Origin of the sequence: Streptomyces sp. NPDC059679, from assembly GCF_042734105.1 — a bacterium.
In the GTDB taxonomy this organism is placed as follows: Bacteria; Actinomycetota; Actinomycetes; order Streptomycetales; family Streptomycetaceae; genus Streptomyces.
The window spans coordinates 1-40,601 of sequence record NZ_JBHWES010000091.1 but is presented as its reverse complement, the minus strand read 5'-3'; the positions used below and the strand labels follow the sequence as shown (position 1 = coordinate 40,601).

Sequence of the window (40,601 nt, the reverse complement as noted above, 5' to 3'; positions counted from 1 at the left end):
CCGAGGAGACGGCGCGGGCCAAGGCCGAGGAGGCACGCCGGGTCGGCGGGGAGGTCGAGCGGCTGCAGTCCATCCTCGGGCAGGCCCGGCGGGCTGCAGAGGAGCAGAAGGATGCGGCCGATCGGGCTGCTGACCTGCGGCGCAAGGCCGAGCACGAGCAGCGCCTGGCGGTCGAGGCGGTCGAGCGCACGCGGGCCGAGGCGGCCGAGGCGCAGGCCCTGCTCGACTCCCTGCGGCCCCAGCTGGCCGACCGGCTCGGCGGTCCGGCCGAGGTGGCCGCCATCGCCGAGGCGCCGGCCTTCCGGAGTCCGGAGAAGCAGGCCGGATGGGAGGAGTACCTGGCGGCCTCGGTCGAGGGCCGGGAGCTCCCTACCGCCAAGGAGCTGTCTGTGGCGTACGGGGTCGCTGAGGGCAACGCCCGCAACTGGCTGGCCGATTTCAAGGAGCGGCGGGCCGCGATGATCGCCAACGGCGGCGCGCGGCAGCCGGAGGGCGAAACCGAGCGCTCGGATGCCTCCCGAGCGGTGCCGAGCGGCGCGCGGCAGGAACCGAGCGGCTACCGCGCGGACGGCCACCAGCGGGCCGACGATGCCGCGCGCATCCGTCCGATCAACGGCCAGCGCCAGCCGGTCTGACCCTCCGCCAGGGCGCCAGAGGTAACAGTCCCGAGCGCCTGCCGCGCGCCGCGCGGTTCCGCGCGGCGGGAACCGCGCGTAGTGATCGGCGCGCGGTTTCCCGCCACGCGACCCAACAGCAAAAACGCGCGGGCCTGTTGTCCGTCCCGCGCCGTACGGTGACTGATCTGGTCACCGGTTCCGAGGACAACAACGCCCCCGGGGGCGATTGCAGCGCGATCCCGGGGGCTACGGAGACACGAGAAAAGAAGGTCCTATGTCCCGCATCGCACAGACTACGGACACCGCGGGGGACGCCGTGTCCAGAGGGTTGGAAGTCCTGGCCACCTCGCCTGTCCCGGGAGGCGGCACCGACGACCCGCCGATCATCGAGTACCTGAACAACATCAACGACTTCATGACCGGGGCGGGCGGCGTCGCCCTGGGAGCCGCGGCCGTGGCGGCCGCCGGCGGCGCGGCCTGGCTGTGGGGCATGTACGCGCCCCGCCCCGGGTTCGCCTCCAAGACCGAGATCCGCCAGGAGATGAGCGCACGACACGCGCGCAAGATGGTCGAGCAGACGCGCCCGTCCCTGGCGGGCCGGGCCAAGCGGGCGCCGACCACCGACTACGCCGTGCCACTGGGGCGTCTGCGCTCGGGCGGCGGGCCCGGCAGTATCTGGGGCACTCCGGAGCAGAACTTCCTGCTCCTGGCCCCCTCGCGACAGGGCAAGTCGATCATTCTCAACTCGATGATCTACCGGTGGGCGGGGGCCGTCGTGCACACCTCGTCGAAGGTCGTCGACCACCTGGCGACCAAGGCCCTGCGCGAACTGCTCGGGCCGGTGTGGGTCTGGGACCCGCTGGGCCTGTCCGACCTGCAGGCGCTGAACACCTTCCGCTGGGACCCGATCCGCGGCTGCGAGCAGCGCGAGATCGCCATCCAGCGCGCCGCGTACCTGCTGTACGGTTCGCGGGCCAACCCGGGGGCGGGCGTCGAGGAGTTCTTCAAGTCCACGGCCTGTGAGGTGCTCTCGCGCTTCCTGCACGCGGCGGCCCTCGGCCACAAGACGATGATGGACGTCTACGGCTGGTCGCAGAACCGAGCGGACGGCACGGCGGCGAACATCCTCAAGATGGCCGGCGCCGGGGACTGGGCCGACCTCCTGGTCCAGCGGCAGACGGTCGTCCAGGGCACCGGAGACGGCATCTTCACCACGCTGTCCAACGCTCTGGCCTGGATGGCGAACCCCAAAGTCGCGGCTAGCGTGCTGCCCGGACCTGGCGAGCATTTCGACGCTGAGGCGTTCCTGCTGAACCGGGGCACCCTCTACATGATCGGGTCCGACAAGCCGGGCAGCGCCGTGGCGCCCCTGTTCGTGATGTTCGCCGACTACCTGCGGTCGGTCTCCATCCGCCTGGGCAACCAGAACGGGTCCGGGCGGATGGATCCGCCGGTCCTGTGGGCCCTGGACGAGATCGCCAACATCATCCCGCTGCCCGTGGACAAGTGGATGCCCGACTCCGGCGGCCGCGGTATCACCCTCGTCATCGTCATCCAGTCCCGTGCCCAGCTGTTCGACGTGTGGGGCCAGCAGCGCGGCCGCGTGATCTGGGACGACGCCAACGTGCGCGTCTTCCTGCGCGGCATCGGCGACAAGGCGGTCCGCGACGACATCAGCGCCATGTGCGGCACCTACGAGCACAAGCGCAAGACCACCACCATGCGCAACGGTGAGGCATCGGTCAGCGAGACCACCGAGCAACGGCCGGTCATGCCTCAGGACAAGATCTTCAAACTGGGGCGGCGGGAGAGCCTGGTCATCTTCGCCGGATGCTCGCCGGTCATCACCCACATCAAACCGTTGTGGAAGAGGCGGGACGTGAAGAAGATGACCCGGCGGCCGAAGCTGCCCAGCCAGCGCACCGGTTCGTCGTCCGGGCCCTCCGTCCAGTTCGTCAAGGGCGGTCGCTGATGGCGGCGGACAGCAGCCTGGCGACTCAGGTTTTCGCCCTGGCGAAGGACTTGGCCCGGGTCGAGCAGGACGTCGAGCAGCTGGGCGAGCGCGGCAGCAAGGTGCAAGAAGCGCTCGCCGCGCTCGACCTGGGCCCGGTGCAGGACGCGATCGACCACCTGGAGGAGCGGACCGCCGGCCTGCAGGAGGAAGTCGATGGCCTGGCCCCGCTCCGTGATGGGCTCACCGCCCTGACCGGCGCGGTCGCCAAGCTCCGCCAGGACCTGGACGCCTTCGCCGCAAAGCCGGAGGAGGAAAAGCTCGCGCTGTGGGACTGGACGGCGATGAACCAGGAGCAGGCCAATGAAGCCTGGTTCATCCTGATCGACTGGGTGCGGGACGTGCTGGCGGGCGAATACGGGTGGGTCGGCCCGCCGGCGGACGTCTTCGCTGCAGGCGGCCATGCCCTCCCGGGCTCTGGCCCGCAGACGCCCCCGCGCATCCCGCCCTGCTGGTACCGGCACCGTGAGGCTGTGTGGGAGCTGTCCTGGCTGTGTCAGGAGTGGATCAAGCTGTACAAGACCTCGTACGGCACTCCCTCCAAGGCGGGCGACTGGTACGACCGGTACGCGCGCGGCGTCAAGCAGCGTCTGGTCACTGCGCTGGCCAAGTGCCGCAACGGCCACGTGGATGACCCCTGGGCCTGGACGACGGACCCGAACCACATCTCGGCGCCAAGGGGCATTGACGACGACGAAGCCCTCTCGCAGTGGCTGAGCCGGGACCTGACACAGCGGCAGCCTGCACCCGCCCCAGGGCCCGTAGAAGCCACATCCTGACCCCAGACGACCGAGGCCCCCAGCGCGGCGCGCTGGGGGCCTCCTGCTGCCTTCTGGCTACGTCTCCCACGGTGCCCAGAGGGCGTCCCCACCGATGGCCCACGCGAGGGTGTTCTCCACCCCGGTCACGTAGCGGCCGCCCTTCTCCTGGACGACTTCGCGCAATTCGGGCTCCGCGATACCGCCTTTCATCGCCTCGTACGCCCGGTACTGCTCGCGCTTAGCGTCGGTGCCATTCACGGGCCGGCCGAGCTGCGTCTTGCTGACCGGCGGCTGCTCGGTGCGGCCGACTGCCCAGTGCAGCGCGGCGAGCAGGCCCTTGTCGTAGCCGTCGTGCTTGTTGCTGCTGTAGCCGTTCGCGGTGACGTGCTCGATCATCGCGGTGAGTTCGTGCTCCGGCCTCAGCTGCGGCGGCGTCCACTCCTGTGCGGTGCTCACCTGGGCTCACCTCCTGGTCGTTGAGGTTATGGGGCAGGCTGGCACGGGGCCAGCACACCCTTACTCCGGCCCGTTGCCGTAGCTGATGATCGGGCCTTGCTCCTGCTCGATCTGCGGCATCATCTCGGCCTCGGCCTCGACCTCGCGGCCGCGGGCGACCTCGGCCTGCTCGGCCCGCAGTGCCTCGTCGGCCTGTGCGGCCTGTTCGCGTTCTGCCTGGCGAGCAGCGATTTCCGCGAGCGCGCTGTTCGCCTTGTCCAGGTCCTCCTGCAGATCCACCAGCTGGGCCGGAAGCTGCTGGGTGGGCTGATGCTCCGGGGCCTCCTGCTGGGCCTCCTGCGTGCGCTGAGCCTCCAGCTCCAGCAGCTGCTCGACGTACTGCCGCTCGTAGAACTCGCGGTTCTGGTCCTCCTCGGCGGTGGGCGCCGACATCTCCGGTGCGGTCTCCTGCTCCGGCTCCATCTTTGGCTCGGCGTTGACCTCGGCGGTCTCCTCCGGCCGTTCCGCGTACGTCTCGCCCTCGATCTCCCAGTCGACCTCCGGCAGCTGCTCGGCGTCGTACTCGACCTGGCCCTCGGCCTCGCGGGCGGCCGCAGCCTGGGCCCGCAGATGCTCCTCGAACTCGGCAACGGCGCGGTCCATCTCCGCGGCGCGGTCGTACGCGCCCGTCGTGGCACGGTCGGCGTCGGCCTCGGCAGCCTCCTCCGGCTGCGGCGCGTCGAGGGTCTCGCCCTCGACGTCCCAGTCGATCGCCGGGGCCTGGTCGACGTCGTACTCGGGCTCGGGGCCAGCCAGTTCGGCCTCCGCCTTGCGGGCCTCGTGGTACGCGGCCGCCTCGGCGTCTAGCTCGGCCTCGGCCTGGCGCTGCGCGTCGTACTCGGCCAGGCCCTGCTCGACCGCGTCCCGGTCGTACGCGGCCGCCTCCTCGGGCTGCGGCGTCTCCAGTTCGACGGACGGCTCGGCGGTCTCCTGGGCGGCGCGGTACTGCTGCTCGTACGCGGCGAGCGCCTGGTCCAGTTCCTCCTGCTCCTGGTACGTCAGCGGCTCCAGCTCGGCCTCGGCCCGCACCTCGGGCGCCTGGTCGAGCGTCTCGCCCTCGACTTCCCAGTCGACGTCCGGCAGCTGCCCGGCGTCGTACTCCAGCTCGGCCTCGGCGTCGAGCTGCTGCTCGGCCCCGGGCTCGGTGGTCTCCTCGACGGTCTCCTCGACGGCCTGGTCGTCGAGCCCGCGGCGGTGCAGCTCGTCGCGGGCGGCCTCGGCGGCCTCGCGGGCCGGGGCGGTCTCCTCGTACCAAGCGTCGCGGGCCGCGTCGATCTGCTCCAGCACCTCAACGCGTTCGGAGAGGTTGGCCACCAGGTCCTCGTAGCCGCGGGCCTGGGTCTCCAGTTCCTCCCGCTGCTCGGCGTCCTCGGCCTGGTCGGCGTCGGCCTGGGTCAGGATCGCCTTCTCCCCGTAGCGCAGGACGGTCTGGCGGGCCTCGGACAGCTCCTCGCCGACGTGGGCCGGGGCCCACGACGTCTCGCGCTCGTAGCGGCCCACCAGCTCGCGCAGGGCCGCGTCGCTGGTCGTGGCAAGCGTGCGGTCCTCCTCGGTCCGGCCGAGGGCGACGTGCGCGGCCTCCCACGCCGCGCGCTGCTCGACCGCACCCTTCGCCGGCACGCGGCCGATCGCGGTGTTCGGCGCCTCGACGTTGTACAGCTCGCGGTATCCCTCGACAGTACCGGCGCGGCGGGCCCAGTCAGCACGTTCGAGGACGTCCTCGGGAACGGGGCCGAGGTGACGCAGGGCCCACTCGGGCGGCTCCTCGGCCAGGCGCTCGCCGAGGACATCGCGCCGCTGGTCCATGGCCCCGGCCAGCTCGCGGGCGACCTGGCCCTCGATGCCGGGCATGTCGGGGGTGCGGTCCGTCCAGCTGTGTCCGGCGGGGTCGTTCTCCGGCTGGCGGCCCTTCAGCTCCTGCTCGATGCGCCAGTTGATCAGCGCGGTCACGTTGTCGGGCGCCGGGCTGGTCATCGACGCGCACGTGATCGCCCGGTCCAACAGGCGCTGCCCGTCGTGTCCGGCCAGCTCGGCCTCGCGCAGGGCCCGGTAAATGGTGCTCGGGTCCTGCTGCCGCAGCTGGGCGTACTGCTCCTCGGACAGCAACTGCCGCAGCTGCGGCTCGTACTGGTCGCGGACGTGCTGGGTGACGTAGTCGCGCCAGCGCGGCTCCAAAGCGGGGATCGACTCGGCCCAGTCCTGGGACTCGCGCAGCTCCTGCAGCGCGGACAACTCGCCCCCGTCGCGCTCGACGGCAGCCTGGAGCATGGACAGGGCGTCCTGGTCGAGCGCCTGCAGCCGGTGCTCGTCGGCCGGGACCTCGCACGCGGCAAAGGCGCGGTTGTAGCGCTGGGCGCGGGAGAGGCCCGGGTAGACCTGCGCACGGGTCATCCCTTCCTCGACCAGCAGGTATCCGCCGTAGCCGACGGTGCGGCCCTGCACGGCGTGGACCGTGCCGGCATACGCGAGCGCGACGTTCTCCTGGACGTAGGAAGCGGGCAGCGTGAGAGTCCCTGCGAGCCGCTCAGTACCGTCCTGGTCCCGGCCGGCGACCCGGCGGGCAGTCAGCTGCCCGTCGTCACCGATGCCGGTCACGCGGTAGACCCGGCGGTTGAGCACGATACGGCCCTCGGAGTCACGCAGCTTGGCGTCGTTCTCCCGGGTCTGGATGAGGTCGCCGACACCAGCGCGGTTGTCGTCGACCAGCGGCGTGCCGTCCTCCTGGACCAACCCGTACTGCACGAGCTCCGAGCGGATTTCCCTGCTCAGCTCGGTTGCGCGGGCGTTGGTGGCGGTGATGACCACGGACTCGCGCTCGGCGATGGTGTCCGCCACGTACGCCTGGATCGTGGCGGCCTTCATCTCCTCCAGCGTGCCGCCCATGATCAGGCCGTGCCGGTCGTACTCCTCCAGCGCGCGGACGTCGCCACGGCGCAGGGCCAGGCTGGCCTCGGCCTCCCAGTCGCGGACCGTGCCGTCCGCCTCGCGGAAGCGGCGCACGTTCGACAGGGAGTAGTGCGGGCCGTCCTCGACCATCGTGCGGAACAGACCGCCGGCCTCGACGGACTGGAGCTGCTCCTGGTCGCCGATGAGAACCAGCTTGCCCCCTGCGTCCTCGACGAGCTGGGCGACGCGGGCAATGTGGTCGGTCGACGTCATGCCGGCCTCGTCGAGGACGACCAGGTCACCCGCGCGCAGACGGAAGTTCTCGACGTCCGCGGCGCTGCCGAGACCCCTGGCGTAGTAGTCGACGAACCGCGTGGTGTTGGTCCGCAGTTCGATGCCTTCCTCGCCGAGGACTTCGGCGGCAACGGCGCTGGGACCGAGGCCGATGACGCGGCCGCCGGTGTGGGCCTGCCACGCGTCGGCGATGACGCCGGTCGCGTACGACTTACCGGCGCCTGCGGGGCCCTCGACCACGCTGACCTTCCGGCTGTCGCCGAGGACGCCGCGGACCACGTCGGCCTGGTCGGCGGAGACGCCGGACTCCTTGACCACCTGGTCGAGGCTGGGCGGGGACAGGCAAGGGGCGCCGGTCTGGTGGGCCCGGGAGGCGACCCGGTCCTCGGTGCTGAGGTGTTCCTCCAAAGAGAATTTCTCGGCGGCCAGGGCGCTGGGGGAGAACACAGAGCGGCCGTCGCTCTGCCGGATGCGGGACGGCGCGTCCTCGATGATGCTCAGGCCGGCGGTCTGCACGACGCCGTACCGGCCGGACTTCAGAGCCTCGTCGGCCAACTCGTTGGCGAGCGGCGCGAGCGGCATGTCGCGGGGGAGATCGTCACCGAGCGTGGTGTTCAGCTGCTGGATCAGCTCGCTGCGGTCCCACGTCGACCGCTTGGTCTGCAGGGCCTCCAGCGCCTCCGTGATGACCTGCCCGCGGTCGAACTCGGGCACCCCGGCCTCGGCCAGCCGGGTCTCGACACCGACCGCCTCGACCCGCTCCAGCGCGCCGAGCAGGCCCCCCTCGACCTTCTCCTCGGCGATCCGGGTAGCGCGCTCGATGCGGGCCTCGGCCGACTGGTGCTCATTCCGCTTCGGGTCACGGGTGTCGAGTGTGGCCATCTCCTTGAGCCGCGTTTTGACCAGCGCGGACGGCTCGCGGCCGTGGTCCTGCTGGTACTGCTCCAGCAGCTCCTCGTACCGCTGGTCGACCTGGAACGAGCGGGTCGACAGAGCGTCGAGCAGCTCCGGCTCGAACCCCTTGATCTCGCGGGCCAGGCCGTCCGGGCGCTGTTCGAACACAACCGGCAGATCCCGCTCGATGGTCTGCTCCAGCGTCCGCTCGTAGACGGCGGCCGCGGCCTCCCTCGCCTTGTGCATCGCGCGGGAATCGAGCGTCACGAAACGCTCGTTGCCGTCCGCGTCGTACACCTTGATCTTGTTGAGAACTGCCACATGGGCGTGGAGTTGGGGGTCGCCCTCGCGTGAGACTTCGTGGGTGAAGATCGCGGCGGTGAAGCCTTGCGAGTCGACGTACCGGCCGGTCGACGGGCGGTCGTTCTTGGCGTTGCCGTGGTAGCCGATCCGGCCGAACCCGGCTTCCTTCTCGAAGACCTTCATGGCGGCCGCGATGGCCTCGTTGTTGGCGGCCCGCACCTTCGCCGCGTCCTCGTGGCGGCCGGCGGCCTCCAGCGCGGTGAGATAGGTGGAGACCGACTTCTGCGCGCTGTACGTGTGGTCGAAGTACATGGCAGGGGAGCGCTGGCCCTTGTCGCGCTCCTCCCTCCGGATCTCCGCGACGCGCTCCGGAGCAGCGTCCGGTTCCTTCGCCAGGCGGTCGTCGACCCGCTGCTCGATCGTGCGGAACTCGTAGGGCTTGCGGCCTCGTCGGGCACTCGCTTCGGCGTCCGCCATGAGCTTCTCGGCGGCTGTGCCGGTGACGCCGTTCTCGTCGATGTACGCCTTCGCGGCGGACACTGCGGCGCGGTACTCCTCGGGGTGCGCGTGCTTCCCGAAGATCGCCCGGATGTCACGCTCGGTAGCGTTGGCTCCTTCGATCACGCCCCACTCGGCGAGACCCTCGCCGATCCACACGGCAAGCGGAGTGCCGTGTTCCGTGCCCTTGGCGTAGTAACCCTCCGGGCCGGTCAGCCCGGCCTCAGGCTCGGCCTGGTGCCCGCCGGCACAACCCGATCCGGAGAGCAGGTAGTTGAGCCCTGCCTCTCCGCCTGAGATCGCCGTGATGCGTAGCACGATCACAGAGGATACGCGATCACGAGCGGCAGCGACACCGACAAATTAAGAATGCCTAGGTGTGTTTATGTAGTGAGGGTTGTAGCAGGGAGATGAGTGGCGGTAGGAGAGGGGTTAGTAGTGAGCTGAGCTGGATGGATGCGGATGGTTGGAGATGGTGGTCAGTGGGGTGGTTCTGGCATGCGGGAGGAGAGTGCTGAGAGGGTGTCTGGAGGCTTGTACCGGGGGAGTAGTGAGGTTGAGTGGCACGGAGCTGTACGGGGCCTGTACGCTCGCGCACAGACAAGCGGAGCCCCCGACCATGAGCATCAGGTCGGGGGCTCGACTGTTACCACGAGTGATTTTCGGCGGCGGCCGATTCCGCCGCGCGCTTCGCGCGCCGGCGCCGTGCTGTGCCCCATGCACATGGGGCACAGCACGTGCCCACACGCGGCCGGGGCCGCGGCACGCGGCGGGCCCGGCCGGGCGGGTCAACGCCCCATGTGCATGGGGGAATCTTCGGGCTCGTCGGCCTCGGCCGGGCGGGGTTCGGGGAGAATAGCGGCGGGCTCGACGGCGGGGGAGTCGGGTTCCGGTTCGGCGTCCGGCCCGGTGTCGGCGTCGTGGTCCTGGTCCTCCTCGCCGGGGAGGGTGAACGGCTCGCCGCACAGTCCGCAGATGATCGGACCCTCCGCCAGGACCTTCGGGGTCAACGGGAACGCCCGGGGTTTGGGGAGGCATCCGCACGTCACCTTGACTCGCTTGCCGTTCGTCGAGCCGGGGGTCTCAGGAGCGGTCGGGTCCTCCTCCTCGGTGCCCTCCTGGTCGGCTCCGCCGAGGCCGGGGAGGGCGGCCCCGTCGATCTGCCGGATGACGGCGGCGTACTTCTTGCGGGTCGCGTCGGTGAGGGTGCAATTGGAGAAACCCAACGGCTTTTCCGACTTCTTCGGCGGCTCCAGTCCGGTCTCGCGGGCCAGCTGCGCGAACTCCTTGCGGTGCCACCTGGGGTCACCCTTGGAGGTGTCCTGGATCTTTCGAACAAACCCGAGGGCGTGGGCGGCCTCGTGCAGCAGGGTCTTGAGGACCTCCTCGCCTCCGTCGCGGATGGTCTCGCCCGCGACGAACAGCTCCGCCAGGCGCTGCTCCTGCTCGGCCACGGCCCACCGGTCGGCCCAGTGGTGCCCGCGGGTGACGAGCTGCCGGCGGCGGGGTGCGCCGGTCGACGTGCTCGGCTTCTCGACCTGGCGGCGCGGGATTCCGGTTCCGGTGATGAACAGGACCGGCGGGAGGTCGGGGTGGTGCTTCTGGATCTGCGTCCAGCACTTCTCCAGCGCGGCGATCAGGCGGGTGCCCTCGCGGCCGGGGTCGGTCTTCAGGTCGGCCATACGGGTCTCCTTTCCCCATGTGCATGGGGTTTGATCGTCGGCGTGCGGTGCCAACTGTTACCGGGGTGGGGTCAGAAGAGAGCGTCCTGGACGGCGCCCGAGGGGTTACCCGCTGCAATCGCGGCGGCGATGGCGGCCTCGATGTCGGCGCCGGTTGCCTGGGCGGTGAGGATCGCGTCGCGGATGGCGGCGGCCCGTCCGTCCGGGCCGCGTACGTCGCTGAGCGCGTGCCCGGCCCGGTGGCTGCGGGCGTAGTAGTCGCGGATGTTGTCGAGCCGTTCGCCGGCGACCCAATGGGCGGCCAGCTGACAGCTCGACTCGTCGCAGGTGTGGCGGACGACGTGGCCCTCGGGGAGGGCGGCGGCGCCGTTGGCGATGACGTAGCCGAGGACGTGGGCGGTGACCACGCGGGAGGTGCTGGCCTTCCTCGACCCGGCCCGCAGCTTGCCGTGCCCGGAGCTGCTGATCGCGCCGAGGAAGTAGGCGCACCGGTCCGGGCCGCGGTCGTAGACCTTGGCCCGGTAGCGCTCGACGGTCGCCGGGTCGGCTGCCAGGGCGGCCCACGGCACGGGCGCCTGCTCCGTCGTCATCTCCGGCTCCTCCTGGTCCTGGTGCTCGTCGTCCGCTACCGGCCGTAGGTCCGGCCGGTGCCGGCGCAGTGCCCGCACTGGCTGTTCCCGTCCGCGTGCCCGTTGCGGCAGGTGGCCATCTCGGCCATGACCGTGCTGGTCAGCCAACCGAGGTGGCCGGGCTGCACGAGCACCTGGTGCTGCTTACCGGTCGCCGGGTCGGTGACCGTGACGGCCACGGTATCGGTGCCCTCCGGGTCGGTGGGGTAGGTCTCGGCCAGCTCCTGCAGCGCGGCCGCGAACAGGACGGCGGGCTGCTCCACGGTCGGGTCGACGGTCGTCATGAGCGGGTCCCTTCTTCGTTGTATGCGTCGGTGGTTGGGTCAGGCATCGGTGGTCGCTTCCTCGGCGGCGCTCTCGTCGAGCTGCTCGCGGAGCTTGCCCACGGCCTGGCGGCTGACCTTGGCCAGTTTGCCGAGGTCGGTGTCGCTGACGGCCGGGCGGCCGTCGCTCCGTTCCTCCCACGCGAACGCCCGGTACAGGCGGGCGTAGACCGCCGCGCGGCTGGACTTCACGGCGGCCTCGGCGGTCGCGCGGGCCTCGCCGTACGTCGCCAGTTCGTCGAGGACCTCCTGGCGGCGCTTCTCGCGGTGGGTGCGCGCCACGTACGTGGTGTTGCTGAGCAGCACGATGCCCTCGGCGGCGGCCGCCGCGGCGGCTTTCTCCGGGACGGTCTCCAGCTCGGCGTTGGTGGTGTCGGCGGTGACGAGCGCCGGGTGGGCGGTGAGGTAGGCGGCGGCGCTCTGCAGGGGGCGGCCGGCGGCGGCCTGGCGGCGGTGCTCGTGGAGCCAGGCCCGGGTGCCGACGAGCGAGGCATGGCGCGCTTTGGGGTCGATGCCGAGGCCCTCGGCGATGGCCGGGTTGTGGCTCAGTCCGCACCGGTTGAGGTGCTCGGCCTCCTCGTCGAGCTGCTCGTCGTCGAGGGTGGCCCATCGGTCTTGGACGAGCTCGGGGTGCACCGAGACGGCCTCGGCCATGTTCACCAGCTCGGGGCGGCGGCCCTGGGGCGGGTGTTGGTGGCGGTCGCACGCGGCCTTGATGTCCATGCCCGCGCTGGCGGCCTCCGCGCTCCAGTCGTAGGTGTTGGTGCCTGGTACGGGTAGCAGGTTCAGCAGCAGGGCCTCGGCGAGTGGGGCGACCTTGCGGGCGAACGCGTTGCCCTCCTCCAGCGTCAGGTACGGGCGCTCGGCGACCGGGATGCCGCTGTCGATGGTCCACCAGATGACGTCCGGGACCCTCAACCAGTGGAACGGTGCCCAGATGCCCTCGACCGGCGGGAAGCGGTCCTCGCGGCGGTCGGGGTCCTCGGGAATCCGCCAGTCGTCGCAGAAGAAGTAGAACTCCCCGTTCCTGACGTCCAGTACGAGCTTCTGGTAGTGGCCGGCCTGGACGTCCTGCGGGGCGGGGAGGCGGCCCTCGGCGTCGAAATACGCCTTGTACTTCACCGGATCGGGCAGGGGCGGGACCTGGTCGGCGGTGAGCTCGCGGACGGTGAGCTGGGGCAGCGGCACGGGGGTGATCTCCTGAGTGTTCGTCATGCAACCAGGTTGCGGCCGATTGGTGATCGACCGCAACCAGGTTGCGGAGAGTTGGCCGGAACTCGCGTGGTGGCCGGACCGTAGCGCTGCGCGGTGACACGGGGTCAGTGCGCCCGGTCCCGGGCCGCTCCGCCTACGCGGGCGGCTGGTCGTGGTCGTCGGTGACGAGCGTGGTGTGCAGGTGGCCGCGGCGCTCCAGCCGCTGCCGGAGTACGGCGCGCGCCTCCTCGTGGCTGACGTGCAGGTTGAAGTCGGCCTCGGCACGGCGGACCACGTCGTCCACGCTGATGAGCATGATCCGGGGGGCACGCCAGTCGTCGACCTGACGGCTCCAGCACTCCCGTACCGCTGTGGAGATGGCCCAGTCGACCGCGTGGAGCAGCTGGCGGCGCCGGTGTTCGTCGGCGGTGCGCTGGGCGTGCTCGGCCCGGTACTGCTGGATGCGGTGGCGGGCGGTCGGCAGGACGGCGGCGAGTAGGGCCGCGCACATCACGACGGCGAGTAAGGCGGCGGGCACGGCCTACTTCCTCCGGCTCTGGTCCTGGAGCTGCTGGCGGGCGTCGCGGGCCTCGTCCTCAGCGTCCCGGACCTTGGCGTCGGCCTCGCGGAGCTGCTTGTACAGGTCGGCGGTCGACTTCTCCAGCGTGTCGATGCGGCTGGCGGCAGTCGTGGCGTCGGTGCGCATCCGCTCGATCTCGTCGCGCAGGGCCTTCGCCACCTCCTTGGCGGCCTCGACCTTGGCGGCCGCGTCGGTGTGCGCCTGGCGGGCGGTGGCCAGGGCGTCCTCGGCCTTGCCCTCGGCCTCCCGTACGCGGGCCTGCGCGTCCTCGACGTCCTGCAGGGCCTTGGCCTTCACCTCGCGGGCGCCGGCCTTCTCCTGCTCGACGGTCTTCTGCATCTCCTCGACCTTGCGGGCGGCCTCGACCTCGGCCTTGCCCGCGGCGGTCTCGGCGGCGGCGACCTGCTCGGCGGCCAGCCGCTCGGCCTCTTCGATCTTGGCGGTTGCCTGCGCCTCGGCGTGCTCGGCGACGGCGGCCGCGTCGGCGCGGGCCTGCGCGACCCTCTGCTCGGCGTCCTCCTGGGCGGCGGCGACGGCGGCCGCGGCCTCCTCCTGGATGCGCGCGGTCTCCGCCTCGAACCTGGCCTTGGCCTCGTCGAGCTGGCGGAACGCCTCCTCCGCTGCCTCGTCCGCTTCCGCCTTGCCCTGCTCAGCGTTCTTCACCCGGCGCTGGGCGGTGTCCCGCTGGCCGCGCGCGGTGACGAGCTCCTCCTGAGCCTCGGCGATCCGGGCCTCGGCGCGGGTCTCGGCGGCGGCGACCTGGGCCTCGGCGGCCTCCGGGTCAGTGACCTGCTCCATGAGCTGCACGTACCGGGGGAGCTCGGCCGTCAGCTCCTTCACAGCGTTGAGGACGGACTCGCGTACGAGCACGGCGGTCGCGGCCGCGCCGGTCACCGGCTTGTCGGTGTCCTCCTCCTTGACGGCCTGGGCGCCGGGGCCGGCGGGCTTCCGGTGCTTGGCCTTGTACGCCGTGGCGGCGTTGTGATCCGGGTCGTCGCAGTACTTCGGCGCCTGCCCGCGCACCGTGGGGTCCTTCGGGACCCGCTTCCGGTGGCACTCGGGGAACGCGCACTCGTCGGCGGCCTTCTCGGTCTGCCCGGCCTGCTCGGTCGGCTGCTCGCTCATCTCGGGTTCTCCTACTTGGCGTTGGGGAGGTCTGCGGGGCGGATCACGGACGGAAGCTCCACGCGGCGTACTCCTGGCGGACGTACGACCGGAGGTCGGTGGTGGGGGAGTCGGTGCCGAGGGTCACCGGGGCGACGACAGGGCCGGCGGCCGTGCCGTGCGTCTGGTCGTGCTTGGCCAGCTTGAGCGCGGCGCTGCGGATCGACTGCAGGGCCTTGCCGTCCGCCTCGGGCGCGTTGAGCGTCTCCCGGTCGGCGAGCGCGGCGCGACGCAGCAGCCGCTCGCGCAGGGGGAGCTGGGCCATGGTCCGCACGAGCTCCTGGTGCTCCTCGTACAGGTCGGGGGCGGTGTCGTACGCGGTCACCCGGTCGGTCATCTCGTCCTCCTCGTCGTCCTTGCGGTCCCCTCAGTCTAATGCATTGCAATGCATTGTGTCAATTCAATTCATTGCAGTGATGGATTGAATTGAATTGGAGGGAGGGAAGATCGACGACCGTGCGGACCGCTGCTCTCCACCCGCGACGGCGGAGAGCGGCTGAACCGGCCCGCGCCGCTGCCCGGGGTGGTGCGCGAAACGCTGCTCGGCCACGACGGCGCCGGGCCGACGCGCAGCGACCACGGCGGCCGGCACCGCCGCGCGGCAGCAGCTGCCCCCCATCAGCCACGGCCGGGCGGTGCGGTCGCCTCACGCGGCCGCATGCGCGACGGCGGGGGTACGGTCCGGGGCCACGACGAACCGGGGCGGCCGCCGACCGCGCCCCGGCCGCCCCCTCCCCTCCGCCGCTGGCCCTCTTTTCCGGCCCGAAGCACCTGCAGCCGCCCGCGCGGTGGGCCACGGAGGATTACGGACCGTGGGCGCTCCCGAGCAGGGCCGCGGGCGCGTTCGGCACGGTCACGGGCCTGATGCCGGAGGACCTGCAGCGCATGGGCGCCCTGGTCCGCCAATACGCGAACCTGCCGCTCGGTGGGACCGACGCGTCCGTCGTCGCGGTCGCTGAGCGGGTCAAGACGCTGCGCGTCGCCACGCTCGACAGGCGCCATTTCACCGTGGTGCGGACGATGCGCGGGGAAGCGTTCACGCTGTATCCGGCGTGACTGCTGGCCTTCTGGCCTGGGGAAGTTTCAGTTTTGGGCCCTCAGATGAGGGCCCAAAATTAGAAGTGCGTGCCGGTTCCTGGCCCGGTGCCCAGTCGGCGGATAGCGGCCGTGCCCCGGCCGGGAGTCGAACCCGGCCTACGACCGTCGGGGCGGTGCCTCAGTGCTGCGGAGTGGTAGCCCAGGTCTCCCAGGTGCTGGGTGCGGCTGCCTGGAGGGCCTCGCGCCGGTACTGCGCGGTGCTGCGGGCGACGTCCATGGCGCGGGCGGTCTCGGCGACGGTCCCGCCGCTGTCGATGTGGGCGCGTACGGCGGCGTCCCGGATGCCCGTCAGCTGGCCCACCAGGCGCCGGTCCAGGGCCCAGATGGCAGAGCGCCAGAAGTCGGCGTCCGCGTCACCGTGCGGCTGGTCCGGGGCGTACGAGCTCTGGTCCACGTAGCCCAGACGCAGCGTCGCGAGTGCGTCGAGTGCTGCGCGGAAGGCGTCGGCCATGAGACCTACGTCCGGGATGGCTACGGCCTGATCGCGAGTCAGGCTGATCGTGATATCGATGCCGCCGAAGCGGGCGTCTTCGCCCTCGTGAAACTGGATTGAGGCCAATTCCATGGAATCCATGGGTGAATCTCCCTCACGGGTCGCTGTACGGAAGTTCGTACATCTGCGACTGTACGGAAGTCCGTACAGCGGCGCAAGGGGGTCCCACCGGGCCGTGATGCGTCCCCCGCCCGTACGTCATCTCGGTGACGTACAGCGGCGGTCGATGACGTACGCGGCGGCGGCGGCCGCGGGCGTCCGCCGGCACCGTCCCGGTCGGCCGTGTTGGGCCACGCTGGGAGGGTGGCCAGGAAGGTCCGGCGGTGCGAGGAGTGCCGAGCGGCGCTGCCCCGGAACGCGGGGCCGAACCGGCGGTACTGCGGTTCGACCTGCCGGGGGAAGGCGTGGCGGCGTCGTCATCGGCTCTGGACGGACTACCAGGACGCCGTCCAGCAAGGTCTCGAAATCATCCGCGGCGAGGAGTTGTGGGTCCGCGGCCGGTGCCCGGTCTGCGGGTCGCGCTTGTCGCTGCGGAGGCGGGTGGATGCTGTGTACTGCTCGCCGCGGTGCCGGACGCGGGCCTGGCGGATGCGGCGTGACGCATCCGAACGGCCGTTGGGGAAGGCGTCACGCGGTGACGGCTAACCCCAACGATGGATCATGGTTGGCGCGGGCGGCGGGTCATGCTCACTGCCTGGGCCGGGTTCCTCTGTGCTCCGAGGACGCCGCGGTTGCGTAGGTCGCTGAGGTCCGGCAGTTGGATCGCGGGCAGTTCGGCCAGGTCAGCCTCGGCGGCGCCCTGGCGGTGAGGGGAGGTCGTGGTGGACGCCGACGGCATCTGAGGGCCGGTGCCCAGTGTGCGACGAGGAGCTGACACGTTGATCATAGTACGGCGGGGGGGGGAGCGGGAGCTGCGTCAAAGCCCGACGCTGTAGGGCGGGTTCGGCCGTGGCGACGCACCGAAGCGTGACCAGATGTGACAGTGAGCAATGTGTGCCATACTGTCTGTGCGGACCTGGCCTGCGTACGCGGGATCACCGGGTCTAGCTTCCTCAAGGCCCGGCCGAAGTGCCGGGCCTTTGTGCTGCTCAGATCCTGCGGGGAACGCCGGCGCCCGGGAGTCGCTGGCTCCACCAGTCCCACATGAAGTCCTTGCCGGGGTGGCGCTGCACCGTCTGGTAGGCGGTGTAGGCGAGCAGGTCGGCGGCCTGGACGGGCTGGCTGGTGTGGGAGCCGATGTACCAGGGGTCTTCGACGATGTGCCTGCTGGCCAGCCGCAGCTTGCGGTGCTCGCGCTGGTATGTGAGGTCTGATCCGTCGCCGTCCATGACGATGATGCCGTGGTCGCCGGCCGCGCCGAGTCGGGCGTCGAGGTCGGCGAGCAGGGCTCCGTACACCGCGGCGCGCTCGTCGTAGTAGGCGCGGCCCTTGTTGGTGGTGTGGCGCCAGACTGCTCCGACCCGCGTGCCGGGCATCGACGCGATGGCCGAGAGCGCCTTCTGTGCGACCTGGCGCCGGTTCGTCTTGCGTCGGTTCCACGCGGGTCTGACCGAGGGGGTGCCACGGCCGGGGATGAACTGGGTGGAGTGCAGCTCGTAGTCGGCGGGGATGCCGGTGTCGGCGTACAGCTTCTTCCGGAAGTCCAGCAGACAGCGCAAGGCGCCGTTCCACTGGGCGAGATCGATCTCGGCCCAGCCGTAGACGACGTAGCCGGTGCTCTCGGCACCCGAGTCGTCGATGTAGAAGATCCGTGCTGACACCCGCGCAATGTACCGATCAGCCCAGGGCCAACCGAGAGTTATCCACAGGCAGGTGCCCGGCCACCAGGGCGTTTACGGCGAGGATCATCCATACGAGTGAGCTTGAGCAATGCCGTACCGCTCCCTGGGTTGTCTACAGTCCTTTGTGGCCGGTGCGGGGAGAGCCCGCACCGGCCACAAGGACTTCTTCCGTCGGACCAGTCGCTACCGCTGGGGATTCAGCAGTTTGACCACCATTCGGAGGGGCGACAGCGCGCAGTTGTAGATCGCCTCGGCGACCTCCAAGCTTGCTGCGAGAGCCGCACTGTGGCTCCCCTGCAGCAACCGAGGGACATCGCCGATCGCACAACTTGCCACGTCCGTGGGCTTGGCCTCGGCCGGTTCACCCAGGGCAAGCGTGAGCAGGGAGAGCGCACGATGCGACGCAACCTCGACGGCATTCTTGCGGCATTCTCTCTCGTTGCTGCTCTCGATACAGCGATCGAGTCCTTCGGAGAAGACGCGCTCGGTCGCGTCGAGGTCCTTGCGCGGGAGCTGGCACTCGAACGTGCCATCGGGCAGGGGGCCGATGAGCTTGCCCATGATGTTGCTGCACACAGCCGCAACGTTGAGGCTATGTGCGGCCTCCGGCTCTTCCTGCCTTACGGAAGACAGGTCAAGCCCAGTCGCCGGGACAATCAAGTTGCCGTGATTGCTCGTGGCGTGCCCGTTTTTCCGTGCTGCCTGCTCAATCGCGGGCTTGTTGGCGTTGAAGACCGACTGCCACAAGGCGCCAGACCCGAGGAACTTGGTTGCGATCCCCCACAAGGTATCTCCAGCTACCACCTTGTGAGCTGATCCGCCGACAACGGATGGTTTCTCTGGGGGCCTGGGCTTGTGCTGCTGCGGCTTCGGTTCCGTGACCTTGAAGGGCGCACTGACCGAGCCACCATTTCCGAGAATCGCTTTTATATGGACGATCCCGGCTGGAGTCCCCTTCGGAATCATCACGGTCACTTTGAACCTCCCCTTGAGGGGAACTGGGTCCGCTAGCTGGTCGCCATCGAGCGTGATTGGGACGTCGAGCCCGCGGCTCGAGTGGTCCTCCCAGCCCGTACCGACTACGGTCACTTTCGCGCCTGCTGGCCCTTGAGTAGGGCTAAGCGAGATCGCTTCGTCCTGGGCGTGTGCTGTCACCGGCGTGAGGAGGCCCACAGCCAGTGACAGCATTGGCGTCAGCGCCAGTAGATGCCATTTTCGACGCATGCGCTCACCATCCTTCGAGCCAGTCCCCCACCACATGACGGTATGGTGTCAAATGGAGTTGATGCACAAGGGGCTAGGCCGATCGGGTGAACTTGCGAGATACCCTAGGTCCTCGCACTCTCGGTGTTTGCGAGCGAAGGCCTCATTCCCGGCACCCGGGATAGGCGCCGGATACCTCCGGGTCGTTCTCACAAATCAGCATTCTCGCGTGAGCGTTGCTCCCGCCGCGCCCACCGGGGCTTCGATGCGAATGTCACGTCAATGGGCGGCGGGCTCGATCTGGCGGGGGAGGCGGCTTGCCCGCAGCTCCTGCAGGTCCGGGATGTGGTTGTAGAGGGTGCCGACCGAGACGCCGAGGATGCGGGCGATGCTGGCGACGCTGTTCTCTGGGTTGGGGAGCATGTCGCGGGCGGCCCGGATCAGCTCGGCGTTGACCACGCTCGGGCGGCCGCCGGTCTTGCCCCGGGCCCGCGCGGCGGCCAGGCCCTCGTGGGTGCCGGCCACGATGAGCTCACGGATGAACTCCGCCAGAGCGGCGAACACGTGGAAGATCAGGCGGCCGCCGGGCGTGGTGGTGTCGAGCGCCTCGTGCAGGCTCTGGAATCCGATGCCGCGGGCCCGCAGCTCTGCGACCATGTTCACCAGGTCCTGCAGGGATCGGCCGTATCGGTCGAGACTCGGCACGACGAGGGTGTCACCTTCCTGCAGGAAGGCATGGCACGCTTTGAGTTCGGGACGCTCGACGTTCTTCCCCGACTTCTTGTCGGAGAAGATGCGCCGGCACCCGGCGGCTTCGAGTGCGGCAATCTGGCGGTCGAGTAGCTGGCCCTTGGTCGAGACGCGGGCGTACCCGATGCGGATGTTCGTCAGGATGGCCGGAGAGGCAGCGAGCAGGTCCTCGGGCTGGTAGGGCGTCGTCACCCGGGGATCCTCTCAGAAATGGGTCTTCGGAGGGTTGTTGAAGCCTCAGGTTTTTGAAGGGGTTTTTGACGGCGCGTCGGGGTGGTTCCGGCCCTCGACCCGCATGCGTCAGAAAACGATGGTTTTTTGACGTCGAACACGGACCAGATAGGCCCTCCGCGTCGGCCCCTGAAGTTTTCAGGGGCCGGAGGAGCGGTCGGGGTTAGATCGTGCGCGAGAACATCTGCTCGCCAGGGAGAGGGGAGGCGCCGACGTCGGGGTGCCTGGAGCTGCCAGGAAGGATGACGGGCTCGCCCGGAGCGTGGATGGTGAAGCCGTGGCGCCGGTAGAACCGGGCCAGGGCGTCGTCCCCGGCGGTGAACTGCCCGTACGCCAAGAGCGCGCGGTGATCACGGTGGATGGCCAGGGCCTTGGTGAGGAGGGCGGAGGCGATGCCCTGGCGGCGGTAGTCGTCTGCGACGGCCAGGGCGCGGAGCTTGACGTAAGCCATAGCGGTGGCAACCAAGGCGGCGGGGTCTGCTCCGTCGCGCTCCATGCCGCCGAGGATGGACAGGGGCGGGATGCTGGACGAGATACCGACGATGTGCCCGGTGGGCGTGTGCTCGGCGACCAGGAAAACGATCCGTCCGGTTCCGAACTTGCTGGTGAACGGGCCACCTTCGTCGATGACTTCGCGCATGGCCTCGCGGTCGTCGAAATCGCCGTGTCCTTCCATGGCGAGCGCGGCGAGATCGGTGAATACCTTGCCTTCTCCGGGGCGGGTCTCTCTGATCTGGATGTTGGCGGGCAGTTCGTCGGGGCGGCGGCGTCGGGGCTTTCCAGGCTTGTGTCGTCCCACGAGCATCCTCTCGGGTGGGGATAGGCCGTGTCAGTCTCCCGGATGGACCGGTCACCGCAAGGGCGCCGATCTACAGCAACGGTGGAAGACACGCCGCGACGGCGGCCGCGGCCGAGCAGCCGACAGCGACCAGGCCCCAGGAGCAACCACGACGGCGAGCGGCCGCCGGCCTCCAATACCAACCGAGCGAGCGGCAGCGAGTGAGGGCGGTAGCCCGGCGCCCCGCGCGCCACATCAGCGCAGGCTGGTCTGCAGGTTCTGGCGATACCGGGGTCAGGGGCACCCACCGGCTGGCAGCCGAGATACGGCCCTGTCTGTACCTGTTCGGGGGACGGGGAACATTGGAACGGAAACCGGCGTCTGTACGCTCCGTAACGATCCGCCACGGATAACACCCCAATATCTGCGGCACCGGCGGCCGGGAGGGCAGCGGATCCTAGGCGGCGGCGTCACCCGCGCCGGCGGGCAGCAGCTCCTCGTCGAGGTCGCGGTGGGCGGCCTGGACGCGCAGGTCGCCGAGGTGGTCCATCTGGGCGGCTGCCTGAGCAGCAAGTACAGGTGCTCGGTGGCGTCCGCCCCCGCATCCGACCGCGATGGTCACGGTCTCTTCGTCGGCGGCCTGGGCGAGCAGCGCGTATCCGGCGGTGACGATGGTGGCGAGCAGGGCGCGGGCGCCGGGGGTGCGCATCACGGCGCGCTGTACGCGCGGGTCGCGGGCGTCGAGGTCGCGCAGGGCGGGGTCGAGGTAGGGGTCGGTGAGGTGGCGGGCGTCGAGCATCAGGGCACAGGTGGGCCGGGGCTTGCTGTGCCCGTAGCCGAAGCTGACGATTCGTAACTGGGGCATGGCCCTACGGTGGCGGCCAACTGCCGCTGGGACCACGTCTTTCGACGGGTTGCCCGTTGCCTCTTTCGGGAGGCGGGCGCGGGCGGGATCCGGCGATCACTCTGTGCCCAAGACGCGTGACCCCCGAGAATGGGCGGCCGCGCCGTATGGGTGCTGGCCACCATCCCCGAGGGACGTCGTGCTGATCAGTACGTTTGGTTTCAAGAGGACCGTGCAGATCGTCGCGGTCGTCGTCGCCCTGGTGATGCTGAAGGGCTGCTTGAGCGGCTAGGCCAGGCCGAAGTCTGTGGGGCGACCGCACGCGACGCGGGCGCCGGTCAGCTTCCCGGCTGCTGCGGCGGCGGCCAGGGCCTGGCGCTGCTCGTCGGGCTCAGCCTGGCGTCCGCTGGCGATGTCTCCGCCGAGGATGAGGACCTGGCGCTCCTCGAGGACGGACCTGATCCACCCGGCGGGCGGCTTGGCGAGCGTGCCGTGGAAGAACTTCTCCCCGGCCGGGTTCAGCACGATGAGCTGCAGGTCGCGTCCGTGCGGCTGGAAGACCGCCACCCACTCGGGCAGTTGCGGGGCGTCCAGCTCGGCCGTGACCAAGCGGAAGCCGGACTCCAGCAGGGCCTGCATGTAGACGCTGCGGGGCTCGGCGCCGTAGGTCCCGGAGTCCGTGAGCGGCGTCATCACCATTCGCGCGACGAGCATGGGCGTTCCGTCCACGATGCCCGCGGTCATCGTCATGTCCAGACCGTCCTCGGGCTGGATGAGTGCCGCGGTGGCCTCGGCGTTCAGCGGGACGATCCGGGAGGGTGCGCATCGGTCGTGGACAAACCAGATTCCGCCGGCGGTCGCCACGTCGCTCTGGCCCAGCACCACGTTGACCGGTCCGTCGTCGAGCAGCTGGCGGCACTCGATGCACGTTCCCTCGGTGACGGCGCGGACCTGTATGGCCATCTGCGGGCCGAGGGCGGTCTCGACCTCCGGGCTCATCTGTACGGCCAGGGCCATGGCTCGCTCCCCTTCTTCGTGCTGGTGACCTGGGCGGTCTGGTCTCAGATCACCGTACCGGCGTGGTCTGACGCTCAACGGCTCCAGCTGGCACCGCACTTCTTGCACGCGCGGGTGGTGTCCCTGGGCGGGATCGGGGCTCCGCACTTGGGGCAGGCGCCTTTCACGGCCATGGGCTGGGCCTCCTCCAGATCGACGACTGCCGGAAGCGTAGCGGCGGGTCACTGTCCGCCGCGGGCCTGGCGTGCGCGCTTCTCGGCGTGGGCGCGGGCCACGGCGGCCCGGTAGGTGGTCTCCGCGGACCGGTGCTCGATCTGCTGCCGTGCGGCCTCGGCCTCCTGGTGGACGTGCTCGGGCTCGCGGGTCCAGCTGCGTACCTCGGGCTGCTCGAATCGGTGCAGGCCCCAGCGTTCGCGCCGCTCGGCCCGCTCGGCCAGGGCCTGCTCGGCGCGGGCGAGCTCCTGGCGCTGGTGCAGCTCGCGGGCCTCCTGGGCACGGGCCCGGATGCGGTCGCGCTCGGCGGGCGTGGCCTCGTCCCATGCCTCGACGTGGGCGGCGACACGGATTTCGCGGCGCGGACCGTAGCCGTGGGCGTTCTTCCGCGAGTTGATCAGGCGCCACAGGCGCCACCCGGCCAGACGGCCCACGTTCTGGGCCTTGGCCTCAATGCGGCCCCACCGGTCGTACCGGACGATGTTGCTCGTGAGCAGCTCGACGAGCTCCGACTCGGTCGACCGGCGCAGGGCGATGGTGATCGTGTGGTGCAGGTCAGACCATGCATCGCCCGTGAGAGACCGGCTGCGCTCCTCCGGGCTGCCGGACGGCAAGAACACCTCACCACGGCCGAGTTGGGCCCTCCACGAGTGCCACACGCGGCGCTGGACCCTCCAGGCCACCGACCCGAGGTCTTCCCCGAAAGCCTGGCCGCCCTTCTTTCCAGTCGCCGCCGAAGGCGTCGTTTTTGTCTTTCCCATGCCGATTGCCGGGCTCAGCTCGGTACTACCGGTAGTTGTAAAACCATCTAGTTGTGAGAACCCCCTCGCGTATAGAGGGGACGGTTTGCCATTTACCCCAAGAGCCATCAGGCGGTGGATCCGGGCGGTCATCTCAGCGGCCCGGTCGCGGTCGGCCACGGCCGTGCAGCGCAGATCCGGGGTCATCCCCTTCACGCCGAAGCGCTCAAGGCGCTGGGCGTCCTCGCGGATCGCTCCGGCGACCAAAGCGGCCTTGGAGCCTGCCGGGTGCTCCCAGCGCGGAGCAGCGGCCATCTCGGCGATCATCTGGCGCGTCTCGGGGTTTTCCCCGCGCACCACCATAGGCTCGACGGGCCCAGCCGGACGGGAGGTCAGGCGGCCGTACTGGGCATCCTCGAACGGGTCCTCGGCCTCGGGGAGGTCCCAGACACGCAACTCGCGCATGAGGTCCTCGGGTAGTTCGGAGGGGATAGCATCGGCCCGCAGACACAGGGCGTAGACCGCGCGGCGGCCGGGCGCCGGCGCCTGGACACGCTCAGCAAAACCGGCCCTGTACAGCCCCTTGAGGTCGTCCCAGAACCGGTCCACGCCGACCCCGTACCGGTAGGCGTACCGCTCGGCGAGCGTCAGACCCCCGTCGATCTGGACGGTCCCCCAGCGGCCTTCGATGCGGCCGGTCGACGGGTCGATTCGCTGTTCATTCAGGAAGTGGGCCAGGCGGAACTTGGTGGCGGGCAGCACTCCGCGCGCGTGCGCGATCCCGGCCATGCGGTACCAGGTCCTCGGCCGGATGGCCGGGAAGCGCAGGACGAGCTCGGGCAGGTCCTGCGGGGATGAATGTGCAGGTGAGGCACCGTTTACGGCCAGTTCCGTGGACACACCGGAATCTGGGCGCACTGGGCCGACACCGCAGCTGTCCGCTACGATGTTGGAACACCACCTTCTGGGGTCTATAAGCGACGAAAACGGGACCCTCCGCCGGAGGGCCTGAAGGTGTCAGAGCAGGAAAACCGGCTCTGACCAGCGCTTTTAGGTTTTAGAGGGCTACCTCCTGTCTCTGGCCCGTGAACGAGTTGGGAGCTCGAACACAAGCCGGGTTGGTGGTGGAACAAGTGGCTGACTGGGAGGTCAACCGCAGTGCCGGATGGGTAGTCCGGCGGTTTTGGTGATGTGGATGGAACTGGGACTCAGACCAAGGATGGGGATCCGAGGTCAGAGTCCCCCGACGAGCGTCAAGTGCCTCGGCCACGGGCCGGGGCCTTTCTGCTGTCTGGGGCTAGCTGGCTTCTCTGAGCAGGCGGGCCGTGCTTCCGCGCGGCGCCTTCCGTTTGTGCAGTTCGACGAGCGCCTCGCGGAGCACCTCGGCACCAGATACGCCCATCAGGACGACCAGCTCCTCGTACATGCGCCGCACGGGCTCGCCAGGCTGCAGGAGGACGGCAGCACGCACCGGCTTATCGGCGTGGAAAACCGTCGATTTGGGGTGCGGGCGTCCGCGTGCTACTCCGGCCATGCCGTTGATCTTAGCCTCAAGAGGAGCACTTGGATCAACTTCTGTGGCGTGTCGCTTCGCAGATCCCGTGTGGCGGGCAGATTTTCCACATCTTCCCGCCAGGCTGGAAGCAGCGGTGCATGGCCGGTGACCTGGCATGTCGGCGCACTGCCTCAGACGGCCTGAAGGTGGCTCAGCTTCTTTTGGATGGCGGCCAGGGCGCCGTGTTGACCGCCGGGGACCCGGCGGCGGAGCTCCACCAGTCGCGGGGCAAGCTGGCGGGCGTGGGCGGCGTCGCGTATGCGTTCCCATTGGTGGTGGGCGCCATCGGCTGCGGTTTCGACGTCGGGCGTGTCGGGGTCCTGCTGCAGGGCGTCGAGCCGGGCCTCGGCGGCCGCGAGCCACAACTCACAGCTGATGACGTGGTCCTGGGCGACCGAGGCGATGAAGGCCCTGACCTCGATCCAGTGGACGGCCGGGTATGTGCCGGGGCCGAACAGCTGCAGTGCATGTTGCTCGGCGGCGGCCGCCAGCTGGGCGGCCTCGCGGTGGCGGCCAGCCTGCGCTGCTGCGGCGATCCGCTCGTGCGGGTCGTCCACGATCGGCACCACGGCGGTGCTCGGCACGTAGACGGGCGAGACGGCCCGCTGCGACTGCGGGGGGATCACCTTGGACGGCAGGGCCCCGGAGCCCGGGATCAGGGCCTGTGGGGCCGGTTTCCGGGCCTCAAGTGCGGTATGGGGAGCGGCCGTAGAGTGCTCGGGGCCGAGGACGATCGCGCCCTCGGTGTCGATGCGACGGAGCGCCTCCTGGTGCAGCTGCTCGGCGCGGGGGCGGTGCCCGGTGCGCAGGGTCTGGGCCAGGGCCTGGGTGTACCGGGGCTGGGCTGTCCGCCGGCGGCCTGCGGGCGGGGCGATGATGCCGAACGCGCGGGCGTGGCCGAGGTCGAGGGGCTCGTCGAGGAGCAGCTGCCAGACCTCGGCGTCGGCGACCAGGTCCACGTAGACGGTGGTGGTGTCAGGGCGGCGCTGCTGCAGCTGCTGAACGAACCACGTCCACGGCAGGCCGGTGTAGCGCAGGGTCGACGGCGTGGACCGGGCGAGCGCGACGTGGATGCTCTGCTGTCTACGGTCGAGCTGCAGCTGACCGACCAGCACGATGGTCAGCGGGTCCGGGGCCGCGGTCGCGAACTGGATGCGGGTCAGCACGGCTTGCGGATCGGTTGGGTCGGTCAGCTCGATCAGTGTGGTGGCTGCGGTGCCGCTCCACGCGCTCGGCGCCACAGCGGCGAGCGCGGGCACAAGACCGCTCGTATCCAGCAGTCTGCCCTTGCCCGCGGGAGCGGCTGTCAGCAGCAGCGCGGTCCCGGGGTGGTGCTGTTCCTCCCCGTTGATCTGCACGTACGCACCGTATCCGCTGTACTGCTGCTTGAGTTCGTGGTCGAACCGGCGAGTCGCCTGTGCCTGGGCCTGCATCGACGGCGGCCGTCATACGACAGGCCGGGCGAGATCAGGGCGCTGAGCGCTCGACGTGGAGGAGTAGGAGGTCGAACCCGGGGCCTTCGGGGGTGCTGCGGTACGGGCCGGCGTACCGGTAGCCCATGCGCTCGTACAGCCTGCGCCCTTCGGCGTTGTCTGGGCGGACGAGCAGGGATGACCACTCGGGGTTGATCGCTTTGAGTAGTTCGGCGTGGAGCCTGGATCCGATGCCCTGGGTTTGCCAGGCGGGGCTGACGGCGAGCTCGCACAGTCCCATGAGGCGTCCGGCGCGGACGTGTTCGGGGATCGCTGGCAGCAGCTGGCCGTACCAGTACTCGGGCGTGCAGGGGAAGGCGTAGCCGAAGCCGACCATGCAGCCGCTCGCGTACGCGGCGGCCAGGGTGAACCCCTCGTGGTGGAGGTGGCCGAGGACCTGACGGTGCAGTGCGGGCACGGACAGGCCATCGGTGGACGCGCTCGGGTTGTCGACGATCTCCGGGTGAGCATCGGCCCAGATGTCGGCGATCGTGTCGAGCAGCGGCGCGACCTGGCCGGGGCCGTAGGTGCGGATCACGACGTGTGTGCGGGTGCTGGGGCTCACGCCCGTCCTCCTCCGGTGGCGGTGATAGTGCGGTACTTCTCGATCCAGTCGGCGACTGCGGGGACGCGGTCGTGCCGCTGCAGTGCGCCCGCGACGTCGTGCAGGGATCGCAGCAGCCGGTCGGACCGCACCTCAGGCAGGAACGCCAACACCTTGCCCGCGGCTTCGGCGGCTGCCTCCGGCTCGGGACGGTCCCTGACCGCATGCTGGATGGCGACGTCGGCCGTGTACAAGGCCCTGTTCCTGGTGAACCCCTTCCCGTACAGCAGAACGGCCTGTTCGGCGCCGGAGGCGGCGCGTTCGTGCTGGCCGAGGTCGGCACGGGCGAGCGACTCCAACCCGGCCAGCTCTCCGGGCGTGTAGAAGTCCAGCCAGGGCGGGTCTGCGTCGGTGGGGCCCTTGGCGTAGAGGTGGTGGGCCTGGACGATGGCCTGATCGGCCGCGCTGACGTCTCCCATCAGGGCCCACCCGCTGGCCTCACGCATGTGGAACAGACTGAGCAGCCGGGGGGAGCCGAGACTGCGGGCGACGGTCTGCGCGCCCTGTGCGGTGGAAATCGCCTCGCGCGGTCGCCCGGAGGCTTTCGCCAGCTTGCTCAGGCAGCCGAAGGCGTGCGCCTCCAGCTCGGGGTCGTCGGCGATCCGCGCGGCGGCCAGGGCCTCGCCGTACAGCGAATTGGCGTCCCCGGGACGGCCCGAGTCGAACGACAGCCATCCGGCGGCGATCCCCAGCGCGCCGGTCGCCGACCGCAGCGTCGCCTCGGTCCTACTGCTGGTGAATGTGCCGTTCTGGAGCCACTGGTAGGCGGTGTGCAGCGCCTGGGAGGCGGCCCGGCGCAACGTCGCCGACCCCTGGTCGTGGTCCTTCGCATAAAGCGTGGCCACGGCCCGCGTGACGGCCCTCACCTGGGCTGCTCCGATCCGTCCCGGTGCCTTCTTCTCGGTGCCGAGGGGGAGCCCCAGGACGACGCCCGTTCCGTCTCGCATGAAGTCGCGCCGTTCCACCGGACTCTCCTCCCGCGGCCCGTACGCGGCGGCCGACGGTACGGACAGTGCTGGGGCGATGCGGAAGCCGAGGCCGACCATGCTCCGCCCGGTCATCCTGGTCAGGATCCGCTGGTACACAGCGCGGGGGCAACCCACTTCCCCGTCCTCCCAGGCCGCCACTAACCGAGTGTCGCAGCCGACGTTTTCGCCCATCGCCCGGCCCGTCTCGCGGACTTTCGCGGCGAACTCCTGGCGGCTCATCTGGAAGTCGAGTTCGCGCACCGCGCGCAGCGTGGCGTTGGGCGTGAGGCTGCGGCGGTCGGCCATGCCGGGCTCCGGAATCCGCGGGTGGAAGGGTGCGGCGACGGTACCGCTCCCACCCGCTATCTGCCCCGGCCTTGGCCACAGTTCACCCGTCCCGGTCGTCCCATGGCCGACTTACATCGTTCTTTCATCGGCGCGACATCGCAGCCTCCGACGGCCTGCTGCTTGCGTGGACGCTGACGTGACGACTCACCGGGAGGGACGCTGTGGCGGACGCTTCGAGCAGCCAGACGGCAATGACCGCAGACACGGCCGAGATCGACACCCACACGATCCAGCGGACATACCAGGCGGTCCTGTGGGCGTCTGGCTCCCTGCCAGCCGAGAAACGCAAGCAACTCCGCGAACTCCTCCGAGGCCACGTCCAGTTACTGGTGCCCGAAGTCGCTGCGTACGAGCCCCGGATGCAAGACGAGTACCGGCGCACTGCCGTGCACGTCATGACCCGCGCCCGCCGCACGCTCGCGACGAAGAACGCCGATGCCTGGGATCTCGCGATGCAGTGCCGGGCTCTGCTCACCCTCTACCTGCACCCCGGCCCCCTGGAGTCGGCGGGGGACACTGCCACAGAAAGCCGATCATGACCAGCACGACCGCGCAGCCCCGCAGCACGGGACACCCGGGCTACACCCTGAACGGACTTCGCGCCCTGGAGACGGCAGAGGAAGGCCGGTCCCTGGCGCGCGTGGCCCTGGCCGCGTGGGGCCTGGCGGACGAGGCGGAGACCGCGGCGCTGGTCATGTCCGAACTCGTCGCGAACGCCGCGCGACACGCCCGCGGCCGCACCATCCGCATGACCATCAACCGCCCGGCGGACGACCGGGTGTATGTCGCCGTGATCGACCGGGCGCCCCTCCAACTGCCGCAGCTGCGCACCCCCGGCCCGGACGCGGTGCAGGGCCGCGGGCTCCTCCTGGTCAGCGCGGTTTCCCATCGATGGGGCTGGGAGTACATGGGCACCGGCACACGACCGTGGGGCAAGCGAGTCTGGTGTGAGTTGGCGGTGACCTTGTGAGGCTCCGCACGTAGCCCGCACATACTCGCCCGACGCTCTCCCCCGTGGGCGCGGGCGACTGGAGCCCCCGGCCGGCGCCGCCCCGCCCCGGCCGGGGGCTCTGCCATGTCGGAGCCGAGGCACCCGCGACAAATCGGAAGAGCCGGCCCGATCAATGGATCTCCATTAAGCTGTTCCCATGGAGAAGCTGCCGGTGACCGTCATGATCTATGCCTATCAAGCCGGGCGTCTGGACCTGCTGAAAAAGCGGCAGAGAATGGAAGAGGCGGCCACTGTCGAGGAATTGGAGCGGCAGGGAAATACTCGCCGACAGGCCCGGATCATTGTGGCGCGGATGCGGCCCGAGGAGTGGCCGAGTCTGGAGACCGTGGTGGCTCAGGCTGTCGAGGAGCGTCTGGCCGAGGCGGACCTGGCCGGCCCCTGGCTGCCGCTGACCGTCGCCGAGGAGGAGGAGCTCGCGCTCTCCGGGCGCTGGCCCGGCCCGAGCACGGGCGTCTCGATGTCCCAGCGGAACTATAAGCTCCCGTCAGACCTGGTCAAGAGGCTGAAGACGGCGGCCTGGCGGGTCTCCGAGCAGCCGCTGCGGGAGCTGCGGGAGCGCGGTCTCGTCGGCGCCGGCCTGGTCCTGGACGACGACCAGCGAGCGCTGCGCGACCGGATCGCCGAGCGGTTGTATCCGGTGCCGAGGGTCGTCCGGGAGGCCCTCGCGCGGTATGGCCCTGCAGCGTCCGAGTGATCGCCCATCCGGGCGAAAATAAATGGAGATCCATTTACATAATCCGGCTCTCGCGCGCGTAGTAATAGGGGTCTGGTACCGCCGTTCACTCGTTTGATGGAAATGTTTGAAATGGCGGCTGAGCGGGTTTATGAATGCTACGGTTCAATTCCCTTGACGCTTTATCGGGAGGCAGGAGTGAGTATCACCACGGCGGCACCGAGGACGGAGCAAGTCCCGTCGAGCCGCGCCGAGCCGGACCTGGGCCGGATCGCCCGGGGCGAGCCACGGGACCACATCGACGGCGTCCCGGTGTACCGCTGGGGCCAGGCTCCGCCGTACCTGCGTACGGAGACCCAGCTGGCCGACGACCGGCTCAAGCTGGCGGCGGGGCAGGCTCCGCTCGCCTACATCCGCTTGCAGAAGTACGGCGACGTCGCCCTGTACGACCCGGCCGGCGCGGCGAAGATGAAGCCGCTGGCGTCGTCGGTCAAGGCCCGGATGGCGAAGCGGCGGACCTGCCCAGAGTGCGGCAAAGTCCGCGACGAGATCCTCCGGGGCCGTACCTGCTCGGTGTGCCGGGAGCGGGCCGAGCGAGAGCGGCTGCGGCTGCTGGCGCGGACGTGCGCGGGCTGCGACACGGTCCGAGAGCGTCCCTACCCGAAGGAACACCGCCGTTGCCAAAACTGCCGCAAGGAGCAACTGGAGAAGAAGCGGGAGCGGATCGAGGCGTGGCTGGTCGAGGTGACGGTCTGCGCTGGCGACGACTGCACGGCGAAGATCAGCACCAAGACGGCGGCGTTGGCCTGGCTCAGGGAGCGCAACTGGCTGCTGCGGCCAGAGCGGCCGGACCTGCCGGACGAGTACTCCGGCTGGCACGGAGAGCGGCGGTGCCCGCCGTGCGCTGAGGCGTACGAGCAGGAGCAGGAGCGTCTCCGTGCCGAGTATCAGGAGCGCTACCGGCGCCAGGCGGAGGAGATCCGGGAGCGGGCGCGGAAGGCGGAAGAGGAGCGGCAGCGCTGGGCCGCGGCGGCGCTGGTCGACCCGGACGTGGTGGTGCTAGACACCGAGACAACCGGCCTGGATGCGACGGCCCGCATTGTCGAGGTGGCGGTGCTCTCGTCGAGCGGGACGGTACTCCTTGACACGCTTCTGGATCCGGGCGAGCCGATCCCGCGAGATGCGACGGAGCTCCACGGCATCGGGAACTCCGATGTCGCCGGGGCGCCTACCTTCTCGGAGCTGCTCGTGAAGTTGACGGGCGTGCTCGACGGCAAGCGGGTGCTGATCTACAACAAGTGGTTCGACATCGACCGCTTGGAGCATGAGCTGACGCTCCACTACCGCGCGGCCGGCCATCCGGACCCGGAAGCTTCGACAGCGGCCTGGGTCTCCGCGATGCGGTGGGAGGACGTCATGCACCCCTACAGCCGCTGGGTCGGGGAGTGGAGCGACTACCACGGGGATTACCGCTGGCAGCCCCTAAACGGCGGCCACAGGGCCGCGGAGGACTGCCGGGCGGTCCTCGACTGCCTCCGAGTCATGGGACGGCCCAACGGTGGCGAGACGGACGTGTACGAGACGGCGGGTAGCACGGGCGAAGGGACTGCGTGATGGTGCAGCTGAGGGTGATGACGGACGACAGGGAGCTCGGGGAGGACGTCCTGGAGCTGCTGCTGCCGCTGCTCAAGGCGTGCACGGCCCTGCGCACGGGTGAGCCGACCCGGCTCTCCCACCGTGGCGGCGGGCTCCGTGTGGTCCTGGACGTGCAGCTCGCCGGGGCATCGACCGTGACGGTCGAGCGGGACGACGTCCCTCGGTCGAGCGGTACACGTACCCGTGCGGGCGGAGCTCCGGCTCGTCGTCAACGGCGGCGCCTGGAGCTACCGCCGGGAGGATGACATGGGGGCTGTCGAGGGCGTTGTCGTCCTCGACAGCGGGGAGCCTCGATACCGTTCCTCGGTGTGGGGCGTCTCCGTCATATCAGCGGATCGTCACGCGCCCGCCGGAGGCAGACCCGGCGGGCGCGTCTTCGTACAGCCACAACCCCCGTTGACGACAAGGGAGATCCGATCGTGGCCGACACCAAAGACGTTACCGTTCCACGGCAGTGGGAGCCGGTCGTGGTCCCGCCGCAGGGCTGCAAGATCGGCATGTTCGGGAAGGGCGGCTCCACCAAGACGACGTCGCTCGCACACCTACTGAAGCACTGGGTCGAGGACGGCATCCCCGCAGGGGCGATCGACGCTGACGAGCCGGGAGAGGATGAGGACGGTTCGCTCTACACCTGGTCTCGGGCCGCGTCGTTCGGCGCTCCGGTGCGCAAGGCGCCGGCCAACCATGAGGACCTGGACGTCGAGATGGGCCTGTACCTTCCGGCTGGTGGCCTCCTCGGTCTGGACACCCCAGCCTGGGAGCGGAAGCCGGAGACGATCCACATCAGGGCGCTGTCGATGGTCGACATGGCGGTGCTCTGCCTGCAGCCCACGGGTATGGAGCTGAACCGGGCCGGGTCGATACTGAGCGCGATTCAGCAGATCGAGATGGTCGGCGGACGGGCCCCGCGGTTGGTCATCCTGCTGACCCGCACCAAGTCGTCGGCCAAGGCGGCCGAGCAGACCAGGGACGCTCTGACAGGGGCCGGGTATGAGGTCCTCGTGAACGAGATGCCCGATCAGCACGCCATGGAGGGCTACGGACAGAGCTTCGCCAAGCCCATCCGGGCCGACTTCACCTCGCCGATGGGCAAGCTGTCGCGAGAGCTGGCGGCAGTCGGCGCCGAGGCGGTGTCGGGCCGGTGAGCACCAAGACCGGCACGAACGACAAGCTCGCGGCGCTGCAGAGCGGCCTGGCCAACCGCAACGGCGGCACGGGCGGGCTGCAGCTGGCGGCCGCCGCTGCCGGTTCCCCGCAGAACCGCGCGACCATGGTGCTGGGATCGGCTTCCCAGCGGCTCAGTCAGCTGTCGCCGGCCGAGCAGCTGGCGGAGTGCGCACGGGTCATCCGGGAAGCCGAGGAGCGGCGCGAGGAGACGCTCCGAGAGGCCCGGGAGCGCGCAACAGCCCGCTTCATGGACACCGCCGGGCCGTACCTGATGTGGGTGCGGGATCACTGGGAAGACCTGCAGGAACTGGTCGACGGCCTCACCTTCCGCCAGTGGGCGAAGAAGGCCCTCGGCTACGAGAGCAGCCACATGTACCTGATCATGGATTCGGTGGAGGTGCGGGCGGGCCTCGGGATTGCCGGGACGACCGACTACAAGGTGCAGGGGATCCCGCTCAACACGGGGCATGTGCGGGCCCTCATTCCCGCCATGCGGTCCGCCGGGGTGGATGTCGCGCCGAAGATGTGGACGCAGACTCTGGAACGGGACGGCAAGGTCACCGAGGACGGGTTGCGGAAGACCTGGCAGACCATGGCTTCCGAAGCTTCGGAAGATTCGAACAAGAAGTTCGAAGCGGCGGACGTTGCTTTCGAGCGGCGCCGGGTGAACTCGGCACTCGACGCGACAGTGAAGGAACTCGACGGCATCGTGGACCGGCTCGCCGCCCTCATCGAGGCCGGGATCGCCCCCGACGACGCGGCGGCTGCGGAGAAAGCGGTCGCCCGTATCAAGGCGGCCGGGCGCTGGCTGAGTGGGAAGAAGGTCACGGTTCCGGAGGACGTGGTCATCGAGGCGGAGGTCGTCGAGGATTGAGCCCCTGGCGTAAGCGAAGCGCCCGGCCCAGAGCAGTAGCTCGGGTCGGGCGCTTCGGTTTGTGGGTCAGGCGGGAGGCGTCAGTCGAGGAGCTCGTCTGCGCTGATGCCTCCAGGGCACGGGTGGACGGTGACGCCTTCCGTGGAAACGATCACGGTGTCGGCTCCGCCTTCGGTCTTCTCGGTGACGACGAAACCGCCTTCGTCGCGGGGGTCGTTCATCAGGGTCTCGCTCCTGGTGTGGGTTGGGTGGATGTTGTGGGCTGGTCAGGTGTTGCGGTTGGCGGGCTCGGGCTCGCTCTGGTCCTTGGGCTTGTGGGTGTTCGTGATGATGCGCAGGATCAGGCCCATCGAGCTGTTGTGGTCCTCGGGGCTCAGGTTCTCTACCCACGTCTCCAGCACCCGCAGGGCCAGTTCCTTGCGGAAGTCGGCGCCCTCGACGGGATGGTCCGCGCGGTCGAGCAGGTCTCTGAACAGCGCCAGGACGGGCTCGCGGGACTCGTCGAGCTGCCGGTGGACCTCGGCCTGCTGGCCGTTGAGCCGGGCCTGGAGCTCGCAGACTTCGCCCGTCAGCTGGCTGGTCCGCTCGCGTTCCTGGTCGCGCTGCTTCAGGTAGTCCTCGGACTGGGCCTTCCACATCGCCACATTGTCCTGGGTCTCCTGCAGCTGGTGTTCCAGGAAGGGAACTTTCCCGGCCTCCTTGACCTTGGCCTCGTAGTACCGCTTGGTCTCACTGGTGATGAGCCGGATCACTGGGCGCTCTCCTCGGTCTCGGACTGGTTGGCTTCGAGGCAGGCACAGCGCGGGTCGTAGATGGTGCCGCGTCCGGTGTTGCCGGAGCCGCCGCACTCGATGCACGCGCCGTTGGCGCCGGGGTCGAGGCCCCAGTGGATGCCACACTCAGGGTTGATGCAGCGGGCGCAGTCGGCGGAGTCGTCGGTGTTCGGGATCGGGAGGCCGAACTCCTCGGCGCCGGGGGTCTTGCAGAGCGGGCAGGTGATGACGACGGCCATCGCGGCCTTGCACCCGGGGCAGGTGACCGGCCAGAACTCGGTGTCGGTGAACTCCTGGTGCTCCAAGCGCTCGATGGCGGGCATCGGGTAGACGGCGCAGGCCAGGGTGTAGTGCTGCCGGTCTCCGGCGTACCGGGCGCCGTGGGTGGTGCCGTCCGGCTCGATCGCGCGGCGCTGGTGGGTCTCGTAGGTGATCGCCCTGTTCACCCGGGGGTCAGTGGTCATGCGTGCGGTGCTCCTTGTCTGTGTCGAGGTCGGCGGGGTGGGCGACCGGGCGGATCGAGAGGGCCGGGTTGCGGCGGCGGTACGCGAGCAGGCTGTCCAGCTCGATGAGCCGGGTTCTGCCCTCGTAGTGCACGGCGAGCACTCCGGTCTCGATGAGCTGCAGCACCTTGCGCTGCTCGACGCCGAGAACTCCAGCGGCCACGCGGGGCGTGACGGTCCACTCCGCCCCGAACGTCACCTCGTCTGCGGCCTGGTCCTCGTCGCCGTGGTGCTGCGGACTCATCGCGTCCTTCCTCTCCCTCGTCCGGCCATCCTCACGGGTGTGGTCGCGGCGGGTCACTGCTCCTGGTCGGGGGAGGTCGTGGAGGTGTCGCCGTACGCCTCGGCGTTCCAGTCGTCGGCCAGGTCCTGGTGGAACTGGTCGGCAGCGGTCTGGGGGGCGGGGTCCTGGGGTGTCGTGTCTGCCATGGGTTACTCCTTGTCGTTGATGGTCAGGGGAAGCTGGGGCAGTCCGGCGCGCTCGATGGCTGCCGGGTCGTACGTGTTGGGGTCGAGGCGCCGGCGGTCCTCGAGGGCCTGGGCGAACATCAGGCCGTAGGTCAGGGCCTGGGCCCGGGTGTCGCGCTCGACGAGGGCGGTCGCCACGGTGGTGGCGCTGTTGAGGCGGGCGAGCGCGAGCTCGTGCTCGCGGGCCTCGCGGTCCTGCCGGGCGGTCCGCCAGTGCCGGGATGAGACGACGTAGACCAGCACGGTGGCGACGAGCCACAGGAGGGCGGCCAGGGCCCACGACTCGGTGTAGGCGGCGGGGCCGATGACCGCGAACGCGCCGCTGGCGGTGAACGCGACGGCGGTCGTGATGGCGTCGCTGTTGCGGTGGGCGGCCGAGACGCACGCGGCCGCGAAACTCCCAGCCGACAGCGCGATCATCAGCGCCATGTTGCCGGCGCTGTGAGCGGCCCCCTGCTCGTGCCAGATCCGGGCCAGGGCCAGGGCCGTGGACGTGGTGATGACGGGCACCACGCGCCCGGAGTAGGCCATCAGCAGGCTGAGTCCGGTGTGATGAGGCTGCGGCGGCGGGGCGGGCAAGTGCTGGCTGTACCACGAGGGCAGCTGGTCAGGGGGTGTCACGGGGGCTCCGTCTGGGGCTTGGTGTGGGTGGCGGTGGCTTGTCGAGGACCGGGGCCGGGCCCGCGGTGGTGGCGGGCCCGACCCTGGCCGGACTGGCTCTTACTCGCGCTTCCAGTAGTTGAGTTCGTAGGCGTACAGCGCGGCGAGCCAGATCACGCCCGTGCCGGTGGTGCCTCCGTCCTCGGCGACCAGGTGCTCGGGGCCGAGCCGGTGGGTGAGGTAGAGGACGGCGGGCAGATCCGGGTCGGCCTCGGCCCGTCGGGTCCACACCTGGCCGGGCTCCGCGAGGATCGCCGGGTTGTCCTCGGCGACGGCCTGCTCGACCAGGTCCAGCGCGGTGTTGGGGTCGAGCCGGTACCCGACGACCAGCTGGTGCACGCGGGCGTTTGTCCACTGGGCGGCGGCCTCTTCACCGCCGAGCAGGTGGGCGAGCCTGGTCATACGAACACCCCTTTCGAGGTGCGGCCGCTCAGCAGCCTGCACACGGCGTAGAGCGCGGCGGCGGCGACCCACACGCTGTACGCCGCGGTGATGGCGGTGTACTTGACGCTGGTCACCACCACGGCGCCGAGCGGCGCGTGCAGAGCCGAGGACACCAGAGCCGCCACGGCCACGTACACGACCCCGGTGACCTCGGCGCATGCTGTCGGGCCCCACCCGAGCCGCCAGGCCCACACGGCGGCGAGCAGGGCCGCGAGCAGGGCGATGACGGCGGTCGCCTGGGCACGGTCGTCGTGCGTCACAGAGTGGACTCCTTCTCGTGCAGGCCGGTGGGCGGGTAGTCGGGGGCCTTGATGGCCTCGATGGACAGGACGAGCCCGTTGCACAGGTAGCTGAAGTGGTCGTCCTCGTAGACCACGGCGGCCCTCTGGCGGTCCGGGGCGGTGGCCAGCGGGCAGGCCGGGCTGTGGGTGCAGCCCTGGCGGGCCTGCCTGAGCGCGGTGGTCCGCTCGGCGGTGGCGAGCTTCTTGTTCTCGGCGTTGACGGCGCGGCGGCTGCGGACGGTGGCCGTGATGTCCTCGATCACGCCGACGACGCCGAGGACCTCGTGCCACCAGACGCGCGCGGTACGGATCGGGCGCATCATCACGCGCCCTCCCCGGCCGCCTGGATGAGCCGCTCGACGGTCTGCTCGTCGACCGCGAGTGCCTGGGCGAGCTGGTCCTCGGAGTAGCCGCTGGCGGCCAGCGCAGCGGCCATACGGGCCCATTCCGCGGGCCGGTCCTCGGGGGCGACGTAGTCTTCGCCGGTCGTCCACTCGGCGGGCAGTTCGGCGGGCTGGCTCATCGCGCGGCACCGCCCTGGTACCGGCTGCCGCTCGACGCGGCGGGTTCGAACGCAAGCATGAGTGTGCCTTTCAAGGCGGGAAGGTGCGGGCGGGCCGCCCTTGATGGAGGGCGGCCCGCGGGGGCCTGCTAGTGGCCGGTGAAGGGGTGGGGCCGGGCGGGCGTCGTCTGCTGGCTCTCGTCGCGGCCGTCACGCTGGTGCGGGGGCGGGCGCATGGGCAGCGGCGGGCGCGTGTCGCGGTCAGCCATCAGGCATCACCGTTGTGCTGGCAATTCGTGCACGTGTAGTGCCCGTTGTGGACGGTGACCATCTGGTGGCAGTTGGAGCAGGTAGTCATCGCGCGGCACCGCCCCTCGGCGCGGCGCTGCCACTCGACGCGGCCGCCTCGTTGCCGTGGGCGCGGGCAGTTGCCCGCTGGGACCTGGCCTCGGCCTGGGTGTCCGGGTCGTTGTGCTTCTTGTAGTCCCGTGCGGCCTGCGCGAGCAGGTCGTTCACCGTGTTGCTCATCAGGCCACCGCCCCGTAAATCAGCAGGCTCTCCGGCTCGTCCTCGTAGTCGTCGGCCTCGTCTTCGGCCTCGATGTCGTCGATGACGCCGGCCGTGGCGGGGGAGGGGACGCACTCCCAGCAGTGGACGGTGATCAGACGGCCGTCAACCCGGACCGTCGCGGCCTTGAAACCGCCGCAGCAAAGGGGCGCGGGGGCCGCAGCGACCGGAGTCGGCACGGGAGCGGGGGTGTCGTTGACCTGCGTAGCCAGGGCACGGCGGCGCCTGGGAAGATGACGCATGGAGATCCCTCTCGGTGAGACGCATAGGGGTGTCCGTGATCGGTCGGAGCAGCAACTCCGGCCGGTCCGAGAGGGTCGGGGCGGGAACCCCGGCCCTCTCGCCGTACATGGAGAACACTAACCCATGAAGTCTTGAACTTCAAGACTCTTGATGTATGATCTCCTCGTGGACATCGAAAGAGGCCCAATCGGGGGCGCGATCTGCGAGAGGGCACCGACACGCCCCACCTCGCCAAAGATCCGGAGCCATAGCCTCTTGGGGTCAAGAACTCCAAGACCCCAAGGGGGATACATGGCAGCCGAACCGCCAGCAAAGCGGTCGTCAAGCCTCAATGAGGCGGCAGCGGCGGCTCGCAAAAAGGTCTCGCCCAAGTACGTACAGCTCCGAGGCGATCAGCAGATCGAGCTGGATGTACTGGCGCGGGAGCTGCAGGCGGCCCGGACCCGCAAGACCGAACGGATCACGGCGAACACAGTGATCCGAGTCGCGGTGGACATCCTCCTCAAGCGCCGTGAGGTCCTCGTCGGCGACACCGAGGCGGAGCTCCTCTCCAGCTTCCTGGCGTACATCGAGGACCTGGAACAGCGGCCCGCACAAGGCAAAGAAGACCCCACTGAAGGGTCCTGACAAGAGGAAAGGCCCCAGCGGTTGTAGGGACCGCCGAGGCCGGATCGACGCAGAGATATGGAGGTCTGCATGCGTCTCTCCCAGAGTACTTCCGGAACGCATCCATCCTGGTCAGCGGCAGGATCGAGTCATGGTTTTGACTGGTCCTCGACCCTTGACCGGGCGGTGTCCGGCACGCCTGCCTGGGCGCTGACCGTTACCGCCGGCGCGGTGGCCCTGGTGCTGCTCGGCATGGCGTACCTGACCGGCCGCGGGCTGTGGCGGGCGGCCGAGAGGTCCCGCAAGCGCCGCCAGGCCGAGCACGACCAGGCGAAAGCCGAGGGCCGTGAGTCCGAGGTGATCGGGCTGGGCGGCATGGGCCGTCAGGCATACGTGGCACTCGGCGGCATGATCGTCAGCATCCATGGCATGTGGGGCTTCGCGCTGGGCACGGCCCAGCTGCCCGAGCCCATCGCGGTCGGGTTCATCGCCATGTTCGACGCCATGGAGCTGGTGCTGTTCTCGCAGCTCTACCAGCGGGCGAACCCTCGGGCCGGGTGGACAACGCAGCTGCGGCTGATCCACAACACTGCCTGGGCGCTGGTCGCCGTGTCCGCTACGGCCAACTTCATCCACGCGCCGAACCCTGTGGCTGCTCCCTTCATGGCTGCCATGCCGATCGGTGCTGCCTGGGTGATCGAGCTGGAGTTCCGGGCCCGGATGCGCGGCACGGAGCAGCAGGACGACACGTCCAAGGCCGGTCCGGTCCGGCTGCTGGTGCTGCTGTGGACCAAGGGGTGGGCGGCCGCGTTCTCCGGCCTGGGCCTGGACCCGAATTCGACGTCCGGGCAGGTTGCCCGCGCGACGCTGGCGAAGAAGGCGGCCAGGAAGCTGTTTCGCCTGCGGACCCTGCTGGCCTCGCACGCGAAGCTCATCAAGGACCCGGGCGCCAGGCGGCGTCAGCTGACGGCCGCAGTCAAGGAGCTGGAGCAGGCCCGCAAGAGGGCGACCAACTCCATGGACCGGGCCGACTTCGCCACGGACAGCGGCCAGGCCCTCGCCGTGCTGCGCTCGCTGGGCGGGTGGACCGAGGTGGATGACGTCGCCACGGTCGACTTCAAGGACCCGCTGGAAGTGACGGACCTGATGGAGCGGGTGGCCATCATGCCCGCAGCGCAGCGGATCGAGGCGGCCGAGCGCGCGGCGGAACTGGAAGAGAAGGCGGAGCGCGCGGAAGCTGCGCGGCAGGAAGCCGAGGACGCGCGGCAGCGCGCGGAAACCGAGATGCGCGCGGCAGTCGACGCCAGGAAGGCGGCCGACACCGCGCAGCAGGAAGCCAAGGAAGCCCTGGAGAAGGCGACCGAGGAGACGGCGCGGGCCAAGGCCGAGGCGGAGCGCGCGGAGGACGCGCGGCAGCGCGCGGAAGCCGCTCGGCAGCGCGCGGAAGACCAGATGTCCGAAGAGTCCAAGAATGTGAATCAGCTCATGGAGAGGGCCGAGGAGGAGCAGAGGAAGCTCAACAACGCCACGGCAGAGCTCGACCGGGTACGCCAGGAGATCGGCGAGCAGCGGTCCCGCAAGGACTCGACCACCGGTCAGGTCGACGCGCTCCAGAGGGAAGTGGAGCGCCTCGTCAACGAGCGGAAGACGGCCGAGGAGACGGCGCGGGCCAAGGCCGAGGAGGCACGCCGGGTCGGCGGGGAGGTCGAGCGGCTGCAGTCCATCCTCGGGCAGGCCCGGCGGGCT

At 70.0% G+C, this 40,601-nt stretch carries 46 protein-coding genes and 1 pseudogene; 13 read left to right on the top strand and 34 right to left on the bottom strand.

The window, feature by feature from the left end; all coding sequences use genetic code 11:
* The 3 genes and pseudogenes from ACFV2X_RS50145 to ACFV2X_RS50135 form a co-directional block, all read left to right on the top strand.
* Positions 1 to 635, top strand: a pseudogene (locus ACFV2X_RS50145) (hypothetical protein); the annotation flags it as partial.
* Between the two features lie 256 nt (positions 636 to 891).
* Positions 892 to 2,589 (top strand): type IV secretory system conjugative DNA transfer family protein, encoded by a 1,698-nt coding sequence (locus ACFV2X_RS50140; protein ID WP_385629754.1) that lies wholly within the window; start codon positions 892 to 894, stop codon positions 2,587 to 2,589.
* Positions 2,589 to 3,407, top strand: a complete 819-nt coding sequence (locus tag ACFV2X_RS50135; RefSeq protein WP_385629752.1) for a hypothetical protein — start codon at positions 2,589 to 2,591, stop codon at positions 3,405 to 3,407. The genes ACFV2X_RS50140 and ACFV2X_RS50135 overlap by 1 nt, the downstream gene beginning before the upstream one ends.
* 57 nt (positions 3,408 to 3,464) lie before the next feature.
* On the opposite strand, the gene ACFV2X_RS50130 is transcribed toward ACFV2X_RS50135, so the two are convergent.
* From ACFV2X_RS50130 to ACFV2X_RS50090, 9 genes are all read right to left on the bottom strand, one after another.
* Positions 3,465 to 3,845 (bottom strand): hypothetical protein, encoded by a 381-nt coding sequence (locus ACFV2X_RS50130; protein WP_385629750.1) that lies wholly within the window; start codon positions 3,843 to 3,845, stop codon positions 3,465 to 3,467.
* A gap of 60 nt (positions 3,846 to 3,905) precedes the next feature.
* The gene (gene mobF, locus ACFV2X_RS50125; RefSeq protein WP_385629748.1) at positions 3,906 to 9,077 is read right to left on the bottom strand and encodes a MobF family relaxase; all 5,172 of its coding nucleotides are present in this window, start codon (positions 9,075 to 9,077) and stop codon (positions 3,906 to 3,908) included.
* Positions 9,078 to 9,547: 470 nt separating this feature from the next.
* A complete protein-coding gene (locus tag ACFV2X_RS50120) occupies positions 9,548 to 10,441 on the bottom strand; it encodes a hypothetical protein (RefSeq protein ID WP_385629745.1) in 894 nt (297 codons plus the stop codon).
* Positions 10,442 to 10,512: 71 nt separating this feature from the next.
* Positions 10,513 to 11,031: a hypothetical protein gene (locus tag ACFV2X_RS50115; protein ID WP_385629742.1), complete on the bottom strand. Its 519-nt coding sequence runs from the start codon at positions 11,029 to 11,031 to the stop codon at positions 10,513 to 10,515.
* A gap of 35 nt (positions 11,032 to 11,066) precedes the next feature.
* On the bottom strand, positions 11,067 to 11,354 hold the full coding sequence (locus ACFV2X_RS50110; protein WP_385629740.1) for a hypothetical protein: 288 nt from the start codon (positions 11,352 to 11,354) through the stop codon (positions 11,067 to 11,069).
* 39 nt (positions 11,355 to 11,393) lie between these two features.
* Positions 11,394 to 12,608: a hypothetical protein gene (locus ACFV2X_RS50105; protein WP_385629738.1), complete on the bottom strand. Its 1,215-nt coding sequence runs from the start codon at positions 12,606 to 12,608 to the stop codon at positions 11,394 to 11,396.
* A 133-nt stretch (positions 12,609 to 12,741) separates the two neighbouring features.
* Positions 12,742 to 13,125: a hypothetical protein gene (locus ACFV2X_RS50100; RefSeq protein WP_385629736.1), complete on the bottom strand. Its 384-nt coding sequence runs from the start codon at positions 13,123 to 13,125 to the stop codon at positions 12,742 to 12,744.
* Between the two features lie 3 nt (positions 13,126 to 13,128).
* The gene (locus ACFV2X_RS50095) at positions 13,129 to 14,292 is read right to left on the bottom strand and encodes a hypothetical protein (RefSeq protein ID WP_385629735.1); all 1,164 of its coding nucleotides are present in this window, start codon (positions 14,290 to 14,292) and stop codon (positions 13,129 to 13,131) included.
* A 43-nt stretch (positions 14,293 to 14,335) separates the two neighbouring features.
* Complete coding sequence (locus ACFV2X_RS50090) at positions 14,336 to 14,668, bottom strand: hypothetical protein (protein WP_385629733.1); 333 nt, start codon at positions 14,666 to 14,668, stop codon at positions 14,336 to 14,338.
* A gap of 527 nt (positions 14,669 to 15,195) precedes the next feature.
* On the opposite strand from ACFV2X_RS50090, the gene ACFV2X_RS50085 reads away from it, so the two are divergent.
* Positions 15,196 to 15,387: a hypothetical protein gene (locus tag ACFV2X_RS50085; protein WP_385629730.1), complete on the top strand. Its 192-nt coding sequence runs from the start codon at positions 15,196 to 15,198 to the stop codon at positions 15,385 to 15,387.
* A 160-nt stretch (positions 15,388 to 15,547) separates the two neighbouring features.
* On the opposite strand, the gene ACFV2X_RS50080 is transcribed toward ACFV2X_RS50085, so the two are convergent.
* The 13 genes from ACFV2X_RS50080 to ACFV2X_RS50020 form a co-directional block, all read right to left on the bottom strand.
* Positions 15,548 to 16,003 (bottom strand): hypothetical protein, encoded by a 456-nt coding sequence (locus ACFV2X_RS50080; protein ID WP_385629729.1) that lies wholly within the window; start codon positions 16,001 to 16,003, stop codon positions 15,548 to 15,550.
* 577 nt (positions 16,004 to 16,580) lie between these two features.
* Positions 16,581 to 16,799 carry a hypothetical protein gene (locus ACFV2X_RS50075; RefSeq protein WP_385629727.1) on the bottom strand — a complete coding sequence of 73 codons (219 nt, stop codon included), beginning with the start codon at positions 16,797 to 16,799 and terminating at the stop codon, positions 16,581 to 16,583.
* 211 nt (positions 16,800 to 17,010) lie between these two features.
* Complete coding sequence (locus ACFV2X_RS50070; protein ID WP_385629724.1) at positions 17,011 to 17,682, bottom strand: DUF3800 domain-containing protein; 672 nt, start codon at positions 17,680 to 17,682, stop codon at positions 17,011 to 17,013.
* Positions 17,683 to 17,886: 204 nt separating this feature from the next.
* Positions 17,887 to 18,927 (bottom strand): LysM peptidoglycan-binding domain-containing protein, encoded by a 1,041-nt coding sequence (locus ACFV2X_RS50065; protein ID WP_385629722.1) that lies wholly within the window; start codon positions 18,925 to 18,927, stop codon positions 17,887 to 17,889.
* 258 nt (positions 18,928 to 19,185) lie between these two features.
* Positions 19,186 to 19,848 carry a recombinase family protein gene (locus ACFV2X_RS50060; RefSeq protein WP_385629720.1) on the bottom strand — a complete coding sequence of 221 codons (663 nt, stop codon included), beginning with the start codon at positions 19,846 to 19,848 and terminating at the stop codon, positions 19,186 to 19,188.
* A 202-nt stretch (positions 19,849 to 20,050) separates the two neighbouring features.
* Positions 20,051 to 20,686 carry a GNAT family N-acetyltransferase gene (locus ACFV2X_RS50055; protein ID WP_385629718.1) on the bottom strand — a complete coding sequence of 212 codons (636 nt, stop codon included), beginning with the start codon at positions 20,684 to 20,686 and terminating at the stop codon, positions 20,051 to 20,053.
* Positions 20,687 to 21,122: 436 nt separating this feature from the next.
* A complete protein-coding gene (locus ACFV2X_RS50050; RefSeq protein ID WP_385629716.1) occupies positions 21,123 to 21,530 on the bottom strand; it encodes an ATPase in 408 nt (135 codons plus the stop codon).
* Positions 21,531 to 21,797: 267 nt separating this feature from the next.
* The gene (locus tag ACFV2X_RS50045) at positions 21,798 to 22,526 is read right to left on the bottom strand and encodes a hypothetical protein (protein WP_385629715.1); all 729 of its coding nucleotides are present in this window, start codon (positions 22,524 to 22,526) and stop codon (positions 21,798 to 21,800) included.
* 221 nt (positions 22,527 to 22,747) lie between these two features.
* Complete coding sequence (locus ACFV2X_RS50040; RefSeq protein ID WP_385629712.1) at positions 22,748 to 24,379, bottom strand: hypothetical protein; 1,632 nt, start codon at positions 24,377 to 24,379, stop codon at positions 22,748 to 22,750.
* Between the two features lie 397 nt (positions 24,380 to 24,776).
* Complete coding sequence (locus ACFV2X_RS50035; protein WP_385629710.1) at positions 24,777 to 25,013, bottom strand: hypothetical protein; 237 nt, start codon at positions 25,011 to 25,013, stop codon at positions 24,777 to 24,779.
* 152 nt (positions 25,014 to 25,165) lie between these two features.
* Positions 25,166 to 26,467: a hypothetical protein gene (locus ACFV2X_RS50030; RefSeq protein WP_385629708.1), complete on the bottom strand. Its 1,302-nt coding sequence runs from the start codon at positions 26,465 to 26,467 to the stop codon at positions 25,166 to 25,168.
* Positions 26,468 to 26,501: 34 nt separating this feature from the next.
* A complete protein-coding gene (locus ACFV2X_RS50025; protein ID WP_385629707.1) occupies positions 26,502 to 27,071 on the bottom strand; it encodes a GNAT family N-acetyltransferase in 570 nt (189 codons plus the stop codon).
* The gene (locus ACFV2X_RS50020) at positions 27,068 to 28,384 is read right to left on the bottom strand and encodes a hypothetical protein (RefSeq protein WP_385629705.1); all 1,317 of its coding nucleotides are present in this window, start codon (positions 28,382 to 28,384) and stop codon (positions 27,068 to 27,070) included. The genes ACFV2X_RS50025 and ACFV2X_RS50020 overlap by 4 nt, the downstream gene beginning before the upstream one ends.
* Before the next feature lie 233 nt (positions 28,385 to 28,617).
* Between ACFV2X_RS50020 and ACFV2X_RS50015 the strand changes: the two genes are divergently transcribed.
* From ACFV2X_RS50015 to ACFV2X_RS49985, 7 genes are all read left to right on the top strand, one after another.
* Positions 28,618 to 28,965, top strand: a complete 348-nt coding sequence (locus ACFV2X_RS50015) for a DUF6415 family natural product biosynthesis protein (RefSeq protein WP_385629702.1) — start codon at positions 28,618 to 28,620, stop codon at positions 28,963 to 28,965.
* On the top strand, positions 28,962 to 29,396 hold the full coding sequence (locus ACFV2X_RS50010) for an ATP-binding protein (protein ID WP_385629700.1): 435 nt from the start codon (positions 28,962 to 28,964) through the stop codon (positions 29,394 to 29,396). The genes ACFV2X_RS50015 and ACFV2X_RS50010 overlap by 4 nt, the downstream gene beginning before the upstream one ends.
* 178 nt (positions 29,397 to 29,574) lie before the next feature.
* Positions 29,575 to 30,132: a hypothetical protein gene (locus ACFV2X_RS50005; RefSeq protein ID WP_385629697.1), complete on the top strand. Its 558-nt coding sequence runs from the start codon at positions 29,575 to 29,577 to the stop codon at positions 30,130 to 30,132.
* 177 nt (positions 30,133 to 30,309) lie between these two features.
* The gene (locus ACFV2X_RS50000) at positions 30,310 to 31,725 is read left to right on the top strand and encodes an exonuclease domain-containing protein (RefSeq protein WP_385629694.1); all 1,416 of its coding nucleotides are present in this window, start codon (positions 30,310 to 30,312) and stop codon (positions 31,723 to 31,725) included.
* Positions 31,725 to 32,012, top strand: coding sequence for a hypothetical protein (locus tag ACFV2X_RS49995; protein WP_385629691.1), 288 nt, complete (start codon positions 31,725 to 31,727; stop codon positions 32,010 to 32,012). The genes ACFV2X_RS50000 and ACFV2X_RS49995 overlap by 1 nt, the downstream gene beginning before the upstream one ends.
* Before the next feature lie 174 nt (positions 32,013 to 32,186).
* A complete protein-coding gene (locus ACFV2X_RS49990; protein WP_385629690.1) occupies positions 32,187 to 32,912 on the top strand; it encodes a hypothetical protein in 726 nt (241 codons plus the stop codon).
* Positions 32,909 to 33,808, top strand: coding sequence for a hypothetical protein (locus ACFV2X_RS49985; protein ID WP_385629687.1), 900 nt, complete (start codon positions 32,909 to 32,911; stop codon positions 33,806 to 33,808). The genes ACFV2X_RS49990 and ACFV2X_RS49985 overlap by 4 nt, the downstream gene beginning before the upstream one ends.
* Positions 33,809 to 33,888: 80 nt before the next feature.
* Here the strand turns inward: ACFV2X_RS49985 and ACFV2X_RS49980 are convergent, their stop codons facing one another.
* From ACFV2X_RS49980 to ACFV2X_RS49925, 12 genes are all read right to left on the bottom strand, one after another.
* On the bottom strand, positions 33,889 to 34,029 hold the full coding sequence (locus tag ACFV2X_RS49980) for a hypothetical protein (protein WP_385629685.1): 141 nt from the start codon (positions 34,027 to 34,029) through the stop codon (positions 33,889 to 33,891).
* A 45-nt stretch (positions 34,030 to 34,074) separates the two neighbouring features.
* Positions 34,075 to 34,560, bottom strand: coding sequence for a hypothetical protein (locus ACFV2X_RS49975; protein ID WP_385629682.1), 486 nt, complete (start codon positions 34,558 to 34,560; stop codon positions 34,075 to 34,077).
* Entirely contained in the window at positions 34,557 to 35,045 is a 489-nt protein-coding gene (locus ACFV2X_RS49970; protein ID WP_385629679.1) for a hypothetical protein, read from the bottom strand. Before ACFV2X_RS49970 ends, ACFV2X_RS49975 begins: the two co-directional genes overlap by 4 nt.
* Positions 35,035 to 35,328 carry a hypothetical protein gene (locus ACFV2X_RS49965; RefSeq protein WP_385629677.1) on the bottom strand — a complete coding sequence of 98 codons (294 nt, stop codon included), beginning with the start codon at positions 35,326 to 35,328 and terminating at the stop codon, positions 35,035 to 35,037. The genes ACFV2X_RS49970 and ACFV2X_RS49965 overlap by 11 nt, the downstream gene beginning before the upstream one ends.
* A gap of 53 nt (positions 35,329 to 35,381) precedes the next feature.
* Complete coding sequence (locus tag ACFV2X_RS49960; RefSeq protein WP_385629675.1) at positions 35,382 to 35,513, bottom strand: hypothetical protein; 132 nt, start codon at positions 35,511 to 35,513, stop codon at positions 35,382 to 35,384.
* Between the two features lie 3 nt (positions 35,514 to 35,516).
* Entirely contained in the window at positions 35,517 to 36,173 is a 657-nt protein-coding gene (locus ACFV2X_RS49955; protein ID WP_385629673.1) for a hypothetical protein, read from the bottom strand.
* 99 nt (positions 36,174 to 36,272) lie between these two features.
* Entirely contained in the window at positions 36,273 to 36,614 is a 342-nt protein-coding gene (locus tag ACFV2X_RS49950) for a hypothetical protein (RefSeq protein WP_385629672.1), read from the bottom strand.
* On the bottom strand, positions 36,611 to 36,916 hold the full coding sequence (locus ACFV2X_RS49945; protein ID WP_385629670.1) for a hypothetical protein: 306 nt from the start codon (positions 36,914 to 36,916) through the stop codon (positions 36,611 to 36,613). Before ACFV2X_RS49945 ends, ACFV2X_RS49950 begins: the two co-directional genes overlap by 4 nt.
* Positions 36,913 to 37,260 carry a DUF5999 family protein gene (locus ACFV2X_RS49940; RefSeq protein ID WP_385629667.1) on the bottom strand — a complete coding sequence of 116 codons (348 nt, stop codon included), beginning with the start codon at positions 37,258 to 37,260 and terminating at the stop codon, positions 36,913 to 36,915. Before ACFV2X_RS49940 ends, ACFV2X_RS49945 begins: the two co-directional genes overlap by 4 nt.
* Positions 37,260 to 37,460 (bottom strand): hypothetical protein, encoded by a 201-nt coding sequence (locus ACFV2X_RS49935; RefSeq protein ID WP_385629665.1) that lies wholly within the window; start codon positions 37,458 to 37,460, stop codon positions 37,260 to 37,262. Before ACFV2X_RS49935 ends, ACFV2X_RS49940 begins: the two co-directional genes overlap by 1 nt.
* Positions 37,461 to 37,793: 333 nt before the next feature.
* On the bottom strand, positions 37,794 to 37,967 hold the full coding sequence (locus ACFV2X_RS49930) for a hypothetical protein (RefSeq protein WP_385629662.1): 174 nt from the start codon (positions 37,965 to 37,967) through the stop codon (positions 37,794 to 37,796).
* Positions 37,967 to 38,248 carry a hypothetical protein gene (locus tag ACFV2X_RS49925; protein WP_385629659.1) on the bottom strand — a complete coding sequence of 94 codons (282 nt, stop codon included), beginning with the start codon at positions 38,246 to 38,248 and terminating at the stop codon, positions 37,967 to 37,969. Before ACFV2X_RS49925 ends, ACFV2X_RS49930 begins: the two co-directional genes overlap by 1 nt.
* 292 nt (positions 38,249 to 38,540) lie before the next feature.
* On the opposite strand from ACFV2X_RS49925, the gene ACFV2X_RS49920 reads away from it, so the two are divergent.
* Together ACFV2X_RS49920 and ACFV2X_RS49915 are read left to right on the top strand one after the other, a co-directional pair.
* Complete coding sequence (locus ACFV2X_RS49920; RefSeq protein WP_385629656.1) at positions 38,541 to 38,876, top strand: chromosome segregation ATPase; 336 nt, start codon at positions 38,541 to 38,543, stop codon at positions 38,874 to 38,876.
* A 165-nt stretch (positions 38,877 to 39,041) separates the two neighbouring features.
* Positions 39,042 to 40,601: hypothetical protein (locus ACFV2X_RS49915; RefSeq protein WP_385629655.1), on the top strand; the 1,560-nt coding region annotated here is incomplete at its 3' end.

Coding starts and splice junctions, on each gene's coding strand:
- ACFV2X_RS49970 (WP_385629679.1), bottom strand. CDS start 35,045: ATGACCACTGACCCCCGGGTGAACAGGGCGATCACCTACGAGACCCAC.
- ACFV2X_RS49995 (WP_385629691.1), top strand. CDS start 31,725: ATGGTGCAGCTGAGGGTGATGACGGACGACAGGGAGCTCGGGGAGGAC.
- ACFV2X_RS50050 (WP_385629716.1), bottom strand. CDS start 21,530: ATGCCCCAGTTACGAATCGTCAGCTTCGGCTACGGGCACAGCAAGCCC.
- ACFV2X_RS50035 (WP_385629710.1), bottom strand. CDS start 25,013: ATGGCCGGAGTAGCACGCGGACGCCCGCACCCCAAATCGACGGTTTTC.
- ACFV2X_RS50085 (WP_385629730.1), top strand. CDS start 15,196: ATGCCGGAGGACCTGCAGCGCATGGGCGCCCTGGTCCGCCAATACGCG.
- ACFV2X_RS50105 (WP_385629738.1), bottom strand. CDS start 12,608: ATGACGAACACTCAGGAGATCACCCCCGTGCCGCTGCCCCAGCTCACC.
- ACFV2X_RS49940 (WP_385629667.1), bottom strand. CDS start 37,260: ATGATGCGCCCGATCCGTACCGCGCGCGTCTGGTGGCACGAGGTCCTC.
- ACFV2X_RS49925 (WP_385629659.1), bottom strand. CDS start 38,248: ATGCGTCATCTTCCCAGGCGCCGCCGTGCCCTGGCTACGCAGGTCAAC.
- ACFV2X_RS49935 (WP_385629665.1), bottom strand. CDS start 37,460: ATGAGCCAGCCCGCCGAACTGCCCGCCGAGTGGACGACCGGCGAAGAC.
- ACFV2X_RS49930 (WP_385629662.1), bottom strand. CDS start 37,967: ATGAGCAACACGGTGAACGACCTGCTCGCGCAGGCCGCACGGGACTAC.
- ACFV2X_RS50110 (WP_385629740.1), bottom strand. CDS start 11,354: ATGACGACCGTCGACCCGACCGTGGAGCAGCCCGCCGTCCTGTTCGCG.
- ACFV2X_RS49950 (WP_385629672.1), bottom strand. CDS start 36,614: ATGACCAGGCTCGCCCACCTGCTCGGCGGTGAAGAGGCCGCCGCCCAG.
- ACFV2X_RS50045 (WP_385629715.1), bottom strand. CDS start 22,526: ATGGCCCTGGCCGTACAGATGAGCCCGGAGGTCGAGACCGCCCTCGGC.
- ACFV2X_RS50120 (WP_385629745.1), bottom strand. CDS start 10,441: ATGGCCGACCTGAAGACCGACCCCGGCCGCGAGGGCACCCGCCTGATC.
- ACFV2X_RS50090 (WP_385629733.1), bottom strand. CDS start 14,668: ATGACCGACCGGGTGACCGCGTACGACACCGCCCCCGACCTGTACGAG.
- ACFV2X_RS49965 (WP_385629677.1), bottom strand. CDS start 35,328: ATGAGTCCGCAGCACCACGGCGACGAGGACCAGGCCGCAGACGAGGTG.
- ACFV2X_RS50080 (WP_385629729.1), bottom strand. CDS start 16,003: ATGGATTCCATGGAATTGGCCTCAATCCAGTTTCACGAGGGCGAAGAC.
- ACFV2X_RS49920 (WP_385629656.1), top strand. CDS start 38,541: ATGGCAGCCGAACCGCCAGCAAAGCGGTCGTCAAGCCTCAATGAGGCG.
- ACFV2X_RS49960 (WP_385629675.1), bottom strand. CDS start 35,513: ATGGCAGACACGACACCCCAGGACCCCGCCCCCCAGACCGCTGCCGAC.
- ACFV2X_RS50115 (WP_385629742.1), bottom strand. CDS start 11,031: ATGACGACGGAGCAGGCGCCCGTGCCGTGGGCCGCCCTGGCAGCCGAC.
- ACFV2X_RS50010 (WP_385629700.1), top strand. CDS start 28,962: ATGACCAGCACGACCGCGCAGCCCCGCAGCACGGGACACCCGGGCTAC.
- ACFV2X_RS49980 (WP_385629685.1), bottom strand. CDS start 34,029: ATGAACGACCCCCGCGACGAAGGCGGTTTCGTCGTCACCGAGAAGACC.
- ACFV2X_RS50005 (WP_385629697.1), top strand. CDS start 29,575: ATGGAGAAGCTGCCGGTGACCGTCATGATCTATGCCTATCAAGCCGGG.
- ACFV2X_RS50030 (WP_385629708.1), bottom strand. CDS start 26,467: ATGCAGGCCCAGGCACAGGCGACTCGCCGGTTCGACCACGAACTCAAG.
- ACFV2X_RS50015 (WP_385629702.1), top strand. CDS start 28,618: ATGACCGCAGACACGGCCGAGATCGACACCCACACGATCCAGCGGACA.
- ACFV2X_RS50020 (WP_385629705.1), bottom strand. CDS start 28,384: ATGGCCGACCGCCGCAGCCTCACGCCCAACGCCACGCTGCGCGCGGTG.
- ACFV2X_RS50095 (WP_385629735.1), bottom strand. CDS start 14,292: ATGAGCGAGCAGCCGACCGAGCAGGCCGGGCAGACCGAGAAGGCCGCC.
- ACFV2X_RS50135 (WP_385629752.1), top strand. CDS start 2,589: ATGGCGGCGGACAGCAGCCTGGCGACTCAGGTTTTCGCCCTGGCGAAG.
- ACFV2X_RS50065 (WP_385629722.1), bottom strand. CDS start 18,927: ATGCGTCGAAAATGGCATCTACTGGCGCTGACGCCAATGCTGTCACTG.
- ACFV2X_RS50140 (WP_385629754.1), top strand. CDS start 892: ATGTCCCGCATCGCACAGACTACGGACACCGCGGGGGACGCCGTGTCC.